Annotated in this window: 51 protein-coding genes and 1 other RNA gene (1 of these 52 only partly in view); 19 read left to right on the top strand and 33 right to left on the bottom strand. The window is 64.4% G+C overall.

The features are described from left to right. Positions 1-366 precede the first annotated feature (366 nt). Positions 367-1887 carry a 2,3-bisphosphoglycerate-independent phosphoglycerate mutase gene (gene gpmI, locus FFS30_RS16890; RefSeq protein WP_137914345.1) on the bottom strand — a complete coding sequence of 507 codons (1521 nt, stop codon included), beginning with the start codon at positions 1885-1887 and terminating at the stop codon, positions 367-369. 175 nt (positions 1888-2062) lie between these two features. On the opposite strand from gpmI, the gene FFS30_RS16895 reads away from it, so the two are divergent. The 5 genes from FFS30_RS16895 (at position 2063) to FFS30_RS16915 (ending at position 6194) form a co-directional block, all read left to right on the top strand. Next, the gene (locus FFS30_RS16895; protein ID WP_137914346.1) at positions 2063-2719 is read left to right on the top strand and encodes a hypothetical protein; all 657 of its coding nucleotides are present in this window, start codon (positions 2063-2065) and stop codon (positions 2717-2719) included. Positions 2720-2972: 253 nt separating this feature from the next. Continuing rightward, entirely contained in the window at positions 2973-3188 is a 216-nt protein-coding gene (locus FFS30_RS16900) for a hypothetical protein (RefSeq protein ID WP_137914347.1), read from the top strand. A 9-nt stretch (positions 3189-3197) separates the two neighbouring features. After that, positions 3198-3950: a tetratricopeptide repeat protein gene (locus FFS30_RS16905; RefSeq protein WP_137914348.1), complete on the top strand. Its 753-nt coding sequence runs from the start codon at positions 3198-3200 to the stop codon at positions 3948-3950. A gap of 100 nt (positions 3951-4050) precedes the next feature. Further along, positions 4051-4983, top strand: a complete 933-nt coding sequence (locus FFS30_RS16910; RefSeq protein ID WP_137914349.1) for an alpha/beta hydrolase-fold protein — start codon at positions 4051-4053, stop codon at positions 4981-4983. After that, positions 4980-6194, top strand: a complete 1215-nt coding sequence (locus tag FFS30_RS16915) for an acyltransferase (protein WP_249352530.1) — start codon at positions 4980-4982, stop codon at positions 6192-6194. The genes FFS30_RS16910 and FFS30_RS16915 overlap by 4 nt, the downstream gene beginning before the upstream one ends. A 23-nt stretch (positions 6195-6217) precedes the next feature. Here FFS30_RS16915 and FFS30_RS16920 read toward each other — a convergent pair whose 3' ends face one another. The 6 genes from FFS30_RS16920 to FFS30_RS16945 form a co-directional block, all read right to left on the bottom strand. Beyond that, positions 6218-7645 carry a sensor histidine kinase gene (locus FFS30_RS16920; protein WP_137914350.1) on the bottom strand — a complete coding sequence of 476 codons (1428 nt, stop codon included), beginning with the start codon at positions 7643-7645 and terminating at the stop codon, positions 6218-6220. Between the two features lie 7 nt (positions 7646-7652). Then, positions 7653-8315: a response regulator gene (locus FFS30_RS16925; protein ID WP_137914351.1), complete on the bottom strand. Its 663-nt coding sequence runs from the start codon at positions 8313-8315 to the stop codon at positions 7653-7655. 99 nt (positions 8316-8414) lie between these two features. Continuing rightward, positions 8415-8759, bottom strand: coding sequence for a hypothetical protein (locus FFS30_RS16930; protein WP_137914352.1), 345 nt, complete (start codon positions 8757-8759; stop codon positions 8415-8417). A 17-nt stretch (positions 8760-8776) separates the two neighbouring features. Beyond that, the gene (locus tag FFS30_RS16935; RefSeq protein WP_137914353.1) at positions 8777-10225 is read right to left on the bottom strand and encodes a hypothetical protein; all 1449 of its coding nucleotides are present in this window, start codon (positions 10223-10225) and stop codon (positions 8777-8779) included. Beyond that, positions 10222-11121: an ABC transporter ATP-binding protein gene (locus FFS30_RS16940; RefSeq protein ID WP_249352531.1), complete on the bottom strand. Its 900-nt coding sequence runs from the start codon at positions 11119-11121 to the stop codon at positions 10222-10224. The genes FFS30_RS16935 and FFS30_RS16940 overlap by 4 nt, the downstream gene beginning before the upstream one ends. A 32-nt stretch (positions 11122-11153) precedes the next feature. Continuing rightward, complete coding sequence (locus tag FFS30_RS16945) at positions 11154-11543, bottom strand: GntR family transcriptional regulator (protein WP_137914355.1); 390 nt, start codon at positions 11541-11543, stop codon at positions 11154-11156. 173 nt (positions 11544-11716) lie between these two features. Between FFS30_RS16945 and argS the strand changes: the two genes are divergently transcribed. Together argS and FFS30_RS16955 are read left to right on the top strand one after the other, a co-directional pair. Beyond that, positions 11717-13405, top strand: coding sequence for an arginine--tRNA ligase (gene argS, locus FFS30_RS16950; protein ID WP_137914356.1), 1689 nt, complete (start codon positions 11717-11719; stop codon positions 13403-13405). Next, a complete protein-coding gene (locus tag FFS30_RS16955; protein WP_137914357.1) occupies positions 13405-14064 on the top strand; it encodes an SPOR domain-containing protein in 660 nt (219 codons plus the stop codon). The genes argS and FFS30_RS16955 overlap by 1 nt, the downstream gene beginning before the upstream one ends. Positions 14065-14198: 134 nt before the next feature. Here the strand turns inward: FFS30_RS16955 and hemL are convergent, their stop codons facing one another. After that, entirely contained in the window at positions 14199-15482 is a 1284-nt protein-coding gene (hemL, locus tag FFS30_RS16960) for a glutamate-1-semialdehyde 2,1-aminomutase (protein WP_137914358.1), read from the bottom strand. 116 nt (positions 15483-15598) lie between these two features. Next, on the bottom strand, positions 15599-16246 hold the full coding sequence (gene thiE, locus FFS30_RS16965) for a thiamine phosphate synthase (protein WP_137914359.1): 648 nt from the start codon (positions 16244-16246) through the stop codon (positions 15599-15601). A gap of 114 nt (positions 16247-16360) precedes the next feature. Between thiE and FFS30_RS16970 the strand changes: the two genes are divergently transcribed. After that, on the top strand, positions 16361-16561 hold the full coding sequence (locus FFS30_RS16970) for a rubredoxin (RefSeq protein ID WP_137914360.1): 201 nt from the start codon (positions 16361-16363) through the stop codon (positions 16559-16561). A gap of 31 nt (positions 16562-16592) precedes the next feature. Here FFS30_RS16970 and FFS30_RS24095 read toward each other — a convergent pair whose 3' ends face one another. From FFS30_RS24095 to FFS30_RS16985, 3 genes are all read right to left on the bottom strand, one after another. Continuing rightward, positions 16593-17387 carry a hypothetical protein gene (locus FFS30_RS24095; protein WP_212742499.1) on the bottom strand — a complete coding sequence of 265 codons (795 nt, stop codon included), beginning with the start codon at positions 17385-17387 and terminating at the stop codon, positions 16593-16595. Positions 17388-17468: 81 nt separating this feature from the next. After that, a complete protein-coding gene (locus tag FFS30_RS16980; protein ID WP_137914361.1) occupies positions 17469-17870 on the bottom strand; it encodes a hypothetical protein in 402 nt (133 codons plus the stop codon). After that, positions 17867-18703: a tetratricopeptide repeat protein gene (locus FFS30_RS16985; RefSeq protein ID WP_137914362.1), complete on the bottom strand. Its 837-nt coding sequence runs from the start codon at positions 18701-18703 to the stop codon at positions 17867-17869. Before FFS30_RS16985 ends, FFS30_RS16980 begins: the two co-directional genes overlap by 4 nt. Before the next feature lie 230 nt (positions 18704-18933). On the opposite strand from FFS30_RS16985, the gene FFS30_RS16990 reads away from it, so the two are divergent. After that, positions 18934-19167 carry a hypothetical protein gene (locus tag FFS30_RS16990; protein ID WP_137914363.1) on the top strand — a complete coding sequence of 78 codons (234 nt, stop codon included), beginning with the start codon at positions 18934-18936 and terminating at the stop codon, positions 19165-19167. Here the strand turns inward: FFS30_RS16990 and FFS30_RS16995 are convergent. The 7 genes from FFS30_RS16995 to FFS30_RS17025 all read right to left on the bottom strand — a co-directional run bounded on the left by FFS30_RS16995 (position 19136) and on the right by FFS30_RS17025 (position 22489). Further along, positions 19136-19927, bottom strand: coding sequence for a glutaminyl-peptide cyclotransferase (locus FFS30_RS16995; protein WP_137914364.1), 792 nt, complete (start codon positions 19925-19927; stop codon positions 19136-19138). The genes FFS30_RS16990 and FFS30_RS16995 overlap by 32 nt on opposite strands. Beyond that, positions 19924-20571, bottom strand: coding sequence for a ribose-5-phosphate isomerase RpiA (gene rpiA / locus FFS30_RS17000; RefSeq protein ID WP_137914365.1), 648 nt, complete (start codon positions 20569-20571; stop codon positions 19924-19926). Before rpiA ends, FFS30_RS16995 begins: the two co-directional genes overlap by 4 nt. 2 nt (positions 20572-20573) lie before the next feature. After that, the gene (locus FFS30_RS17005) at positions 20574-21023 is read right to left on the bottom strand and encodes an EVE domain-containing protein (protein ID WP_137914366.1); all 450 of its coding nucleotides are present in this window, start codon (positions 21021-21023) and stop codon (positions 20574-20576) included. Then, positions 21020-21652 carry a 5-formyltetrahydrofolate cyclo-ligase gene (locus FFS30_RS17010; protein WP_249352532.1) on the bottom strand — a complete coding sequence of 211 codons (633 nt, stop codon included), beginning with the start codon at positions 21650-21652 and terminating at the stop codon, positions 21020-21022. Before FFS30_RS17010 ends, FFS30_RS17005 begins: the two co-directional genes overlap by 4 nt. Positions 21653-21775: 123 nt before the next feature. Next, positions 21776-21960: non-coding RNA, 6S RNA (gene ssrS, locus FFS30_RS17015), on the bottom strand. A 5-nt stretch (positions 21961-21965) separates the two neighbouring features. Next, positions 21966-22268 carry a cell division protein ZapA gene (locus FFS30_RS17020; protein WP_137914367.1) on the bottom strand — a complete coding sequence of 101 codons (303 nt, stop codon included), beginning with the start codon at positions 22266-22268 and terminating at the stop codon, positions 21966-21968. Next, positions 22265-22489 (bottom strand): TIGR02449 family protein, encoded by a 225-nt coding sequence (locus FFS30_RS17025; RefSeq protein ID WP_137914368.1) that lies wholly within the window; start codon positions 22487-22489, stop codon positions 22265-22267. The genes FFS30_RS17020 and FFS30_RS17025 overlap by 4 nt, the downstream gene beginning before the upstream one ends. 120 nt (positions 22490-22609) lie before the next feature. Here FFS30_RS17025 and FFS30_RS17030 point away from each other — a divergent pair, with 120 nt between their 5' ends. The 3 genes from FFS30_RS17030 to FFS30_RS17040 all read left to right on the top strand — a co-directional run bounded on the left by FFS30_RS17030 (position 22610) and on the right by FFS30_RS17040 (position 26041). Then, positions 22610-23167 (top strand): UPF0149 family protein, encoded by a 558-nt coding sequence (locus FFS30_RS17030; protein ID WP_249352533.1) that lies wholly within the window; start codon positions 22610-22612, stop codon positions 23165-23167. 114 nt (positions 23168-23281) lie between these two features. Further along, positions 23282-24598: a Xaa-Pro aminopeptidase gene (gene pepP / locus FFS30_RS17035; RefSeq protein ID WP_137914370.1), complete on the top strand. Its 1317-nt coding sequence runs from the start codon at positions 23282-23284 to the stop codon at positions 24596-24598. 18 nt (positions 24599-24616) lie between these two features. Then, entirely contained in the window at positions 24617-26041 is a 1425-nt protein-coding gene (locus tag FFS30_RS17040; protein ID WP_171014687.1) for a virulence factor family protein, read from the top strand. Positions 26042-26572: 531 nt separating this feature from the next. On the opposite strand, the gene FFS30_RS17045 is transcribed toward FFS30_RS17040, so the two are convergent. Together FFS30_RS17045 and FFS30_RS17050 are read right to left on the bottom strand one after the other, a co-directional pair. After that, positions 26573-29359 carry a TonB-dependent receptor gene (locus tag FFS30_RS17045; protein ID WP_137914372.1) on the bottom strand — a complete coding sequence of 929 codons (2787 nt, stop codon included), beginning with the start codon at positions 29357-29359 and terminating at the stop codon, positions 26573-26575. 366 nt (positions 29360-29725) lie between these two features. Then, complete coding sequence (locus tag FFS30_RS17050) at positions 29726-32530, bottom strand: TonB-dependent receptor (protein WP_137914373.1); 2805 nt, start codon at positions 32528-32530, stop codon at positions 29726-29728. A gap of 470 nt (positions 32531-33000) precedes the next feature. Between FFS30_RS17050 and FFS30_RS17055 the strand changes: the two genes are divergently transcribed. Continuing rightward, on the top strand, positions 33001-33897 hold the full coding sequence (locus tag FFS30_RS17055) for a YbaY family lipoprotein (RefSeq protein ID WP_171014688.1): 897 nt from the start codon (positions 33001-33003) through the stop codon (positions 33895-33897). Between the two features lie 165 nt (positions 33898-34062). On the opposite strand, the gene FFS30_RS17060 is transcribed toward FFS30_RS17055, so the two are convergent. The 6 genes from FFS30_RS17060 to mnmG all read right to left on the bottom strand — a co-directional run bounded on the left by FFS30_RS17060 (position 34063) and on the right by mnmG (position 44876). Beyond that, positions 34063-34473 carry a hypothetical protein gene (locus tag FFS30_RS17060; protein WP_137914375.1) on the bottom strand — a complete coding sequence of 137 codons (411 nt, stop codon included), beginning with the start codon at positions 34471-34473 and terminating at the stop codon, positions 34063-34065. 241 nt (positions 34474-34714) lie between these two features. Beyond that, positions 34715-37042 (bottom strand): Tex family protein, encoded by a 2328-nt coding sequence (locus FFS30_RS17065; protein WP_137914376.1) that lies wholly within the window; start codon positions 37040-37042, stop codon positions 34715-34717. A gap of 105 nt (positions 37043-37147) precedes the next feature. After that, positions 37148-40222, bottom strand: coding sequence for a CusA/CzcA family heavy metal efflux RND transporter (locus FFS30_RS17070; protein WP_137914377.1), 3075 nt, complete (start codon positions 40220-40222; stop codon positions 37148-37150). 157 nt (positions 40223-40379) lie between these two features. After that, a complete protein-coding gene (locus FFS30_RS17075; RefSeq protein ID WP_137914378.1) occupies positions 40380-41534 on the bottom strand; it encodes an efflux RND transporter periplasmic adaptor subunit in 1155 nt (384 codons plus the stop codon). Then, the gene (locus FFS30_RS17080) at positions 41531-42796 is read right to left on the bottom strand and encodes a TolC family protein (protein WP_171014689.1); all 1266 of its coding nucleotides are present in this window, start codon (positions 42794-42796) and stop codon (positions 41531-41533) included. Before FFS30_RS17080 ends, FFS30_RS17075 begins: the two co-directional genes overlap by 4 nt. 196 nt (positions 42797-42992) lie before the next feature. Next, positions 42993-44876 carry a tRNA uridine-5-carboxymethylaminomethyl(34) synthesis enzyme MnmG gene (gene mnmG / locus FFS30_RS17085; RefSeq protein WP_137914380.1) on the bottom strand — a complete coding sequence of 628 codons (1884 nt, stop codon included), beginning with the start codon at positions 44874-44876 and terminating at the stop codon, positions 42993-42995. Between the two features lie 679 nt (positions 44877-45555). Here mnmG and FFS30_RS17090 point away from each other — a divergent pair. The 4 genes from FFS30_RS17090 to FFS30_RS17105 all read left to right on the top strand — a co-directional run bounded on the left by FFS30_RS17090 (position 45556) and on the right by FFS30_RS17105 (position 47944). Continuing rightward, on the top strand, positions 45556-45756 hold the full coding sequence (locus FFS30_RS17090; protein ID WP_137914381.1) for a hypothetical protein: 201 nt from the start codon (positions 45556-45558) through the stop codon (positions 45754-45756). A gap of 77 nt (positions 45757-45833) precedes the next feature. Beyond that, positions 45834-46823, top strand: a complete 990-nt coding sequence (locus tag FFS30_RS17095) for a pyridoxal-phosphate dependent enzyme (RefSeq protein WP_137914382.1) — start codon at positions 45834-45836, stop codon at positions 46821-46823. Positions 46824-46955: 132 nt separating this feature from the next. Next, the gene (locus FFS30_RS17100) at positions 46956-47366 is read left to right on the top strand and encodes a ketosteroid isomerase-related protein (protein ID WP_137914383.1); all 411 of its coding nucleotides are present in this window, start codon (positions 46956-46958) and stop codon (positions 47364-47366) included. Beyond that, positions 47363-47944: a DNA-3-methyladenine glycosylase I gene (locus tag FFS30_RS17105; protein ID WP_137914384.1), complete on the top strand. Its 582-nt coding sequence runs from the start codon at positions 47363-47365 to the stop codon at positions 47942-47944. Before FFS30_RS17100 ends, FFS30_RS17105 begins: the two co-directional genes overlap by 4 nt. A 66-nt stretch (positions 47945-48010) precedes the next feature. On the opposite strand, the gene FFS30_RS17110 is transcribed toward FFS30_RS17105, so the two are convergent. The 6 genes from FFS30_RS17110 to bioB all read right to left on the bottom strand — a co-directional run bounded on the left by FFS30_RS17110 (position 48011) and on the right by bioB (position 54146). Further along, positions 48011-48964 (bottom strand): MBL fold metallo-hydrolase, encoded by a 954-nt coding sequence (locus FFS30_RS17110; RefSeq protein ID WP_171014690.1) that lies wholly within the window; start codon positions 48962-48964, stop codon positions 48011-48013. A 97-nt stretch (positions 48965-49061) separates the two neighbouring features. After that, a complete protein-coding gene (locus FFS30_RS17115) occupies positions 49062-49934 on the bottom strand; it encodes a LysR family transcriptional regulator (RefSeq protein ID WP_137914386.1) in 873 nt (290 codons plus the stop codon). A gap of 34 nt (positions 49935-49968) precedes the next feature. Further along, a complete protein-coding gene (bioC, locus tag FFS30_RS17120; protein ID WP_137914387.1) occupies positions 49969-50838 on the bottom strand; it encodes a malonyl-ACP O-methyltransferase BioC in 870 nt (289 codons plus the stop codon). After that, positions 50835-51689 carry a pimeloyl-ACP methyl ester esterase BioH gene (gene bioH / locus FFS30_RS17125; RefSeq protein ID WP_171014699.1) on the bottom strand — a complete coding sequence of 285 codons (855 nt, stop codon included), beginning with the start codon at positions 51687-51689 and terminating at the stop codon, positions 50835-50837. The genes bioC and bioH overlap by 4 nt, the downstream gene beginning before the upstream one ends. Before the next feature lie 109 nt (positions 51690-51798). Beyond that, positions 51799-53010 (bottom strand): 8-amino-7-oxononanoate synthase, encoded by a 1212-nt coding sequence (gene bioF / locus FFS30_RS17130; RefSeq protein ID WP_137914389.1) that lies wholly within the window; start codon positions 53008-53010, stop codon positions 51799-51801. 122 nt (positions 53011-53132) lie between these two features. Then, positions 53133-54146 (bottom strand): biotin synthase BioB, encoded by a 1014-nt coding sequence (bioB, locus tag FFS30_RS17135; protein WP_137914390.1) that lies wholly within the window; start codon positions 54144-54146, stop codon positions 53133-53135. 41 nt (positions 54147-54187) lie between these two features. Between bioB and FFS30_RS17140 the strand changes: the two genes are divergently transcribed. Next, a complete protein-coding gene (locus tag FFS30_RS17140) occupies positions 54188-54961 on the top strand; it encodes a ComF family protein (protein WP_137914391.1) in 774 nt (257 codons plus the stop codon). Positions 54962-55111: 150 nt separating this feature from the next. After that, positions 55112-56674, top strand: the 5' portion of a protein-coding gene (locus FFS30_RS17145; RefSeq protein WP_137914392.1) for a sodium-translocating pyrophosphatase. The gene runs 489 nt beyond the window's last position; the window shows 1563 of its 2052 coding nt (coding positions 1-1563); it begins with the start codon at positions 55112-55114; its stop codon lies beyond the right edge, outside the window.

Consider the following 56674-nt stretch of genomic DNA (forward strand, 5'->3'; position numbering starts at 1 on the left):
CCCCATTACATTGCGGCGACAGCGGACGATCAGGCCCGTAGGGTGCGCGCGAGGATCGCGCGCATTCCGCTATTGCACACGGATGTGCAATTAGCGGAACCCGGCCGTTGTCGCGGACCCTATGGGCAGGATGCCCATAGGGCGCAATGTTCTGGGGCGGCGTCTTTTGGTTACTTTTCTTCGCTGCTGAAGAAAAGTAACCCGCTCGCCCGCAGGGCGAGTGGAAGCTCTGCTCTTCAAACGCCAAAGAGCCAAAGCAAAGTCGCTGGATCCCCGCCAAAAGCACGCGGGGATGACGAGCCAGAGCAGAACGGAACTCCGGCCTCGACCGAAACACCGCCAAGAAACGAAACAGAGAAAGCAGACTCAAGCGAACCGCACGAGTGAATGCCCCGTCATCTCCGCCGGCTGCGCCAGCCCCATCAACGCGAGCGCGGTAGGCGCGAGGTCGCGCAGTGCGCCGTGTTCGAGCGTCGCCTTGCGGCCGACGTAGACGAGCGGCACGGGGCCGACTGTGTGCTGGGTGTGCGGGATGCCGTTCTCGTCGAGCATCTGTTCGAAGTTGCCGTGGTCGGCGCTGATCAGCATTTCGCCGCCGGCGTCGAGGATTGCGGCGAGAATCTTCGCGAGCGCTGCGTCGACGGCCTCGGCGGCCTTGATCGCCGCAGCGAGTATGCCGGTGTGGCCGACCATGTCGGCGTTGGCGATATTGCAGACGATGAAGTCGTACTGCTTGCCACGAATCGCCGCGGACAATTTGTCGGCAAGCTCGGGCACGCTCATTTCCGGCTGCAGGTCGTAGGTCGCGACCTTGGGGCTCGGCACGAGGATGCGGTCTTCGCGCGCGTACGGTTCTTCGCGGCCGCCGGAGAAGAAGAAGGTGACGTGCGCGTATTTCTCCGTCTCGGCGATGCGCAGCTGCGTCAGTCTCTGCGCGGCGAGGTATTCGCCGAGCGAATTCGACAGCGATTGCGGTGGATAGGCGACCGCGCTGACCGCCAGCTCGGCGCTGTACTCGCTCAAGCTCACGAATGCGGCGAGCTTAGGCTTGCGCGCGGCGGCGAAACCGGCGAACGCCGGATCGACGAAGGCCTGGGTGAGCTGGCGCGCGCGGTCGGCGCGGAAGTTCATGTAGACCACCGCGTCGCCATCGGCGATTTTCGCGCCGGCGCCGATGACGGTCGGCTTGACGAACTCGTCGGTCTCGCCGCGCGCATACGCCGCGTCGAGTCCGGCTTCGGCATCGCTCGCGTGAAATTCCGACTGCGCATCGACGATCGCGTCCCAGGCCAGCTTGACCCGGTCCCAACGCTTGTCACGGTCCATCGCGTAGTAGCGCCCGCTGATCGTGGCGATGCGCGCGTTGCCGAGTGCCGCGCACTTCGCCTGCAATTTCTCCAGCGAGGCGCGCGCGCTCTGCGGCGGCGTGTCGCGGCCGTCGAGAAAGGCGTGCACGGCGACATGCGCAACACCCTCGCGGCGGGCGAGATCGAGCATCGCGAAGATGTGTTGTTCCTGGCTGTGCACGCCGCCGGGCGAGAGCAGGCCGAATACGTGCAGAGTGGAATTCACAGCGGCCTTGCATGCGCCGACCAGAGCGGCGTTGGTGTAGAAGCTGCCGTCCTCGATCGCCGCATCGATGCGCGTGAGGTCCTGATAGACGACGCGGCCCGCGCCGATGTTCATGTGGCCGACTTCGGAATTGCCCATCTGCCCGTCGGGCAGGCCGACGAAGCGGCCGTGTGTCTCGACCAGCGTATGCGGGTAGGTCGCGATAAGATGGTTCCAGGTCGGCAGCTTGGCCTGAGCCAGCGCGTTGTTGGCGGGATCGTCGCGATGGCCCCAGCCATCGAGGATCAGGAGCAGAATCGGCTTCGGTGCGGGCACGACAAACCTTCTTTGGAGAGCGAACGGCGGATGGCCGAAATGGTAGCGGAAATCCCGCGGCTGCCGTCATTCCGCGAAAACGGAACCCGGTCGCCGAAGACCTAAACTTTTTTTCCGCTGCCCGCATCTGAATGCCTGCAGACCGATTCCAGACACCACAATCCGGGAGATTTCCATGATCCGCTACAAACTCGCCCTGTTGCTCACCCTCGGCTTCGTCGCGCCGGCCTTCGCCGACGACGGCGACATCGACAAGGTCAACGGCGGCATCACCGTCGCCGACGGCGGCAGCGCCGGCAGCCTCACCACGGTCAACGGCGGCATCCGCGTCGGCTCGAACGCACAGGCGAAGAGCGCGCAGACCGTTAACGGCGGCATCGACGTCGGCTCGGGCTCGTCGCTCGATTCGGTCGAGTCGGTCAATGGCGGCATCAAGCTCGGCAGCAATACGCGCATCCGCAAGGACGTCAACGTGGTCAACGGCTCGATCTCGCTCGCTTCGGGCGCCGACGTCACCGGCAAGGCGGCCAACGTCAACGGCGGCATCAAGCTCGACGCGGCGCACGTCGGCGGCGGCCTCGATACGGTCAACGGCGACATCCTGGTCGGCGCGAACTCGCGCGTCGAGGGCGGCATCGTCGTCGAGGAAAACCACAGCTGGTTCAGCATGAACTCGCGCAAGCCGCGCGTGGTGATCGGCCCGCACGCGGTGGTCCAGGGCACGCTGAAGTTCAAGCGCGAAGTCGAACTCTGGGTCAGCGACAGCGCGACGATCGGCCCGGTCGAAGGCGCGACCGCGCAGAAGTTCAGCGGCGACCAGCCGCCGCAGTAAGAACGACCAGCCGGCTCCGGTGCGCATGGCGCCGGAGCCGGCAGCGTCTCAGTTCGAAATTTCCACATCCCGTTTGCGCTGAGCCCGGCTCGCGCAGCGGATGAATTCGAAAGCGCCTTTCGACTCCGGCCGTCCGGGCCCACGTTCAAGACGAACAGGTTTCAAACCCAGGCATTACTCCGAAGCCGGGCCGCTGGCGGCCTTCACACGCGCTGCCTACAATCCGGAACCCGTTTCGCTTCGGAGTTCCGCAATGCGCTGCTTCGCGCTCCTGCCGCTCATCGCACTGATCGCCGCCGACCCGTCTTCGGCAGCGCCCGCCGGCAGCGCATTTTCTGCCGCGATCAAGGCCGAAGATTTCGCCGCGCACGGCAAGCTCCTCGCCGACGAGACGACGTGGCCGCAATGCTCGGCGGACCGCGAATTCCGCGCCGCGCGCGCAGCGGCCAAACCGAAACAGACGCACTGAGGACGTCGTATGCCGATAGTCGTTCTTCTCTCGCTCGCCCTGCAGATCGCCTGCGCCGTCCACGTCGTGCGCACGCGCCGCGAGCTGTACTGGATCTGGATCATCCTGATCGGCTCCTATCTTGGCGTGATCATCTATGTGATCGCCAACGTGCTGCCCGATCTCCGCCACGATCCGCGCGCGCGCAAGACGGCGACGAAGGTGCTCGACACGATGGCGCCGGAGCGCCGGCGCAAGCAGATCGAGCAGCGTCTCGAACTCGCCAATACCGTCGACAACCGGCGCGCGCTGGCCGAGGAATGCCTGAACCTCGGCGACTACGCCAACGCCGCGGATCTGTATCGCTCGATCCTCACCGGTATCCATGCGAACGATGTCGGTTTTTCGATCGGCCTCGCCCAGGCCCAGGTCGGCCTCGGCGACCATGCCGGCGCGCGCGAAACGCTGGACAAACTCTATGCGGCGAATCCGCAGTTGCGCTCGAACGATGCCGACCTGCTGCGTGCGCGCATCGACGAGGCGCTCGGCGATCCGGAAGCGGCGCTCGCGCGCTACCGCGATCTCGCCACGAGCTATCCGGGCGAGGAGGCGCGTTACCGCTACGGTGCCCTGCTCGTGCAGCGTTCGCGCTACCGCGAGGCGCGCGAGGTATTCAACGACATGCTCAAGCGCGCGAAAGTCTCACCGAGCTACTACCGGCGCAAAGAAGCGCCGTGGCTCGACGCGGCCAAGCGCGATCTCGCCAGCCTCGGACCGGGCTGAATCGATCCCAACTCGCGGCGACGACAGCGTAACCGGTGCAGCGATTTCTTTACCGGCCTTCGCGTATTCTCGCCGCTCGTTTTTTTTCCGCAGAACCACGATGAGCAGGGGATTTCCCACGCCGCTGCGTGCGGCATTGCTGTTTTTCACCAGCGTTTTTTCCGTTACCGGCTTCACCGCCGAAACCCCGCCAGCCGCCGACGCCGCGCCGCCGTTCCAAGTCGAGCGCAGCCACGTGCACACCCTGGTCTCGCGCACGCTCGGCCGCACCTATGAAATCTACGTCAAGCTGCCGCCCGGCTATGACAAGCCGGAGAACGCGCAGCGCAAGTATCCGGCGGTGTATCTGACCGACGGGCCGTACACGTTCCAGGTCGCCTCGGGCATGACGCGCGTGCCGTTCAACCAGGGCACGTTCGAGGATTTCATCCTCGTCGGCCTCTCCTATGCCCGCGGCGAGGAACCCGTGGTGAGCCGCGAACGCGACCTGACGCCGTTTCCCGACATCCGCGACAAACCCTATCCGACCGGCGGCGCCGCGGCCTATCTCGATTTCATCAGGAACGAGGCGATGCCGCTGGCCGAGTCCACGTACCGCATCGATCCCGCGCAGCGCACCTTGGCCGGACAGTCGTTCGGCGGCCTGTTCGGCCTCTGGGTGCTGTTCACCGAGCCGGCTCTGTTCCGCAACTATGTGCTGACCAGCGCGTCGCTTTGGTACAACCGCCGCGCGATGTTTCCGCTCGAAGCAAAGTTCGCCGAGCAGCACAAGGATTTGAACGCGAACGTCTGGTTCGCGATCGGCGCGAACGAGCATCCCGCGCCGTGCGGACGCACGCCGAAAGAATGCACGGACGAAAATATGGTCGCCGATCAGGCGGCGATGGTGAAGGCACTGCGCTCGCGCCGTTATCCGAACCTCAAAGTGCATGCGAAAGTCGTCGAGGGCGCGTATCACACGACGACCTTTCCGGTAGGCCTGCTCTGGGCCATGCAGGACCTGTTCTTGACTCACAGGTTGGAGACGAAATGAGCGACGGTATGGCGATCTCGGCGACGGACGCGAGCCCCGGCTTGGACCAACCGAACACTTCGGCGGCGGCGCCCGCAGCGCGCACCGCCGACCGCAACCGCGGCCTCGATGCGCTGCGCGGCGTGTCGATCATCTTCGTCATCTTCAATCACATCGGCATCCGCATTCCGCTCGCGAAGACCGCGCTCGCGGCCTTCCTGCCCGCGTGGCTGCTGCGCGGCCTGAACTGGAACGGCTACGAAGCCGTGTTCCTGTTCTTCGTGCTTTCCGGCTTCCTGATCACGCGCCGTTCGCTCGAACGCTGGCGCGAACTGCCGCAGATCGCACCGGGCCGGTTCTACGCGCTGCGCGCCTCGCGCATCCTGCCGACCCTGGTGCTCGTGGTATTTCTGTTGAGCGTGTTCCACCTCGCCGGCGTGCCGAACTTCGTCATCAGCAGGCCGGAACAGTCGCTCGGCGGCGCGATCGCCTCGGTGTTCGGCCTGTATTTGAATTGGTACGAAGGCAGCTACGGTTATCTGCCGGGCGGCTGGGACGTGATCTGGTCGCTGTCGATCGAAGAGGTGTTCTACCTCGCCTTCCCGCTGCTCTGCCTGACTCTCGGCCGCGGGCGCTGGGCTTTCGTCGCCGTGCTGGTCGCGCTCGCCTTGTCGGTGCCGTTCGTGCGCGAGGCGATCGATGCGCAGAAGAACGAAATCTGGTCGGAGAAAGCCTATCTTCCGGGCATGTCGGCGATCGCCGTCGGCGTACTCAGCGCGATGCTCGCCGCGCGCGTACCGCAGCCGCGGCGCTGGCTCGCGCCCGCGCTGTGCCTGCTCGGCGTCGCTGGCATCTGTTCGGTGTTTTTTGCCGGTGCCTTCGTCTGGAAGCTCATCCATCACCACTATCTGCTTCTGCTGATCGGCAGCGCTGCGTCTCTCGTGCTCGGCCTGCACTGGCAGGCCGCATCGGCGACGCCGTGGCGACTGCGCGGCCTCGGCTGGCTGTGCTCCTGCGGCCGGCTCAGCTACGAGATTTATCTGTTCCACATGTTCTGCGTGTTCGCGATCGTCACGCTCGCGCAAAACCTCGACCTCGGCAAGCCTTGGGGCTGGATCTGGTATCCGCCGACACTCGTGTTGTCGTGGCTGCTCGGCCTCGCGATCGCACGCGGCTACTCGCTGCCGTGCGAGCGCTGGCTGCGCAGCAAGTTCTCGCGCCGCGCGGCCTGAGCCGGGGCACCGGCGCGGCGAATTCAGCCGCCGCTCGCGGCGAACGTCACGCGCACACGCGTGCCGCGGCCTTCGGCGCCCGCGGCGAGTTCGACCGTGGCGCCGTGCGCGCGCGCGATTTCCTCGACGATGGCGAGGCCGAGGCCGTTGCCTTCGCGCTCGCCGCCGGCGATGCGGTAGAAGCGCTCGAACACGCGTGCACGTTCGGCTTCGGGAATGCCGGGGCCGTCGTCCTCGACTTCGAGAAACGCCGCGTCGGGCGCGCTTCCTTCCGCCGTGCGTGCGCCGCGCTCGATTCCGCAGCGCACGGTGACGTTGCCGCCGTCCGGCGTGTACGCGAGCGCGTTGTCGATCAGGTTGGCGAGCAGCTCGCGCAGCAGCCAGTCACTGGCCTGCACGCGCGCGGGTGCGGCTTCGAGGCCGAGGTCGATGCGCACGCCAAGGGCGCGGTCGAAGTGCGCGGCGACACCGTCCTTGGCGAGATCGGCAAGGTCGAGCTGGCGAAAATCGCCGGCCGGATTCGCCGACGGCTCAGCGCGCGCGAGCGCGAGCAACTGATTCGCGGTATGACCGAGGCGCTGCATGCCGGCATGCAGGCGCGCGACGCGCGCGCCGAGCGCCGGATCGGCGATGCCCTGCTGCTTGAAGTCGCTCGACAGCACTTCGAGCTGGGCCTGCAGCCCGGCCAGCGGCGTGCGCAACTGATGCGCGGCGTTGGCGAGAAAGCGGTGCTGTGCGCTCGCCGCTTCGGCGACGGTCGCGAACAGGCGGTTGAGCGCCTGGGTCAGCGGGCGCACTTCGCTCGGCACCTGCGCTTCGTCGAGCGCGGCGAGATCGCGTGCGGAACGGCGCGCGATCTGGTCGCGCAGCGCGAGCAGCGGGCGCAGGCCGACGCGCACGCCGACCCAGACCAGAAGCAGAGTGCCGAGCAGTTGCGCGACGTCGCTCGCGACGATGAAAGTCAGCATGTCGTGCGCGGCGCCGCTGCGCTTGTTCGTCGTCTCGGCGACGCTGATCAGGATGGTGTTGCCCGCGTTGTTCAACCGATACGTCGCCACGCGCACCGGCACGCCGCGGTATTCCGCGTCGGCAAATGACGGATTGTCGCGGTTCGCGGCCGCGGTCGGCAGGCCGGCGTCGCCGGCGACGAACTCGCCGTTCGTGCCGAGCACGAGATAATAGATTTCGTCGTGATTGTCCGCGCGCAGCACGGCGATCGCCTGGTCGGACAATTCCGATCTCACCTTGCCGTCGGCGCCGATGTCGAGATGCGCGGCCACCGCGACGATCGAACTCGCCAGCACCTGGTCGTAGGCCGCGTCGAGCGGGGTGGTCGTCGACAGATAGTCGATCAGCACGCCAGCCGCGAGCAGCAGCGCGAGCGGCGCCGACAGCAACAGCAGCAGACGCCGCCGGATCGAGAATACGCGCGGAGCGGACGCGTTCGCCACGCGGCGCTCAGCTTTCGTCGAGGCGATAGCCGAGCCCGCGCACCGTGCGGATCGATACCGTATCGCCGAGCTTGGCGCGCAGGCGCGAAACGTAGACTTCGACCGCGTTCGTCGTGATGTCGTCGCTCCAGCTCGACACCGCCTGCTGCAGGCGTTCCTTGTGCACGACCTGGCCCGCGTGCAGGGCCAGGCATTCGAGCACGGCCCATTCGCGCGGAGTCAGGTCGAGCGGTTCGCCGCCGACGCGCGCTTCGCGCCGCGGCAGATCGAGATGCAGGCTGCCGACACCGACCTGCGGATTGCCTGACGCCTTGCTGCGCCGGATCAGCGCACGGCAGCGCGCGGCGAGTTCGGGCACGGCAAACGGCTTGACCAGATAGTCGTCGCCACCGATGTCGAGCGCGTTGACGCGATCGGCAAGGCCGTCGCGCGCGGTGACGATCAGCACCGGCAGGCTGCTGCCGGCACGGCGCACGCGGCGCACGAACTCGAAGCCGTCGATGCCGGGCAGGCCGAGGTCGACCAGGAGCAGGTCGAACGTCTCCTGCTGCATCGCCGCTTCGGCCATCTCCGCGCTCGACACACGGTCGACCGCGAAGCCGCTCTGGGTCAGGCCGCGCACCATGCCGTCGGCCACGAGGGCATCGTCTTCGATCACGAGTATACGCATGAGGTTTTGTCTTCCGCCGAGGCGATGTGCTGTTCGATGACGGGAAACCTTAGCAGCAATGCGGTTCCGACGTCGTGCGGAAATCTACCTCGCCGGGCGTTAAATCCGCCAGGGAAGCCCAGCGCGCCCGCGCGACGGGCGTTTCCCGGCGAGGCGGTCGGCTTTCTCGCTTGCGGCCGTGCGCACGGCCGGTTCGGCATAACGGTCGGCAAGGTAAAGGCCGAGTTGGACCCAGAGCAGGCTTGCCATCAGAAAAGGCAACGCCAGCGCTCGATACGGCGAAAACAGGGTCGCGCCCACCAGAATGGGCGGAAACAGGAGCAGGCTCCAACACTGCCAATGCCGGCGCAGCGCGCGCTGGCGTTGTTCGGCGAGGATTTCGTTCGCGATCCGACGCGGCAAGCCGTATTCGCGTTCAAGGGTTTCTGCAGTGATGCGCGACATGAGCGGTCCTTGTCGATTCACGAGCCGAGTACGAACGGATGGGCGCGGCGGCCGAATTCGCGCCACGCCCGCACGCCGAGCCACGCCAGCGGCACGAAGAAGCCGAGCAGCAGGGTGATTACCAGCGCGTTGACGTACGGCGACGCAAACGGCGCATTGCCAATGGTCAGGGCGATCAACATCGCGAGGATCAGCAGCAACACCTCGTTCCAGCGCGCGATGGCGCGGCCGATCAGGGCATTGAGCATCAGCACGGCAACGAATACGTCGCCGCAGACCAGGGCGGCGACGACGCTGCTGATCTGGAAGACATTGCCGTGGACAAGCTGCTCGCCGATGATTCCGCTCATGGCCTGCGCCAACGCCACCATGCAGACGAACTGCACCGCACAGCCGATCAGCAGCGGCTTGAATACAGCGACGAGCACGGCGCGCTTGGCCGTCTCGCCGCTGCCAATGCCGGGCTGGGTGCCGAGCAGTTCGAGATCGCCGCCGTTGCCGGTGAACGCGCTGATGAGGCGCGGTACGAACAGATTGCGCAGGGTCATGAACGCGTTCTGGCCGAAGATGATGACCACGAGCCCCATGTTGTTGACCAGGTGCAGCGAGACGAACAGGAACGCGGTCAGCACGCTGATCAGCAGGGGCAGCAAATAGCGCTGCGCCTGCATCGGCACCGACACCGGCGCGAACGGATTGCCGAGCCAGACCTGCACCGCCTGCACCGGATTGCCCGGCTTTGCTGCGTCGAGGCGGATGCGCTTCGTCGCGCCCGGCGTGGAGAAGTCCTGTAGCGACGTATCCCAACCGGATCGGCCGGAAAGCAGCTGGCGGCGATAGCGGCCGAGCAGCAGCGCGCCGCCGTCGGCCGTGTCGTCGGTCGAATCTTCGAGCAGCGCGTGCCGGCGGTGGTAGAGGAAATACGCCATCGCCGCCGCCGCACTCCAGGCCCACAGCGAAAAGCCGCTGTCGCGCACGCCCGGCAGAATGCCCTTGTTGGCGAGCAGCCAGCAGAGCAAGGGCAGCAGTCCGACCATGCCGCCGGCGAGCGAAAACGTCCGCGGCAGCACGGGCGCGGCGAAGGCGCCCAGCGCCAGGCAGGTACCGAACGCGAGCATTGCCGAAAAGCCGGCGCTGCCGTGCACCGCCGCGACCGTCGCCGGCGCGGCCACGATGCAAACGAAATGCACGATCAGTCCGGCCAAGGTGGCGCGGATCGCCGCGGGCATGCGCAGCCGATATGCGTCCTGGATGAGCATCAGGGTCCGGTTCGCCGCGACCGACCACCACATGATTCCGGCAAAGGCGAGGAAATAGAACGGGCCTATTCCCTTGCCGTCGAGATGGTCGCCCTGCAGCAGGGACATGGTGCCGCTAAAGAGCATTACGGCGGCGCCGGCGTAGACGATTTTCTGCGTTGCCGACAGGCCGACGCCGAACGCGGCGAACGCTTGCGCGGGTTTCATTGCGCCACCTCGACGAACAGATCTTCGAGGCCGAGGATTTCCAGGCGCGCGCCGGGCACGTAGGCGATCTCGGGCCAGTCCGCGCCGGGCTGGCGCTCGATCACGAGCGCAGCCGAGCCGTCACTCAATTTGCGCCGATGCAGCTCGACGGCGAGCTTGTCGCTCGTGACCGCGTCTTTCGGCACGATGAGCCGCGCAAAGCGTTCCTTGATCTCGTCAGCCGGCGCATCGAGCAGCACGCGGCCCTGATGCAGGAAGACAATGCGCGAGGCGACGCGCTCCAGATCGGAGACGATATGCGTGGAAAACAACACCGTCGTACCCGCATCGGCGGCGCGCACGGCGATTTCGGCGAGCAACTCGCGCCGCGCGGCCGGATCGAGCGCGGCCGCCGGCTCGTCGAGCACGAGCAGTTGCGGGCGAATCGCCAGCGCGCGCACGAGATCGATGCGCTGGCGCTCGCCGGGCGAAAGTTTGCCGAGCAGGGCATCGCGCGGCAGTTGCCAGCGGTCGAGCATATTGCGCGCGAAATCCGCGTCCCAGGTCGGATAGAAACGCGCAACGTAGTCGAGCATGGTCCCGACCTTCATCCAGGCCAAGGCGTCCGGCTGCTGCGGCACGTAAGCGAGGCGTTCCTTGGCGCGGTCGCTCATCGCCAGCGCGCGTTCGCCGAAAATCTCGGCCGTGCCGATGTCGGGCTCGATAAGGCCGAGCATCGTGCGGATCAGGGTCGATTTGCCGGCGCCGTTACGCCCGATCAGGCCGAGCACGCTGCCCGGTTCGATCGACAGGCTGACGTCGTTGAGCACCTGCCTGGCGTCGTAGCGCTTGGACAAACGGCGCACGCAGATCGGCGCGGCGCCCGCGTCGCCGACGACGATGGCGGAATTTTCCAAGGCGGGGCTCCTTGTCGTAGCGGATACGGCGTTCATTCCTGGTCCTCCAGCAGTTCACCGAGCCGGCGCAAGATCGGTTCGGACGGCAGTTCCAACTCGCGCGCCTGGCGGGCGAGCTCGCGCAGATGCAGGTCGATCAGTTGCATGCGTTTGTCTTCGGGCTGAATGCGGCGATGCGTGGCGGCGACCGCCATGCCCTTGCCGCGCAGGCGTTCGAGCGCGCCCTCGCTTTCGAGCAAGCTGTAGGCGCGCGAGACCGTCATCGGATTGATCGCGTGCTGCCCGGCGACGTCGCGCACCGACGGCAGCAGATCGCCCGGCGCCAGTTGCCCGCTCGCGATCATGCGCCGCAGCTGGCCGACGATCTGGCGATAGATCGGCTCGGGTGCCGCGGGCTGAATGAGGAGCAGAGAGGCGTCCATGTGTATCAATATATTGATACACATGGACGCTGTCAATCACGGCATGACGCGCGGCGCCGGGCCTGGCGTCCCTACGCGCTCCGGCGGCCGCATGACGGCGCTGCTTGGCGCTGCCCTTTCCTAAACATCTTGAGGCCCTACAATACGCAGCGTTCCTAAAAATACTGCCCTTTGTGAAAGAACAATTACGCTCCCTGATCGAGCAGGCGCTGGACGGCCTGCGCAAGGCCGGCACACTGCCGGCCGACGCCGTTGCCGCCTTCGTTCTCGAACGCACCAAGAGCCGCGAGCACGGCGATTTCGCCACGAACGCGGCCATGGCCCTGGCCAAGCCCGCGCGCAGCAATCCGCGCGCGCTCGCGCAGGCGCTCGTCGCCGCTTTGCCGCAAAGTACACTTTTGCAGAAAGTGGAGATCGCCGGGCCCGGTTTCATCAATTTCTTCCTGAGCCCGGCTGCGTATCACGAAGAAGTGAAGCAAGTGCTTGCGGCGGGTGCGCAGTACGGCCGCAGCACGATCGGCGGCAATAAGAAAACCCAGATCGAGTTCGTCTCGGCCAATCCGACCGGACCGCTGCACATCGGCCACGGCCGCGGCGCCGTGGTCGGCGACTGCCTCGCGCGCGTGCTCGCGGCGACCGGTTCCGACGTCGGCCGCGAGTTCTACTACAACGACGCCGGCGCGCAGATCGACAACCTCGCCAAGTCAGTGCAGGCGCGCTGCCTCGGCATTGACGTCGATGATCCGCGCTGGCCGGCCGACGGCTACCGTGGCGACTACATCAAGGACGTCGCGCGCGCCTTTCTCGCGGGCGACGTCGCGCACGCGGACGGGCGCGACGTGCAGGCGAGCGGCGACGCGAACGATCTCGACGCGATCCGCCGCTTCGCCGTGGCCTATCTGCGCCACGAACAGGATCTCGATCTGCAAGCATTCGGCGTTGCGCCGTTCGACACCTACTATCTCGAATCCTCGCTCTACACCGACGGCCTCGTCGAGAAGACTGCGAGCGAACTCATCGCGCACGGGCATACTTTCGAGCAGGACGGCGCGCTCTGGCTGCGCACCACCGACTACGGCGACGACAAGGACAGGGTCATGCGCAAGTCAGACGGCAGCTACACCTACTTCCTGCCCGATGTCGCCTATCACGTGACCAAATGGAAGCGCGGCTACCAGCGCGTGATCAACGAGCACGGCAGCGACCATCATTCGACCCTGATGCGCGTGAAGGCGGGCCTGCAGGCTCTCGACATGGGCATCCCGAAGGGCTGGCCCGAATACGTGCTGCACCAGATGGTGACAGTGATGCGCGATGGGCAAGAGGTAAAACTTGGCAAGCGCGCAGGTGGCTACGTCACTCTACGCGACCTGATCGACGAGGTCGGCCGCGACGCGACGCGCTATTTTTTGATCGCGCGCAAATCCGACTCGCAGATGGTGTTCGACATCGATCTCGCACGCTCGCAGTCGAACGACAATCCGGTCTACTACATCCAGTATGCGCATGCGCGCGTATGCAGCGTGCTGCGCCAGCTCGACGAGCGCGGAATCCAATGGGATCGTGCAAACGGCTTGGCCAAGCTCGACAAGCTCGGCAGCGAGCACGAAGCCGCGCTCATGGCCGAGATTTCGCGCTACCCGGAAGTGGTCGAGGCGGCGGCGTTGAATCTCGAACCGCATCTGATCGCGAGTTATCTGCGCGAGCTTGCCTACGCACTGCATACCTATTACAACGCGCATCAATTCATCGTCGAAGATGTCGACGTGCGCGACGCGCGCATCGCTCTCGCCGTCGCCGCGCGCCAGGCGCTCGCCAACGGACTCGACTTGCTGGGCGTCTCCGCCCCGGAGCAGATGTAATGGCAAAACGGAATTCGCAAGCGCAGCGCAACGGCGACCGCCGGCAGACGCCCGCGTGGGCGATGGTGCTGCTCGGCGCCCTGCTCGGCGTGGTCGGCTCGCTCGCCGTGCTCTATGGCGGCAAGATACCGACGCTGCGCGGCGGCAAGAACCTGCCGCAGCCGAATCCCGAAGCGGTCGCGCCGAAGGAATCGGAGAAAGCCATTGCCGAGGAAACGGCCAAGGCGCAGCCGCCCGCGCCGCCGAAGAGCAACTACGATTTCTATTCGGTGCTGCCGGAAAAAGAAGTGGTGATTCCCGATTCGGAACTGTCCGCCAAGGCCAAGGCGGAACAGGCGCGCGCCAAGCAGCAGGCGCAGGCGAACGCGGCGAACAACGGCACTGCGACGACGCCGTCGACAACCCCGCCGCCGGCCGCGGGCGGTGGACGCTACATGCTGCAGGTCACCGCGACCAGCGACGCAAGCGCCGCCGAGGCGCTGAAGGCCAAGCTCGCGATGCTCGGTTTCACCGCCAAGGTCTACACGAGCACCACCGACGGCAAAACCCTGCACCGCGTGCGCCTCGGGCCGTTTGCGACTGCGAGCGAAACCGAAACGTCCAAGCGCGCCCTGGCCGAAAGCAGCATCAGCGCGATTCCGGTCAAAGAAGCAAACTGAGTGCAGGATGCACTCATCCCGTGCAGGCCATGGATGGCCGATGACACGGGATCCAGCTCGCCATCCCGTGCGCGCTTCACCCCGACCTCGCACAGAATGTGCGATAAGCCGGGACTCGGCTCTTCAATAAAGCTTCAGCCCGCCGCTGCCTTGAACGCCGCGCGCGCCGCATCGAGCGTATCGGCGATGTCCTGCTCGCTGTGTGCGGTCGAAATGAATCCGGCTTCGAACGCCGACGGCGCGAGATAAACGCCGCGATCGAGCATGGCGTGGAAGAAGCGGTTGAACGCCGCGACGTCGCAGGCCGTGGCCTGGGCGAAGGTTTCCACCTTCTCGGCGCTGAAGAACAGGCCGAACATGCCGCAGACGCGGTTGACGCTGAACGGCACGCCGGCTTCGCGCGCGACGGCAACGAGGCCGTCGGTGAGCAGAATCGTCTTGCGTTCGAGTTCGGCGTAGAAGCCCGGCGCCTGGATCACTTCGAGCATCGCAAGCCCAGCCGCCATCGCGATCGGATTGCCCGACAAGGTGCCGGCCTGATACACCGGACCCGACGGCGCGATCTTTTCCATGATCTCGCGCTTGCCGCCGTACGCGCCGACCGGCATGCCGCCACCGATGATTTTTCCGAAGGTGGAAAGATCGGGCGTGACGCCGTACAGCGCCTGCGCACCGCCGAGGGCGACGCGGAAACCGGTCATCACTTCGTCGATAATGAGCAGCACGCCGTATTGCGTGCACAACTCGCGCAGTCCCTGCAGGTAGCCCGGCCGCGGCGGTATGCAGTTCATATTGCCGGCAACGGGTTCGATGATCAGGCCGGCGATTTCTTCGCCGGCCTCGGCGAACAGCGCCTTCGCCGCGTCGAGATCGTTGTACGGCAGGGTCAGGGTCAGATCGGCCAGCACCTTCGGCACGCCCGGCGAGGTCGGCACGCCGAAGGTCAACGCACCCGAGCCCGCCTTGACCAGGAACGAATCGGCGTGACCGTGATAGCAGCCCTCGAATTTGACGATCTTGTCGCGCCCGGTCGCGCCGCGCGCAAGCCGGATCGCCGACATCGTCGCCTCGGTGCCGGAATTGACCATGCGCAACACTTCGACCGAAGGCACCAGGCGCGTGATCTCCTCGGCCATGCGCACTTCCGCGGGACACGGCGTACCGAACGACAGGCCCGCGCGCGCGGCCTCGACGACTGCCGTGCGCACCTTGGGATGGTTGTGGCCGGCGACCATCGGCCCCCACGAGCCGACGTAGTCGATGTAGCGCTTGCCGTCGGCGTCCCAGAGATAGGCGCCGTCAGCGTGATCGGTGAAGAACGGTTCGCCGCCGACCGACTTGAACGCACGCACGGGCGAATTGACGCCGCCGGGCATAAGAGGTTGGGCGCGCTGGAACCAATCGTGATTCGTGGTCATAGGTAAGGTCTCAAAAATATTTGTGTTTATGCGGGTTTCGCGCAGAAGCGCAAATCATTGCGCCCTGCTTTTTCCACCGCGTGCCGAACAACAGCCGGGCGCGATCAATCGCGTCGCTATGGCCTGCGCTCGGCTTCGCCATCCGCCGGCAAAAAGAACTTTTTATACTTTTGCGCGGCGGCATAGGGATCGGCCGCGCCGAACACGCCGGAGATAACGGCGAGGTAGTCGGCGCCGGCTTCCACGAGCGGCTGCGCATTGTCGGGCGTGATGCCGCCGATTGCCACCAGCGGCAGGCCGAACACCTTCGCCTCGCGCAACAGGGTCGGCACAGCGCGGCGCGCGCTCGGCTTGGTCGGCGAAGGGAAAAACGCGCCGAAGGCGAGGTAGTCCGCGCCGGCTGCGGCCATTTGTCGCGCCCGCTCGATCGAGTCGTAGCAGGACACGCCGATCAGCGCACCCGCGCCAAGGCGCAGGCGTGCGTCGGCGATGTCCGCGTCGTCTTCGCCGAGGTGCACGCCCGCCGCGGCCACAGCCGCTGCGAGATCCACGTCGTCGTTGACGATCAGCGCCGCAGCGTGGCGCGCGCAGAGCTCGCGCAAGGCCCGCGCCTCGCGCAGGCGGCGGTCGCCGTCCGCGGTTTTGTCGCGGTACTGCAGCAGCACCGCACCGCCGCGCAGAGCGGCTTCGGCGGCGGCAAGAAGATCGGCGCGCGGGCCGTCTGTGATCGCGTAGAGGCCGGGTCGGCTCAGGCTTGGGTGCATGTGCCCGAGTGTACCGGTAAAATCGGCGAATATTTTGCGCCCGCAAGCGGGCGCGAAGATCGTACAACGGCCTCTCCCGGCCGCACTCTTTCCTCAAAAACTTTGATTCCGACCATGAACGCTACCGCCCCTCAGGCCGACGACACTCCTTTCCGCAAATTCATGTGCGTGGTCTGCGGATGGATCTACGACGAAGCGGAAGGCTGGCCCGACGACGGCATCGAGCCGGGCACACGCTGGGAAGACATTCCGGAAACCTGGACCTGCCCCGACTGCGGCGTGACCAAGGCGGATTTCGAGATGATGGAGATTTAAGCGCTGACGGCTGAGGGCCGTGCTTCGGCCCTTAACCCTCATCCCTCGCCCAGTCCATGTGCCGCGCGGACAGATAGGCGACGCAAAGCGGAAACAACAGATAGCGCGAAGTGATCGAAAGTATCTGGGAAACCAGGCCATAGGAGCCGCCGATCCCATCGCCACCGAAGAAAGAGAAATACCAGAACCCGGTAAACGCGATCAGGACAGCGAGATTCACCGCCGAACCCGCTGCAATTTGCCGATAAACTGCGGGAAACATCCGGGTCAGGAAATGGCCCGTGATAAAGATCGACGGAATCATCACGAACGGAAACAAAACCAAGGTTGAGATGCCGAAACCGTTCGCGGCGAGAGCTATATCGGCGTGGGTCGTGATGGCCCGGATTGGCACGTAGCTCCATACGTTGGCGGCGCACATAAGCGATAGCCAGTAGAGAAACATCAGCCAATAACGCTGTGAACTCATCCAGGGCATCGAAGCCAGCATATAGACGGCAAAGTAGAGCGCGCCGTTGCCCAAGAACGGCCCGGACAAAGCGATGACCGCCACAGCCACCCCGTGTCCGCTCGCGAAGATCGGCGTGTAGTCGACGTTGTCGGACACATCGCCGAGGAAGAGGATGTTGTAGACCGTTGCCGGGCCATAGTCGATGCCGAATGGCCTTTGCATCCACCCCAGCGACCAAGCCATCACGGAATGAGCGTACTCGTGAGTCAGATAAGCAACATCATGAGCCACGAGCGCCAAGAGAGATGTCGCCAAAACGAACGCGAAGCTTCGCCAGACCTCCGCGCGCGCCTTCCATTCCGGAACACCGTCCATCGGTGCCATCCCTTCAAACGATTGGATTGCAAATATAGCGAGACCCGGACCTACCGCAACCACGATGTAGCCGAGGTGATTTCAGAACGAGTTAGATCGGTGGACTAGAGCGCCTGCTCCTGGCCCACGCGACGCTCTGGGCTTTCCCCGCGCATTCCGGATTCGAGCCTTTACTGCAGCCGATTCGTCCCTCAATCCCAGCGCGAAGATCGCGCTCACTTCGCCTTCGAATTCCGGAAATTGGTGCGCGAGCGTCGCCAATCCACCATACGCCCAAGCCCGAACGAATTTGTTCGGGTGCGAGAGATCGCGCATCAGCAAGCGATGAAGCACCTCTTTCCGGCCCCCGGGAATTTCGACCGCGGGCAGTTTTTGCAGCAGCTTCACATGAAGTTGCCAAGTCGCGGGTGCGGCCAAGGCATGCAACAACTCGTCGGCTCCGCCGACAATCTCCACCGCATCCGCTCCACGAGCGGAATTCAATTCAGGCGCGGCAGATTCGTGCCAATCTCGGCGAGCTGCAGCGAAACCGTGTCGGCGTCCTCGGCCTGCGGCATCAGCGCGAGATAGCGGCGCAGATCCTCGCTCGCCGCGCGCACATGGCCGAGCTTGAGATAGAACTGGCCGCGATCGCGATACTCGCCCGGCTGGTGCGAGTCGAGCGTGAGCAGGCGGTCGCAGCAACGCAGCGCCTTGTCCCACTGCTCGCGCTCGGCGTAGACGCCTTTCAGGTTGCGCAACATGCGCGTGAGGATCGCGCGATGGCTTGCCGGTTCGAGCATGCGCGCAAGGCGCGCGTCGTCGATGTCGTGGGTGTCGAGATGCGTGCGCGCGCGGCGGCGCAGCTCGGCCGCATCGAGCGAACGTCCCTTCTGGAACGGATCGAGCACGACGATGCCTTCGTCGAGCGGCAAGCGCACGAGGAAATGTCCCGGAAACGAGACGCCTTCGAGCGGCACGTCGAGCCGGCGCGCGAGTTCGATCTGCACGACGGCAAGCGAGATCGGATTGCCGAGGCGCCGATCGAGTACATCGTTGAGATAGCTGTTGCGCGGATCGTAATAGTCCTGTTCGTTGCCCGAGAAACCGAGCTCGTCGAACAGAAAACCATTCAGCGTGCGCAGTTGCGTCGCCGCGGTTTCGGTCGGGTCGAGGATTTTGCGCAGGCGCTCGCCGTAATCGCGCAGTTGGGACTCGTAGTCGGCCGAGGCCAGCTCGGGATATTCGTCCTTGGCGATCAGCAGGGCCGACGAAAACAGGGGGATGTCTTCGTCTTTGGCACCGCGCAGAGCGATCCAGGAATTGTCGCTGTGCATTTCTTATTCTCCGGGGCGGGAGCTTTGCCCGATATTACGCGAAACATATTGAATTTGTGCTAACCGTTTCCGCAGTCGAAAAGCGCCGCCGCGGAAGGCCGATTCCGGCGCTTGCGCCGAGGCGATCGCCAACGCCATCGCGTCAGCGAAATGCCAGAACGCTGTCACGCCCGCTCCACCCGGCCTTGTTCTACTGCAATCGGAAATAAGGCTGCAGAAGGATGATTGCAATGCGCCAATTCGTGCCGATGACCGACGAAATGCTTTACCGCGCAGGCGGACCGCCATGCCGGCTCGTGCCGTATCGTGCGGGGCTGGATTGCTGGCATGCGCTCGGCGAAGACGGTTACTACCGCTTCGAAGACGAGTCGCGGAGCGAGCTTCCAGGACGGGAGTTGCGTGAGCGCAGCGAAGCCGCAAACGATGTCGCGGCTATTTCGCCGCAGCGGGCGCGACCAGTTTGATCTCGAACAGGTTCGGCCAATACTTGCCGGTGACGAAGAGACGGTCGGTCTTGGCGTCGTAGGCGATGCCGTTGAGCACGTCGACGCCGGCTGTGTCGCGATCGCTGCGCGAGAGCAGCCCCGAAAGATCGATCCACGCCGCGACCTTGCCCGTCGCCGGATCGATGCGCGCAATGCGGTTGGTCTGCCACACGTTCGCGTAGATCTGGCCCTTGACCCATTCGAGTTCGTTGAGCTGATCGACCGGCCGCCCCTGTACGGTGACGTTGATCGCGCCGGTCTGTTTCAGGGTTAGCGGATCGAGCACGCGGATCGTCGAACTGCCGTCGCTGAGCAACAGGTTCTTGTCGTTGCGCGTCATGCCCCAGCCTTCGCCTGGGTAGTTGAACTTCTTCTTGAAATCGAACGTGGCGAGATCGAAGACGTAGCCTTCCTGCGTGCGCCAGGTCACGGCGACGAGCTCGTTCTTCCAATCAACGATGCCCTCGCCGAATACGGCGCTCGGCAGGTCGCGCTGCTGCAACACGCGGCCGGTCTTCAGCTCGACCTTGCGGATCGACGAAGCGCCGTTCATGCCGGTGCTCTCGTAGAGATAGCCGTCGCGAAACAGCAGCCCCTCGGTAAAGGCGCCGCGATCGTGCGGATAGATGTTGACGACTTCGTAGGAGTAGACCGGAATCTCCGCCGGCGCCGCCGCCGGTGCGGCTGCAGCCAGTGCGATCGGCGCAACCGCGGCGAGGAGAAGACTGAATATCCTCATGGCATCCGATCGCCGCCGATCAGCACGACGTCGGCACGACGCCGTGCGAACAGACCGACGCAGACCACCCCGACGATCTGATTGATCTCGGCTTCGAGCGCAGGCGGATCGACGATACGCAGGTTGTGCACGTCGAGAATCACATTGCCGTTGTCGGTGACCACGCCGTCGCGCCATAGCGGCTGGCCGCCGAGCTTGACGAGTTCGCGCGCGACGTAGCTGCGCGCCATCGGAATCACCTCGACCGGCAGCGGAAACTTGCCGAGCACGTCGACACGCTTGGACGCATCGATCATGCAGACGAATTTCTTCGATGCGGCCGCGACGATTTTCTCGCGCGTCAGCGCCGCACCGCCACCCTTGATCAGATTTTTTTGCGGATCGCACTCGTCGGCGCCGTCGATGTACACGCCGAGTTCGCCCGCGGCATTCAGATCGATCACATCGATGCCGAGCGCCTTGAGCGCCTCGGTCGATCTTTCGGAACTCGACACCGCCGCCTTGATGCGCTCGCGGATCTTGCCGAGCTCGTCGATGAAGTGCATCACCGTCGAACCCGTGCCGACGCCGACGATACTGCCGTCGTCGACAAATTTGATGGCGGCCTGCGCAGCGAGGCGCTTCTGCTGTTCCTGCGGACTCATCGTTATTCCAGAGACAAAATGAAATCCCACTGCGCTTCGCTCACCGCCAGCACCGACAGGCGGTTGCCGCGCTGGACCAGGGCGAAATCCTTCAACTCGGTGCGGTCTTTCAGCTCGGTCAGCGTGATCGTACGCTTGAGCTTGCGCTTGAATTTGACGTCGACCAGCGACCAGCGCGGTTCGGCGCGGGAGGACTTCGCATCGAAATAGTCGCTCTTCGGATCGAATTGGGTCGGATCGGGATGCGCTTCCGTGTCGACCGTCGCAATGCCGACGACGCCGGGCACCTCGCAGCTCGAGTGATAGAACAACACCTGGTCGCCTTTCTTCATCGCGCGCAGATGATTGCGCGCTTGGTAGTTGCGCACTCCGCTCCAAGGTTCGGTCTTGCGCGCCTTCAAGTCGTCGATCGAGAATTCGTCGGGCTCGGACTTCATCAACCAATAGTTCATGGGCGCGTCTCCGGCGGCGTGCAGTCGATCAGTTCTTTGTCGGTCGCGATGAAGTCGAGCGCAACATCCCACTCTCGCGCAGCGAGCGCATCGACTTCCTGGAAAGAGTAGCCGATTCCGACCAGCAGCGGTTGCGCCGGGCGCGGCGCGCCATGCAGAAACGCGAAGCTGCGATCGTAGTAACCGCCCCCCATACCGACGCGCCGGCCGGAACGATCGAACGCGGTCAGCGGTACGAGCACGAGATCGATTTCCTGCGCGGTCAGCAGATCGGATTCGGTGTGTTCGGGCTCGGGAATTCCATAGCGATTCGGCCGCAGTTCGGCGTTCTTGATCAGCGGCGCGAAACGCAGGCCGCGGTCCTTGCCGACGATCGGCAGACAGTACTGCTGCCCGCGCGCATTGAGCCGCGCCACTGCGGCATGCAGCGGCAACTCGCCGCCGACGGCCCAATAGCCGGCGACGCGCCGATCGACGAGAAATTCAGGAAGCTGCTCGAGACTGGCCGCCACGCCGTTGGCCGCGGCGATGCGCTCGGCCGCGCTCAGCTTGGTGCGACGCTCGCGCATCTGCGCACGCAAGGCGGCGTGCGCGTCGAAACTCGAAGTATCCATCGTCGAGGCAGGCATGAGCCCTAAGTTAAGCAGGCGGCCCGTCACGCGCAAGGCGCGCGGAAAAGCTCGTGTCGAAAAGTACGGCCGGAAACGGCTGCCTTTTGATTTGCGCGCTTCGGATGAGCGCAAAAACAAAGTACGTCCTCCGCGATGCCGATGCACATCAAACGACCTTGATCCGAAGATCAGGTGGGAGGGCTCGCTCGTCGTCAGGCTTTCCGCACACGGCGGACATGCACACGGACTTTCGCACCGCCTTCCCGGGGTCGTTTATAGGACCAAGGCGATATGTTTGGATGCGCTGTCGCACACCGCAGGGGACGCCGGGCTATTTTACGTGCGCAGCAAGGACGCTGTCGAGTTTGCCGCGCAGCGTCTGCAATTGCTGCGCCAAACTTCCGCCGTCGATATCAGCGCGCTGCTTGCTCTGCATCAGCTCGTGCGCGATGTTGAGCGCGGCCATCACGGCGACGCGATCGAGCCCTTGCGTGCGCGTATTGCCACGCACCTCGCGCATCTTGCCGTCGAGATAAGCCGCGGCGGCGATGAGGCCGGGCCGTTCCTCCGGCGTGCAGCCGATGAGAAATTCGCGGTCGAGAATGCTGACTGCCACGGGCGTCGCCTCGCTCATGCATTGCTCTCCAGCGAACGCAGACGCACGATCATCGCCTCGACGCGCGAACGCGCCTGTTCATTCTTCGCCAAGAGGTTCGCTCGCTCGACGTTGAGCTGTTCCTGGCTCACGCGCAGGCTGCGGTTTTCCTCGGTCAGCCGATGCACGAGTTCGATCAAACGATCCAGCCGCCCGCTTATTTCGGCGAACTCGTTGACGAGGTTGGGCGACTCCGGCATGCCCGCACTATATGCAAGCAACCGGATACGGTCAACGCGCTCAAAGCCGACGCTTACGATGGGCCGGCGACGGCGACGCACTGCTACAATGCGCAGGCTATCCGGCAACTCGGGCAAACGGTGTCGACCACGGCGATCAGCTATAGCGAACTCGGCGATGCGCTTGTCCGCGCGCAGGCCGGCGTGGGTGCGGCCGACCTGCACGGCTCATTGGCCGGCTATCTCTGCGGCGGCGGCAGCGCCGACGCGCGGCATTGGTTCGACGCGCTCGAACTGAGCCAGGACGAAGACGCGGCCAAAGCGTTGCCCCCGCCCCTGCTCGAACAGCTCTATCGCGACTGTGCGACCTGGCTTGCCGATCCGGAGCTTGGCTTCGAGCCGCTGCTGCCGGGCCCCGAAACACCGATCGACGCACGCGCCGAAGCTCTGGTCGAATGGTGCCGCGGATTTCTCGGCGGCTTCGGCCTCGCTGGCGCCGGACACGACGGCACGCTGTCGCGCGACGCGCGCGAAATCCTCGCCGATTTCGACACGATCGCCGCAACCCATTTCGAGCACGCCGGCAATGAAGACGACGAAGCGGCGCTCGCCGAAATGATCGAATTCATCCGCGTCGGCGCGCTGCTGCTGCATGCCGAGCTGCATGCGGCGCCGCAGTCCGGCGCGACCCTGCACTGAAAGCCGAGAGCCGAGAATGGGACATGGTGAATCATCGACGGCAAGGAATGCGGTCTGGTCAGTGCGTGTTTTCGACCGATTCCCCATTTCCGATTCCCGACTTCCGCCTTGTCCATGATCGAGCAGAAAGAGTACGCCCGCCGCCGCAAACAGCTGATGCGCATCGTCGGCGATGAGGCGATCTGCATCGTACCGGCCGCTCCCGAGCGCGTACGCAACAACGATTCGCATTATCCCTACCGGCAGGACAGCGACTTCCACTATCTCACCGGCTTCGGCGAACCCGAGGCCGTGCTCGCCCTGATTCCGGGCCGCGAGCACGGCGAGCAGATCCTGTTCTGCCGCGAGCGCGATCCGGAGCGCGAAGCCTGGGACGGCGCTCGCGCCGGTGCCGAGGGTGCGGTCGCCGACTACGGCATGGACGATGCTTTTCCGATCGGCGACATCGACGACATCCTGCCCGGCATGATCGAAGGCCGCACGCGCGTCTACTACCACTTCGGCCGCGACGTCGAGTTCGACACCAAGCTGATCGGCTGGGTCAACCGCGCGCGCGAGGCGGTCCGCCGCGGCGTGCGCGCGCCGCACGAGTTCGTCGCGCTCGGTCATGTTCTCCACGATCTGCGCCTGTACAAGACGCGTAGCGAACTGCGCGTGATGCGACGCGCGGCGAAGATCGCCGCCGACGCACATGCGCGCGCCATGCGCACGGTGTGCGCCGGCATGAACGAGCACGAGATCGAAGCCGAACTGCTGCACGCCTTCCGCAAACAGGGCGCCGTGCCGAGCTACGAGCCGATCGTCGCCGGCGGCGCGAACGGCTGCGTGCTGCACTATCGGGCGAACAATGCGCCACTCAAGGACGGCGACCTGCTGCTGATCGATGCCGGCGCGGAAGTCGACTGCTACGCCTCGGACATCACGCGCACGTTCCCGATCAACGGCAAGTTCAGTGCGGCGCAGCGTGCGCTTTACGACATCGTGCTGGCCGCCCAGCGTGCGGCGATCGCCGAGGTGCGGCCCGGGCGGCCCTTCATCGCCTACCACGATGCCGCGGTGCGCGTCATCACGGCAGGATTGATCAAACTCGGCCTGCTCAAGGGCAGCGTGCAGAAGAACATCGAAGAGGGCGCATACCGGCGCTTCTACATGCACAAGACCGGGCATTGGCTCGGCCTCGACGTGCACGACGTCGGCGACTACCGTATCGACGGCGAGTATCGCGAACTCGAACCGGGCATGGTCGTCACGGTCGAGCCGGGCATCTACATCGCGCCCGACGCAAAGGGCGTGGATGCAAAATGGCGCGGTATCGGCATTCGCATCGAGGACGACGTCGTGGTGACGCGCGGCGAGCCGGAAATCCTCACGTCGAGTGTGCCGAACGATCCCGATGAAATCGAGGCGCTGATGGCCGAGGCGCGAGCGTAAGGCGACATGGTTAGTCGAATGAGCCGCTCCAGCAAGCGAAAGCCGACAGCCGGCCGGCTGATCGCCGCGGCATTGCTATTCGCCCCGAGTCTTGTACTTTCCGCCACCGCACCGGTCCACTACGGTTTGTTCGGCGATGTCCACGTAGCGACGCCGGCCGGCGAGCCAAAACGCACGGTCATCCTCGTATCCGACAAGGACGGCTGGAATGCGCGCGCCGAGTCGCTGGCCAACGCATTAGGGAACGACGGCGCTCTCGTCTTCGGCATCGACTATCCCGCCTATCTGAAGGAAATGCTGTCGATCAAGAACGATGCCTGTCATTTCCCGTCCGCACACATCCAGGAGATGAGCGACTGGATGCAGAAAAATCAAAAAGTAAAGAATTTTACTTATCCGCTTCTGGTTGGCGACGGCGCGGGCGCCGCTTTCGCTTACGCAGTCGATGCGCAGGCGCCGAAAGGCACGTTCAGCGGACTCGTCACCCTGGGCTGGGACTTCGGCCAGCGCTTCCCGAAACCGTTTTGCAAAGGCGATGCGGGCGAGATGTCTACGCCGGATGGCAAGGGTCTCTATCGCATCGCACCGGTGGGGACGCTGCCGAATCGCTGGCTGCCGCTACCGTTTGCCGACGGAGCGCGCGCGGACGGCGTGCTCACGCTGCTCGAAAACGCTTGGAAATCGCTGACTGCCGCGCTCTGGCTGCGCTCGAATCAAGACGAAGATGCCGGTGCCCGATTGAATCGGGCAGTCTCTTGGCTGACTGCGCCGTCCACGGCTGCGAAGCCGCTACCGAGCGACATTGCCGACTTGCCGCTGGTCGAAGTTCCCGCGCAAGGCGCTTTCGCAGAACGCGTTGCGATCATCTTGACCGGCGACGGCGGCTGGGCGGGACTCGATATCGCCGTCGCCGACCAGTTGAGCAAACGCGGCATCGCCGTCGTCGGCCTGAATACACTGAAGTTCTTCTGGCAGACGCGCACGCCTGCCGAAGCCGCGGACGCAGTCACACGCATCATCGGCCACTACGGCAACGAACATCCGCAGGCGGATTTCGTCATGATCGGCTATTCGTTCGGCGCAAGCCTCGCGCCGGTCGTCGTCAACCGCGTGCCTGACGCCGCGCGTGCGCGCATCGCCGCGCAGGTACTGATTTCACCCGATGCGGAGGCCGTATTCGAGATCCACGTCGGCGACTGGTTCGGCTCCACACACCACGAGGGCGCCATCCCAATCGCGCCCGAAATTGCGAATACGAAGGTGCCGGTGATCTGCGTTCACGGCGCAGAAGAAGGCACCGACAGTTTCTGCGCCGAGCTTGCCGGCAAGCCGAACGTCCAGGATGTTTCGTTACCCGGTGGGCATCACTATGACGGCGACTACGATGCGCTCGGTGAGCGCATCGCTACGAGCTTGCCATCACGCGCCAAGGGTGCCAATTGACCGTTTCGCTCTGACGGGATGCTCAGCAGGCGGCAGCGCTGAGAGTCTTTTCCCAGGTGGCGGACACCATTTGGCCGCCCTGGCCAGTCCAATTGTCACCGCCTCCGCAAGGATTGTTTACGACAGGCATGACTGGATCATTGGTCGTTGCATGTGACACCGCTCCGCACGACCAAGTAAAAGTCCAGTAATAGCTGTAGCACCCTCCTGACCCCGGGAACGTCGCGTTAGCCGGGCTCGGAAAAATTCCGGCGAAGAAGACCAAAGCGCAGATCAACCTCAAGCAAACCATATTTCTCATAGCTGTGCTTCCTGTTGATTAACTAACCTGGCTGGAATTGATGCCGCCAGAGCGGCAGCGGCCCAACTTTGCTCTCTTTGATCTTTATCGGTCAAGTTGTGAGTGGCCACGCTGGCACAATGCGCGCAACGATAATTAAATCGATAGCTTCTGTCTCGTAATATTCTTCATGAGAATAAAAAAGGGCCGACATAGTGCCGGCCCTTCTCTCATTAAGTCACATCCAGAATTTACTTCTTTCCGCCACCAAAGTGGACGTTCATTTCGAGCATGACCAGCCTGCCGAACGCGTTGTAGTTGTAGATGTTATAGAACGGGAATGCGGAGTAGGTCGCATCGTATGGCGGGCGTGAATTGAAGATGTTGTTCCCGGTGAGCGTCATCGAGGCATCGTCGCTGAAGTTGTACTGCACCGATGCGTTGTAGACCATCCAGGGAGCAACCGTACCGCTTCCGTCGTAGCGCCAGGTCTTTCCGTAGCGCGTCCCGCGAACGACGGCACTCCACGGACCGATTTCCCAAGCAACGGATCCCGCAAAAATTTGCTTGAACTGGTTGTAGTAGTCCGTGATGTGCAGCAGGTCGGTGTCGGGATCGTTGGGGAACTGACGATAGGTGTGCTTCAACGTATCGTTGTAGTTGGCGCTGAAGGTAAAGTCGCCGAAACGGCCCGCCTCCCACTTGTACGACGCGTTCAGCACGATGCCGGACACCATTTCGCTGGCGATATTGATCGGCACGGTGGAAACGGTGTTCAAGGCATTCGGGCTGATGAGCGCATCGGGCGGGTTTCTCGTCACCTGCGCAATGTACTGCTGACAGGCTGGCGAGGTGCCGTCGACCGGCGTACCGCCTCGCGTATGCCCGAGGCGGCAATCCGCTTCTTTCTGCAGAATGGTATCGATGCTGTAGTTGGAGACTTCGTTCGAGATTTTGATGTGGTAGTAGTCGGTCTTCACCGTGAAGTTCGACGATGGTGACCAGACGATGCCGTATCCGAACGATTTCGCCGTGATGTACTGCAGGTCTTTATTGCCGGTGGAGCGACCGTTGATCTGTACCGAGTTGTACGGCGTATTGCAGTTTGTGTAATGGTCGCCTTGCGCAACGCGGCAGTTGTAGTAGTCCGTGACGCTGGTAAAGAACGAACTGCCCTTGGAAAAGATGTATCCCATATCCGGCGCGCGGAACGCGGTACCGTAGTTGCCACGGATGAGCAGGCTTTCGAACGGCCGGAACTCAAGGCCGAGCTTGTAGGTGACCTTGCTCTGGCTCGAACCCGCAGCACTGTATCGATCCCAACGCGTGGCGAGGTCGGCGGTCAACATGCTGAAGATCGGCACGGTGAACTCGCCCGCCACGGCCTGCCGATCGCGCGTGCCGTGTCCGCTGGTGCCGCCGAGGTTGTAGAACTGCCCGGCGGTGACGCGCGGATCGACCGGATTGTCCCAAAGCTGATCACCCGCCTCGACCACACCCGCAAAACCCACGGAACCGGCCGGCAACTGAAACAAATCGGTGTTGGTGACCGTCAGGTTTACGTTCTGCGTATACGTTTCCGAGTCGCTTTGCACCACGCCGGAGAGGGCGTTGTACTGGTCCGGCGTCATCGCCCCCCAAAAATGCCCTGTCTGCGAAATGTGGTAGGCGGGGTAGTTGTTTCCTTTGTAGTTGTAGACGCCGTCCTGAGCCCCGAGGAACCAGGCGTTCACCGGGCCGGTCAGGAAGCGGCGGCGCTTCGAGTTCGTGTCGTCCTGCGAACGATGGTAATAGGCATCGTAGTTCCAACCGGAATCACCCAGATTGCCGCGCACGCCGAAGTTCACGATGTAGCTATGTTCGAAGTATTTGCCGTCGTTGGCGCCTTTCACTTCTTCCGGAGCGAGAATGTACTGAAGGAGATTCAGCAGGTGCCCGGAATCTCGATCGTAAAGCGCTCCCGAAGAATTCCAGAATTCCGAGTAGCTGCCGCCGGTGTGATAGCTGATCTTCGTGTAGTTCAGCAGACCGTCGGCATATACCTGCGCGTTGTCATTAATTTGGTACTTGAGGCTCAGATACCCGTTGACGATCTTTTGATCGGGAAGGATGGTTCCATCCGAAAGATCGTAAATCGTGCCGCAGTAGGTGCCGAAATTCGGCCGATTGCTGTACGAGAGCGTGCCGTGAAACAGGTAGGAGATGGCGGAGCACGTCGACGATCCCGGATCCACGTACTTGTTGGTCAGCGCATCGCGCGCCACGCGATCGCGGCTCGCAATCGGCGCAGCGCCGTTGAGCGTCGGGTTGTCGGCTGCGCTGTCGGTGTAGCCGCGTTGGCGGTAATAGATCGGATTCTGCTTGGTGAATTCGAGCGCCCACAGAGCATCTAGCTTGCCCCAACTGTTGCCTCCACCGATTTGCAGGCGCTGCGAAGCGCCGCCGCCGTCGGTAAAGCCTCCCGTACGAAAATTGAGGGTGACACCCTCCATCTTTTGCTTGAGCACGATGTTGACGACGCCGGCAATGGCCGCCGAGCCGTAGATCGCGGACTGGTTGCCCGGCAGAATGTCGATGTGGTCGACGATCATCATCGGGACCGTCGTCAGATCGACGAAGTTGCTCGTGCTGTTGTACAAGAAGGGGAAATCGGCCATCGGGCGGCCGTTCATCAGCACGAGCGTGAAGCTCGGATCGAGACCGAGCAAGCTGATCGTGCTCGCTCCAGGGGTAAAACCCTGGGTGTTCTGGCTGTCCTGGACATTGCCGTTTGCAAGAGGCATGGCGCGCAGAGCGTCGTAGACGTTCTTGAATCCTTCGCGCTTCATTTCTTCGCTCGTGATCGTGATCGTCGGCGACGCCGTTTCGATCTGCGCGCGCGGAATCAGCGAGCCGGTGACCGTGACGCCTTGCAGCTCGGTCGTATCTTTCTTCTTCTCCTGCGACTGGTCACCGGTGCTTTGCGCCCAGGCGCTACCGATCGACAGGGTTGCATACAGGCCCATGACAATGGACGAGACAAGTAGACGTTGCTTCATGTTTTTCCCCAACCTGAAGTGATACGGAAACCGGGCTGTTATCGGACCCGCCCGATCGACTGCATGGATGTGGAATTTCGCGAGACAGGCCGCTCTGCAACTTCAGAGTGCAACGCTCTCCCCGGATCGCCCCTCAGCTGATCCGTACCCCATGCCTGGCATGAGGCAGCTCCACATCTGTAAAGCGACCATAACAAAAGATTAACGTACCTGTCAATTTGCTGAATGCATGGCGAAATCTTCGTTTTGCACCCCGTCGGACCGCCCTTTTCGCACTTGCAATATGTAATCAAGTGTTGTGGCGGGCAATAAAAAAGGGCTGGTCCGAAGACCAGCCCTTGGCTTTTTCAGCGAAGTTTGTCCGACTTACTTCTTGGCGCCGCCGAAGTGGACGTTCATTTCCAGCATCACCGAACGGCCGAGCCCGTTGTAGAAGAACACATCGTAGTACGGGAAGCGCGAGTTCGAGCGGTCGAACGGCGGCCGCGAATTGAAGATGTTGTTGCTGATCAAGGTCATCGACGCGTCGTCGGTGAAGTTGTACTGCACCGAAGCGTTGTACAGGATCCACGGGCCGACCGTGTGCGAGCCGTCCGCGCTCCAGGTCTTGCCATAGCGCTGCCCACGTACCGTCGCACTCCAGGAATCGATGTTCCAGGTCGCGTTCGCCGTGAAAATCTGCTTGAACTGCGTCCCGTAGAGGCCCCACAGATTGAGGCGCAGGTAGTCCGTTTCCGGGTCGCCCGGGAACGTGCGCTGCGTGTGCTTGAGTGTCGTGTTGTAGTCGGCGCCGAGGATGACGTTGCCGAAGCGGCCGACGTCGAAGCGGTACGTGGCATTCAACAGGACGCCCGACACCATTTCGCTGGCGACGTTGATCGGGTAAGTCTGGACACTGTTCAACGCACCCGGCGCGAACGGGTCGTCCGCCGGATTTCTGTTGACCTGGCCGAGGAACGCCTGGCACGTCGGCGAATTGATGTCGACGGCGACGCCGCTGACCGTCTTGCCCAAGCGGCAGTCCGCTTCGTTCTGCAGAATTCGCGCGTAGCTGTAGCTCGCCACCTCGTTGGAAATCTTGACGTGGTAGTAGTCCGCCTTGACGTTCAAATCCGGCGTCGGCGACCAGACGAAGCCGTAGCCGAATGACTTGGCCGTGATGTACTTGAGGTTCTTGCTGCCGGTCGAGTTGATCTTGAGCTGCTGCTGCGGACAGGTGTCCTCGTTGTAGTGATCACCCTGCTGCACACGGCAGTTGTAGTAGTCGACCGCGGCCGAGGAGAAGCTCGTGCTGCCGTTCGAGAAGATGTAGCCCATGTCCGGCGCGCGGAACGCGGTGCCGTAGTTGCCGCGGATCAACAGAGTCTCGAACGGACGGAATTCCAGACCCAGCTTGTAGGTCACCTTGCCCTGGCTGGAGCCGGCCGCTTTGTAGCGGTCCCAGCGCGTGGCCAGGTCGGCCGTCAGCATGCTCGTGATCGGCACGGTGAGCTCCAGCGCCACGGCCTGGCGATCGCGCTTGCCGTGCCCGCTGTTGCCGCCGATGTTGTAGAAATCGCCGTTGGTCACGCGCGGATCGACCGGGTTGTCCCACAACTGATTGCCGCCCTCAAGCACGCCGGCGAAACCGACCGAACCGGCAGGCAGGGCGAACAGATCGGTATTCGTGACCGTCAGGTTGAGGTTCTGCGTGTAGGTCTTCGAGTTGCTGCGCACATCGTCCGAGATGCCCATGTAGTCCGCGGGCGTCATCGCATTCCAGAAATGGCCGGTCTGATTGATGTGGAATGCCGGCAGGTCACGGCCTTTGTAGTTGAAGGTACCGTCCTGCGGACCGAGGAACCAGTCGATCGCGTTGTCCGTCAGCATACGGCGCTGTTTGGAGTCGACCTTGCTCTGCGAGCGATGGAAGTAAGCGTCGTAGTTCCAGTTGGAATCGCCGAGCGTGCCGCGCACGCCGAAGTTGACGATGTAGTTGTGCTCGATCAGCTTGGCGTCGTTGGCGCCGCGCACTTCTTCAGGAGCGATCACGTACTGCGCGTTGGTCAGCACCTTGCCGCTGTCGCGGTCGTAGAACGGGCCCACGGCCGAGCCTGAGCCGAAGAACTCGTTGTAGCCGCCGCCCGACAGATAGGTCACCTTCATCGTGTTGAAGGTGCCGTCGCCGTAGATCTGGGTCGTGTCGTTGAGCTGATACTTCAGGCTCAAGTAGCCCGAAAGCATCTTCTGCCCGTTCATCATCGTGCCATCGGACGAATCGTAGATGCTGCCGCAGTAGTTGCCGAAGTTGGCTCGCGACGAGTACTTCATCGTGCCATGGAACAGCCCAGCGATTTTGCCGCAGGCCGCCGAACCCGGATCGACGTACTTATTGGACGCATCGATCAGGACGCGGTCACGCGAAGCAATCGGTGTCGCGCCGTTCAAGGTCGGATTGTCCGCATTGCTGTCCGTGTACGAACGCTGGCGATAGAAGATCGGTTCCTGGTTCTCCGCCTGCAGCGCCCAGAGCACGTCGAGCTTGCCGAAGCTGGAGCCACCGCCGATCTGCACGCGCTGGCTCGAACCGCCGCCGTCGCTATAGCCGCCGACGCGGTAGTCGAGCGTGACACCGTCCATCTTCTGCTTGGTCACGATGTTGATGACGCCGGCGATCGCCGCCGAACCGTAAATCGCGGACTGGTTGCCCGGCAGAATGTCGATGTGGTCGACGATCATCGCCGGCACCGAGGCCAAGTCGACGAAGTTCGACTGGTTGTTGTAAAGGAACGGGAAATCGGCCATCGGCCGGCCGTTCATCAGGACCAGGGTGAAGCTCGGATCGAGACCGAGCAGGCTGACCGTGCCGGCTCCGGGGGTGAAACCGGAGGTGAACTGGCTGTCGGCGATCGAGCCGGTGGCCACCGGCAGCGAGCGCAGCGCGTCGTAGACGTTCTTGAAACCTTCGCGCTTCATGGTGTCGGCGGTGATCGTCACCGTCGGCGAAGCCGTTTCGATCTGTGCGCGCGGAATCAGCGAGCCCGTGACGACGACGCCCTGCAGCTCGGTGGCTTCTTTTTTCTTGCCGTCCTGCGAGGCGTCGCCGCTGCTCTGCTGCGCGATGGCGGTGCCGACCGACAGGGTCGCGCACAAGCCCATGATGATGGAAGAGACGAGTAAGCGTTGCTTCATTGGTTTTTCCCCGACCAAAAAATGCCCACCCAGGCCTTTATCTTGCCGGCCCGGCCATTGAGTTGAGATGTGGTTGATTCGCGGACCGCTGCGATGAGCGAGGGGACTAGGCCCCGATAAATCTGCGACTTTCTTCGCGCTTGTGCTCACGCACGAGGCGCACCAGCACTCGTACACCGACCATAACAATCCGCTAACTTCGATGTCAATTTTGTGAAGTATTCTTCATGGTCGTAAATTTTGGTTACCCGACATTTACGGGTCGAGCCATTCCGGCTCGAACCGGCGGGCGCTCTGGGCAGCGCGAACTCGGGGGGCTAGAATCGACTGGAATCCATTGTGGGCGGATGTCGGCACGATCCACGGACGGTCTGAAAAACTCCATCGCGGAATTTTTCGCAAGCGCTGGCGGTTGCTGCACGAATAGGGTGATGCACGTTTCATTTTCAGACTTCCCAAGGAGCCTAGCCATGCGAATTCTTCTCGCGACCACCGTACTTTCCGCGGCGCTGCTCGCCGCATGCGGCTCGTCCGCACCACCGCCCCCGTCCGCCCCCGCCGTCGCGCCGATCGCGAACGCGGTGACCGGCACGATCACCCTGCGCGAACCGCGCGAGCTCAGCGATGCGGCCAAGGTCGACATCAAAGTGGTAGACGTCGCCCAGCCCGAAATCGTCCTCGCCCAATCGACGATTCCGAACGCGAAGCAGCTGCCGCTGTCGTTCAACCTGCCGATCGACACGAACAAGGTCGACCCGAAGCGCACCTACGCGGTCGAAGCGATCCTGACCGACGGCGACCGCCGCTTCCTGCAGGTGCTGCAGCATCCGGTGCTGACCAACAAGAACCCGGCCACGGCCGAAGTGATCCTCGCGCCCGAGCCGACCCCGGCCGAGAAGCTGTTCGAAGAATACAAGAAGGCCGCGGCGCAGACCGGCAATCTCAAGCAGATCAGCGGCAAGTACTCGAACGACAACTTCGGTACGGCCTGGGACGCGTTCACCTCGAACGGCAAGGTCAAGTTCGTACGCGAAGTCACCGATGCCTACGACGACAGCGGCCGCACGACTTACAAGATCGCCTACAAGGACGACAAGCCGTGGGTGATCGTGCGCGAGACCTCGCCGGTCGGTTCCAGAACGGTGCTGGCGACGACCAAGGTAGGCTGGGGCGACGACGGCAGCCTCGTGATTCACGAGAAGGACGCCAACGGCCAGACCTCCGACGTCTCCGACGCCGATGCGAAGGCGATGCAGGCGCATGCCGCCGCTGCGCTCGACGTCGCCCAGGGCCATGCGCCGAAGCCGCAGACCGGTGCGCAGACCGACGAAAAGGCCAAGCCGGCCCCAGGGAAGAAGAAGCACTGATTCCGTAACGGATGCACTTGCATCCCATCGGATGATAAAAAAGGGCGCCTTTCGTGGCGCCCTTTTTCATTGCTTATTGCCCATCGACCACTGCCAGAGACAACGGCCGGAAGCCACCTCTAATATGTCGTCGCACAGCGTCGTGGCGACGACGGATATCGAAGCCTACTGGTCGGCTTCGATCGCGAAAGACGCCTTGCCCACGACCTTTCCATCAACGGAGAGTTCGACGCGATATTTGCCGACCGGCCAGCCGTTGTTCGGCTTGGACAGGCTGAAAGTCGCCGTGTTGACGACGCCGTCGGCCGTGAGGTCGGCGCTGTCGATCTTGTAGTTCGGCGGGGCTGCTCCGTGCGTGTCGACCGCGATCCACGCGCCGGTCATTTTCGCGCCTTTCTCGATCTCCGCCATGCCGGCGTGCACGAAGATTTTCGTCGTGCTCGGAGCAAAGGTTTCGACGGCGTCGCCGTCTTTGCTGTCCGAGACGACGATATCGGTGAAATGAGGTGCGGCGAAAATCGAGGCGGAAAAGAGCAGACCGAATAGCAGCGAAGTTTTGCGAAAGACCGTTTTCATATCGAAAATTCCTCAGTTGAGCGACAAAGTTCTTCATCGCGGAAGAGCGGGCGCACCGACGCAACGCAAGCAGTTCAACCCGCGCCCCGATCGTGCTTCTATGCCGTTGCGAAAATCGCCCACACCCGCACCAAAACACACAGCAATCTGCATGCCAGTCGGGTAACAATCGATGCGATTCACCGCGCGGATTGCCTCCCGCGCGGTCTTGGATTCGGTTTGCAGGTCCGGCCCGGACTCTTTAACTTCGACGCGCTTTCGCAAAAGCGTCGGCGAACGCATTATTCGCCGGTGCTGCGGCAGCGGGCTTGGCCAAGCCGCCGCGATTGCCCGGCATTGGCTTGGCTCCGCGTGGATCACGCGAAGCGGCACCGTCGCGCATCGACGTGCGCGCTTCGCCGATCGGATCGTCGAGCCGCATCGTCAACGCAATGCGCTTGCGCGGCAGATCGACCTCGAGCACCTTGACCTTGACGATGTCGCCAGCCTTCACCGCTTCGCGCGGATCTTTGACGAACTTGGTCGACAGCGCCGAGATGTGGACGAGACCGTCCTGGTGCACGCCGATATCGACGAAAGCGCCGAACGCGGCGACGTTGGATACGCGGCCTTCGAGGACCATGCCGGGCTTCAGATCCCTCATGTCCTCGATGCCGTCGGCGAACTCGGGCATATGGAACGCCGGACGCGGATCGCGGCCGGGCTTTTCCAGTTCCTTCAAGATGTCGCGCACGGTCGGCAAGCCGAATTTCTCGTCGGTATACTTTTCCGCCTTGAGCGCGCGCAGGAAGGCGATGTCGCCGATCACCTGCTTCATCTCGCGCGTCGACTCGCCGAGGATGCGTTCGACGACCGGATAGGCTTCCGGATGCACGCTCGACGCATCGAGCGGATTGTCACCGTTGGTCACGCGCAGGAAGCCGGCGCACTGCTCGAAAGCCTTGTCGCCGAGCCGCGGCACTTTCTTAATCGCCGCGCGCGAGCGGAACGCGCCGTGCTCGTCGCGATACTTGACCACGTTTTCGGCGACGCTCGGCGAAAGGCCGGCGACGCGAGAGAGCAGCGAGGCGGAGGCCGTGTTCACGTCGACGCCGACGCTGTTGACGCAGTCCTCGACGACGGCGTCGAGCGAGCGCGCCAGCTTCACCTGGTTGACGTCATGCTGATACTGGCCGACGCCGATCGCCTTCGGCTCGATCTTGACCAGTTCGGCGAGCGGGTCCTGCAAACGCCGCGCGATCGACACCGCGCCGCGCAGGCTCACGTCCATCTCGGGGAATTCCTTGGCCGCGGTCTCCGAAGCCGAGTAGACCGAGGCGCCGGCCTCGGACACGACGATCTTGGCGAGCTTCAGATCGGCATGCTTCTTCATCAATTCGCCGGCGAGCTTGTCGGTCTCGCGCGAGGCGGTGCCGTTGCCGATCGAAATCAAATCGACGTTGAACTGCTTGCACGCGGCGGCGAGATAGGCGATCGACTTGTCCCATTCATTGCGCGGTTCGTGCGGAAAGATCGTGCCGGTGCCGAGCACCTTGCCCGTGGTCTCGACGATGGCGACCTTGACGCCCGTGCGGATGCCCGGATCGAGGCCCATCACGACCTTGTGCCCGGCCGGCGCAGCCATCATCAGGTCCTTGAGATTGCTGCCGAACACACGGATCGCTTCATCCTCCGCCGCTTCGCGCGCACGGCCGAAAAGGTCGAGAGTGAGCTGCAGCATCAGCTTGATGCGCCAGAGCTGGCGGCAGGTCTCGCGCAGCCAGGCATCGGCGGGGCGGCCGCGCTCGGAGATGTCGAAATGCACAGCGATGCGGCCTTCGCCTTCGGCATGGCCCTGCTCGGCGTCGGTGCCGGGTTCTAGGTCTAAATCGAGGAAACCTTCGTTGCGCGCGCGGAACAGCGCGAGCAGGCGATGCGACGGAATCGCCTTGAGCCCCTCGGCATGATCGAAGTAATCGCGGTACTTCACGCCTTCGACTTCCTTACCGGCGACGACCTTGGCGCGGATCTGCCCGCGGCCCCACAACCACTCGCGCAGTTCGCCGATCAGCGTGGCGTCTTCGCTCATCTCTTCGAGCACGATCGCGCGCGCGCCGTCGAGCGCGGCCTTCACGTCGGCGACGTTCTTTTCCGCATCGACATACGCCGCGGCAAGCACGTCGGGCGCCTCCGTTGGATTGCCGCGCAGCGCGTCGGCCAGCGCCTGCAGGCCAGCGTCGCGCGCGATCTGCGCCTTGGTGCGGCGCTTCGGCTTGTACGGCAGATACAGGTCTTCAAGACGCGCCTTGGTGTCGGCTTCGAGAATCTGCGCTTTCAATTCGTCGGTCAGCTTGTTCTGCTCGGCGATGCTCGCGAGCACTGCGCCGCGGCGCTCTTCGAGTTCGCGCAGATAGCGCAGACGCTCTTCGAGCATGCGCAGTTGGGTGTCGTCGAGACCGCCGGTCACTTCCTTGCGATAGCGCGCGATGAACGGCACGGTCGCGCCTTCATCGAGCAGTTGTACGGCCGCGGCGACTTGGTCGGGCTTGGCGGCAATTTCCTGGGCGATCTTGTGTTCGATATTCGACATGCGCGCGGAGCGAGGCTCGTCTGTTCGGTGATGGGATGCGCATTGTAAGAGAGCGCCGGGACTTGCAATCCAGCGCGGTTTTGTGGAACGGATGCGCCGCTGTGCTCAGACTTCGTCGCCGACCACGGCCTCGTACAGCAGCGGCAACAGATTCAACGCGATCACCGTCGCCGAAACGATGCCGCCGACGATGACGACGGCGAACGGGCGCTGCGTTTCCGAGCCGATGCCGTGCGAGAGCGCGGCCGGCAGCAGGCCGAGACCGGCCATCAGTGCGGTCATCAGGATCGGCCGCAAGCGGCTCGCCGCACCTTCGAGCACGGCGTCTTCCATCGCGCGGCCCTCGGCGCGCAAGGCGATGATCTGCTCGACCATGATCACGCCGTTCTGCACCGAAATGCCGGCCACGGCGATGAAACCGACGGCCGCAGAGATCGACAGATGCAGTCCGGCCAGCGCCAGCCCGGCGAGACCGCCGATCAGGGTGAACGGCACGGTCGCGAGAATCAGCAGTGCCTTGCGGATCGAACGGAACGCCCAGAACAACAGAATGAAGATGCCGACCAGGGACAGCGGCACGATGATCATGAGCCGCGCGGTCGCGCGCTTCTGGTTCTCGAACTGGCCGCCCCAGGCGATGCGATAGCCGCTCGGCAGTTTCACTTCGTCGGCGACACGCCGCATCGCTTCGGTGACGAAGCTGCCCTGGTCGCGCCCAAGCACGTTGACCTTGATCGCGACGATACGGCTGCCCGACTCGCGCAGCACCTTCGCCGCGCCCTGGCGCTCCTCGATGCGCGCGAGCTGGCCGAGCGGCACGGTGCCGGCACCGCCGGGGAGCGTCACCGGCAACTGCGAGACTTTCTCGACCGAGTTGCGGAACGGCGCGTCCAGGCGCAGGGTCACGTTGAAGATGCGATTGCCCTCGTAGAAATTCCCGGCGACGGCACTGCCGAGCGCGGTCGCGACCGTCGTCGCCGCGTCGTTGACGTTGATGCCGTAGCGCGAGAGCACGCCGCGGTCGAGCGCGACGTCGAGCTCGGTCTGGCCGCCGATCTGGATTTCTTCGACGTCGGCCGAGCCGGGCACCTGGCGCAGCACGGCAGCGATCTCTTCGCCTTTCGCCTGCAGCACGTCGAGGCTTTGTCCCGATACTTTCACCGCGATCTCGCCTTTCACGCCGGACAGGGCTTCTTCGACGTTGTCCTCGATGTACTGCGAAAAATTCGTCGGCACGCCGGGCATCGCATGGATTTTCTTCTCCATGTCGCGGATCAGCGCTTCCTTGTCGGCAAAGCGCCACTCGCCGCGCGGTTTCAGGTCGGCCATGATTTCGATATTGTTCGGCCCCTTCGGATCGGTGCCGTCGTCGGGGCGGCCGGTCTGAGTGATGACCTGCGCTACCTCGGGATACGAGAGCAGAATCTTGCGCACATGCCGCTCGACTTCCTTGGTCTTGTCGAGCGCGGTCGACGGCGGCAGATCGACCGTGAGCCAGATATTGCCTTCGTCGAGCTTGGGCAGGAACTCGCTGCCGAGCAGCGGCGCCAGAGCGAGCGCGACGACGAGCAAGCCGATCGCCGTACCGATGACGAGCTTGGGATGCTTCGCCCAGCGGCCGAGATCGGTGCGGTAGCGCAGGCGCAGGCGCTCCATCCACGGACTGTGTTTTTCTTCGAGGCCCGGCTTGCGCGTCGCCCATGACAACAGCGCCGGCACCAGGGTCAAAGTGAAAATCACCGCGCCGGCGAGAGCGAAAGTCAGGGTCAGCGCCATCGGCGCGAAGATTTTTCCTTCAACGCGCTGAAAGGTGAAGATCGGCAGGAAGGCGAGGATGATGATCGCCTTCGAGAACAGGATCGGCGAACCGAGCTGGGTCGCCGTCTGTTCGAGCACGCCGAGGCGCGACTCCGCCGTCCCGGCGCCGCGCACCGCGTCGAACGCGAGGCGCACCATGAGCGCCTCGACCAGCACGACGGCGCTGTCGATCATGATGCCGAAATCGACCGAACCGAGCGAAATCAAATTCGCATCGATGCCGCGCACGCGCATCAGCAGAAACGCGGTGAGCAGGGCCAGCGGAATCACGCTCGCGACGATCAGCGCCGCGCGCCAGTTGCGCAGAAACACCAGCAGCACCGCGATGACCAGCGCGGCGCCGACGCAAAGATTCTCGGTCACCGTGTCGACCGTGTGGTTGACCAAGGCGGTGCGGTCGTAGATCGGCAGGATGCTGACCCCGGTCGGCAATTGCTTCTGCACATCGGCGATGCGCGTCTTCAACGCCGCGATCACCTTGGCCGGGTCCTCACCCTTGGTCATCACGACGATGCCTTCGACCACGTCGTCCTGCTTGTTGTAGCCGACGATGCCGTAGCGCATCTGCGTGCCGATCACCGCCTCGCCGATGTCGCGCACGAGCACGGGCTGGCCGCCGAACACCGCGACCGGCACGCGGCCGACGTCGTCGATCGTGTTGAACAAGCCGATCGCGCGCACGACCAGATCCTCGTCGCCGCGCTTGAGCAGGCCGCCGCCGGTATTGACCGAATTCGCCTGCAGTGCCGCGCTGACCTGTTCCAGCGAAAGGTTGTACTTGCGCAGCAGATCCGGATGCACGTGCACTTGGTATTCACGGATCGCGCCGCCGAAGCCGTTGATGTCGGCGACGCCGGGCACTTGGCGCAGCGCGGGTTCGATTGTCCAGTCCTGGATCGCGCGCACTTCGTCGCGCGACATGTCGGCCGGCGCCTCGACGATGTAGCGGTAGATTTCGCCGACCGCGGTCGACAGCGGCGCGAGCTGCGGCTGGATGCCCGTCGGCAGGGTGATCTGCGCGAGCTTCTCCATGACCTGCGCGCGCGCGAAATAATCGTCGGTGCCATCGGCGAAGGTCATCGTGACCACCGACAGACCGGTCATCGAGATCGAACGCAGCTGGGTCAGCTTCGGCACGCCGTACTCGGTGCGCTCGATCGGCAGGGTCACCGCACGCTCGACCTCCTCGGGCGCCTGCCCCGGCACGAGGGTGATGATCTGCACCTGCACGTCCTGGACGTCCGGAAAGGCCTGCACCGGCAGTTCGCTGAACGCGTAGATGCCGGCGATCGCGACCATGAAGGTGATCGCGACGACGAAGACGCGCTGCTTGATCGCGAAGTCGACGAGGGCTTTCAGCATGCCTTGCCCCCCTTCTCCCATCGGGAGAAGGTGGCGCGACAGCGCCGGATGAGGACATGGCGTTGCGGGTAAACGCAACGTCGCCGGTGCGCAGAGGTGCTTCCCTCATCCGCCCTGCGGGCACCTTCTCCCGATGGGAGAAGGGAAGCGAGCGCGCTCATTCCGCCTGCCCCAGTTCGGCGTTGAGCAACACGGCGCCGCGCGTAACGACGCGCTCGCCGGCTTTCAAACCCGACTTCACGTAGGCGACGCGCTCGCCGATCACGCCGAGCTGCACTTCGCGGCGCTTGAGCGTGCCGGGTGCTTCTTCGACGAAGACATAGTGATGCAGCCCGAGGCTGATCAGCGCCGCGTTCGGCACGGCGACTTCTTTATGCGCGTCGTCTTCGAGCGGACTGACACGCGCGAACATTTCCGGCTTCAGGCGCGGATCGGGCGCGTCGACTTCGGCGCGCACGGCGATGCGCCGTGTCGCCGGATCGAGTGCCGCGCCGACATAGATGATGTGGCCGGCGAAGTGCTCGCCGTCGATCGCGTCGACGTCGATGCGGATGTTCTGCCCGTTGTGCACCTTGCCCATGTCTTGTTCGGACAGCTCGAAGGCAACCCAGAGCTTGTTCGGATCGGTGACGATGAACAGCGGATTCGCCGCGTCCGGCCGCACTTCCTGGCCCGGATTGATCGTGCGGTCGACGACGATGCCGGCGATCGGCGCGCGCAGCGCATAGCGTGCGCCGTCGCCCGTGGGATCGAGATTGCGCAGCACGCTCTGCGCACGATCGAGTTCGGCCTGGGCCTGGCCGAGGTCGGCCTGCGCGCCTTCGAGGTCCTTGCGCGCGAGTACGCCGAGTTCGGTCAGCTCGCGCGCCCGCGCAAGCGCCTTCTGTTTCATCGCGAGATCGGCCTGCGCCTTGCGCGCGTCGGCGCGCGCCTGGGCGAAGTCGGGCGAGTTCAGCCACGCGAGCACGTCCTTCGCCTTGACGCTCGCGCCGGGCCGCGCGACGAGTTCGACGACACGGCCGGTCACCGGCGAGAACACGCGCACGGTCACATCTTCGTCGAAGGCGAGCTTGCCGGGCAACGCCTGCACGGTCGGTGCGGCGAGCGCCTCGACCGGCGCGATGTCGAGATAGTTGAGCTGCTCGGCGCCGGCCGCATAGTGCAGCGTGTCGTTCGCCGCCGACGATTTCGGCGCATCGACCTTGGTGTCCGACTTGCCGCGGAACAGCCAGATCGCCCCGATCAGGATCACCAGCGCGGCCGCGGTCGCGGCGACGACCTCGAACGGAAATCTCGATGGGGAGTTCTTCACGGTGTCATTCCTGCATTGTCTTCCGGCGCGGCGGCGGCGAGCGCGGCGAGGGCTTCGGCGAAATCCGCGTGCGCATCGGTGGCGTCGTCCTGGGTCGCCTTGAGCGAACGGCGCGCGTCGAGCAGGTCGGCGAGCGCGAGGCCGCCGCGTGCGTAGGCCGTCTCCACCGTTTTTTCGGTGTCGAGCGCGCGCCGGGTCAGATCGCTGTCATAGCGATGCGCACGCTGCGCGGCGGCAGCGAGATCGGCGCGCGCGCGGTGCACGTCGGCGAGCGCGGCGACGCGCACCTTGGCGAGATTCGCTTTGGCCGCGTCGATGTCGGCGTACGCGCGCGCGATTTCGCCCTTGTATTGATTGCCGGTGAAGATCGGCACCGACACGCCCACGCCGAGCAGGGTGTGGCCGACGGTAGGCGCGGGCGTCGGCATCGGATTGTGTTCGTACTGGCCGCTGATCGTGATGTCACGCGACGTCTGGGCGTGGGCGAGTTGCAGCGCCGCCTCGGCGGCGTTGACGCGCTTCATCGCTGCGACCATGTCGGGGCGACGCGCGAGCACGGCTTCGGCGGTCTCGCGCGAAGTGCCGGCGCCGGCCGGAGCGTCGAGCACGCCGGCCACATGCGGCCAGTCGTCCGCCACCGAGAGTTCCTGCGATTGCGCGGTGACGTCGATCAACGCTGCCAGCGCAACCTGGGCGTCGCGCAGCGCACCGAGCGCCGAGTCGACCGCGTTGTCCGCGGCCGCCGCGTCGATACGCATGCGTTCGACGTCGAGGCGCGGCAGGTCGCCGACGCGCAAGCGCTGCTCCGACGCGGCGATCGAACGATGTTCGATCTCGGCCAGGGTCTGCGCATTTTTATACTTTTCCTCGGCGCGCTTGAGCTCCCAGTACGCTGCGGTAACGGCAACGCGTTCGCCGCGCACGCTGTCGGCGTAGTCGGCGTGGGCGGCGTCGGCGTTCGCCTCGGCCTGGGCGAGGCGATGTTTGCGTTTGCCGCCGCGTTCGATCGGCTGGGACAGGCTGACGACCGTGTCGAAGCTCTTGTTCCAGTAGTTGCCGGGACCGTTGTGCCCGGCCGGATTGATCTTGCTCGTCGAATAAGCGAGCGTCGCATTGGGCCGTTCGCCCGCGGTGATCTTGTCGGCCAGGGCCTGGTCGACTGCGGTTTGCGCAAGCTGCAAATTCGGGTCGCGCGCGCGCATAAGCTCAAGCGCGCGCTTGAGACTCAGGTTCGCCTCCGCAACCGGCTGCGCCGCCAGCATGCCGACAGCGGACAGGAGTACTGCGAGTTGTAAGAGGCGAAGCGCAACGGAGGTTGGGCTTCGACGCATGCGGGTTGCCGTGTATTGGGCCGCGCGGCCTCGAAATACACGGGCAACGTGGGGCTTCAGCCGCGCGCACGATACCGGATCAAGCTGTCAACAGCCTGACGATCGGGCTGGAATCGGGGGGCGCTGTTCAGGCTACGCGGCGCTGGCCGCGTTTCAGATGCACGAGCAACAGCGAAATCGCCGCAGGGGTGACGCCGGAAATGCGCATCGCCTGGCCGACCGTCTGCGGTTGCACGGATTTGAGTTTCTGTGTGACTTCGGCCGAGAGGCCATGCACCTGGGTGAAGTCGAAACCGGCCGGAATCGGCGTGTCCTCGTGCCGGCGCTGACGCTCGATTTCCTCGTTCTGGCGTTCGAGGTAGCCCGAGTACTTGGCCGAAATCTGTACTTGCTCGGCGACGCGCGCGTCGCCCACGCCGGGCGCCAGGGTTGGCACACGCATCAACTGCGCGTAATCGAGTTCAGGGCGGCGCAGCAGGTCGAGCGCGTGGGTCTCGCGCGACAGCTCGACGCCGATCGACGCGGCGATCTCGCGACCCAGCGCGTTGTTCGGCGCGGCCCAGAGCGACTTCAGCCGCGCAGTCTCGGTCTCGATCGCCTCGCGCTTGCTGCGGAAAGCGTCGTAACGCGCGCCGTCGAGGCTGCCGAGTTCGTGGCCCTTGTCGCACAGGCGCAGGTCGGCATTGTCCTCACGCAGGTTGAGGCGGTATTCCGCGCGCGAAGTGAACATGCGGTACGGCTCGCGCGTGCCGTTGGTGATCAGATCGTCGATCAGCACGCCGATGTAAGCCTCGTCGCGGCGCGGCGTCCACGCTTCTTCGCCGCGCGAATTGCGTGCGGCGTTGATGCCCGCGATCAGGCCCTGTGCCGCCGCTTCCTCGTAGCCCGTGGTGCCGTTGATCTGGCCGGCGAAGTACAGGCCTTCGATCGCCTTGGTCTCGAGCGACGCCTTGAGTCCACGCGGATCGAAGTAGTCGTACTCGATAGCGTAGCCGGGCCGCGTGATGTGCGCGTTCTCCAGTCCCTTGATCGAACGCACCAGTTCGAGCTGCACGTCGAACGGCAGCGAGGTCGAGATGCCGTTCGGATAAATCTCGGTCGTGCCGAGGCCCTCGGGTTCGAGGAAGATCTGGTGCGAGGCTTTCTCGGCGAAGCGCACCACTTTGTCCTCGATCGACGGACAGTAGCGCGGACCGACGCCTTCGATCTTGCCCGTATATAGAGGCGAGCGGTCCAGGCCGGCACGGATGACTTCGTGGGTGCGCTCGCTCGTGTGCGTGATCCAGCACGGCACCTGGCGCGGATGATCGGCCGCGTCGCCCCAGAACGAGAACACCGGCACCGGCGTATCGCCAGGCTGCTCGGCAAGTGCGGCGAAATCGATACTGCGCCCGTCGAGACGCGGCGGCGTGCCGGTCTTGAGCCGATCGACTGCCAGCGGCAGCTCGCGCATGCGCGCGGCGAGACGCTGCGCCGGCGGATCGCCCGCGCGGCCGCCCGCGTAATTCTCGAAACCGATATGGATCTTGCCGGCGAGGAAGGTGCCCGCGGTCAGCACGATGCAGCGCGCGCGGAAGACCAAGCCCATCTGGGTGACCACACCGGTCACTTTCTGCCCCTCGACGGTCATGTCTTCGACGGCCTGCTGGAAGATCGCCAGGTTCGGCTGCGTCTCCAGGCGCTCGCGGATGTAGGCCTTATATAAGGCGCGGTCGGCCTGGCAGCGCGTGGCGCGCACGGCCGGCCCCTTCGAGGCGTTGAGCGTGCGCCATTGAATGCCGGCGCGGTCCGCGCCTTGCGCCATCACGCCGCCGAGCGCGTCGATCTCCTTGACCAGATGGCCCTTGCCAATGCCGCCGATGGCCGGATTGCAGCTCATCTGGCCGAGCGTTTCGATGTTGTGCGTCAACAGCAGCGTGCGCGCACCGAGCCGCGCCGCGGCAAGCGCAGCCTCGGTGCCGGCATGGCCGCCGCCGACGACGATGACGTCGAATTGCTGGTCGAAGTTCATGGCAAAGCCGGCGAAAGCGCGGCGCACTCCATCATGGGGTTACGGTGCGAAAGTATACCAGCCCGTGTTTGGCACGGTTCCTGCTCTTACTCCGACGCACTTCGGATGAACGCACAGCGCAGCTAAAGCGCGCTGATAATTGGGCTCAGGGGCCGATTCGCGCGAGTCCGAAGGACGCAGCAGGGATTGAGCGAAGGGATTTCAGGAGGAAAGGCTGGCGCCCGGCGGTCTTAGGAACAGGGGGAATCCAAGAGGACCGTATGCCGGGCGCCAGTAACCCTATATTCTTTGCGAGCGACTCGCTCTGCAACTTTCCCGCGTTGGACGCCTCTTCGGCGTCTCGAAGCAACGGTCCGTAGAGTAACTCCGGACGTGCTACAAAAACGTGAAACTACCCACACCGCCGCAACTCTGATTCGCCCCTACCGTACCTTCGGCTTTCGCTTCACGTCAAGTTTGGACGTTTTGCGTCACTTGCCCCGGGTTTCTGTGCAAGGGCGAGCCACTGCCGAAACATTGTACCGCGGGTGATGCGAAAAAAAGAGGTTTTTGTGTGTCGAAAATCTCGTTATTTTCTAAAACCAGTTCACATTTTCTGCAAATCGCAGAATGGCACGACCCTTGCTGAACTGACTTGACCCGAAACCCGGGTTGGAAGAAGAACGCCTCAAGCCGAATCATGTTGACCGAGAACCACACCAGCATCAGCAGCGTGCAGCACCTGCGCCACGACCTCATGATCGAATTGGGCCGTCTGGAAATGGCGATGGAAGACGCCAATCGCCGTCAGGACACTGAACAGCAGAGCACGATCGAGAGTCTGCAGAACAAGCACGCACGCGTCAGCGCCGCACTGAGCAGGCTGCCGCAGGACCGCTGAGGCGGCTGCCGCCGGGCGAACTGTCGCAGCCACGGCACAGCGTGGCCGCACCGCACGATCGGGTTATGATCGTGCCCATGTCCGAATCGTCCCAACATCCTTCGCCCGCGGCTGCGGGCCTGCCGGTTTTCGCCGACGTCGAGCGCGCAGCCAAGCGCATTGCGCCGCACGCGACGCGCACACCCGTGCTGCGTTCGCGCGGCATCGATGCGCTCGCCGGCGCGACGCTCTCGTTCAAGTGCGAGAACTTCCAGCGCGTCGGCGCATTCAAGTTCCGCGGCGCCTGCAATGCGGTCTGGTCGCTGTCCGACGAGACCGCCGCACGAGGCGTCGTCACTCATTCTTCGGGCAATCACGGCGCGGCGCTGGCGCTCGCGGCGCGCACGCGCGGCATTCCCGTCCACGTCGTCGTGCCCGAGAACGCGGTCAAGACCAAACTCGCGGCGATCGAAGCCTACGGTGCGAAGCTGCATTTCTGCGCGCCGACGATCGCGGCGCGCGAAGCCGCTGCGGCGAAAGTCCAAGCCGAGACCGGCGCCGAACTCGTGCATCCCTACGCAGACGCGCGCGTGATCGCCGGCCAGGGCACGGCCGCGCTGGAATTGCTGTCCGAAGTCGGCGAACTCGACGCGCTGATCGCACCGATCGGCGGCGGCGGCCTGATCGGCGGCAGCGCGATCGCGGCCAAAGCGCTGCAGTCCGGCATCGAGGTCTATGCCGCCGAACCGACCGGCGCCGCCGACGCCTACGAATCCCTGCGCCGCGGCGCGCGCTTCACCGACATCGTCGCGGACACTGTCTGCGACGGCCTGCGCGGCCTGCTCGGCGAGATCAATTTCGCCCTGCTGCGTCATCACGACATTCGCGTATTGCCGGTCGACGATGCGCACACGATCGCGGCGCAACGCCTCGTCTTCGAGCGCATGAAGATCGTGATCGAACCGTCTTCGGCGATCGCGCTGGCGGCGATCCTCGCCCATCCCGAAATTTTCCGCGGGCGCCGCGTCGGCGTGATTTTCTCCGGCGGCAATGTCGATCTCGATCGGCTGCCCTGGCAAGCCCCGTAGCTTGCGGACTTGCCCGATCGCGGACGCATCGAAGCGGCGCGCGCTGACGAAAATCCGGCGCCCGTTCTCGATCGCGTGATCGACCCGCGGCCATTCCGACCGCTCCCTTTTTCATCAGGCCTGGAATCCACTATGAGCAACGCCACCGTCGATCTGATCCGCCGCTACTACGCCGCCTTCAATGCCGGCGACTGGGACGGCATGCTCGGCTGCCTGAGCGAAGACGTGGTGCACGACATCAACCAGGGCAAGCACGAAACCGGCAAGCCCGCGTTCCGTGCTTTTCTCGCGCACATGGAGCGCTGCTACCGCGAGCAGTTGCGCGACATCGTCGTGATGGCCGCAGAGAACGGCGACCGCGGCAGCGCCGAATTCGTCGTCCACGGCGAATACCTCGCCACCGACGAAGGCCTGCCGCCGGCGAACGGGCAGAAATATGTATTGCCCGCCGGGGCGTTCTTCGATATCCGCGACGGCCGCATCACGCGCGTGACCAACTACTACAATCTGCCGAATTGGACTGCGCAGGTGGTCGGCCCATGACGGCGAAATCGAAACCCCTTGTCCGCTGCCGCTGGGCAGACGGCGGCAACGATCTCTATCTCGCCTACCACGACGAAGAATGGGGCGTGCCGCTGCACGACGACGACAAACTGTTCGAATTCCTCGTGCTCGAAGGCGCCCAGGCCGGCCTGTCCTGGTCGACTGTGCTGAACAAGCGCGAGGCTTATCGGCGCGTGTTCCACGGCTTCGACATCGGCCGCGTCGCGCGCATGACCGACGCGGCGCTGGAAAAGCTGCTGCTCGATCCCGGCATCATCCGCAACCGGCAGAAGGTCTGGTCGGCACGCAACAACGCGCGCGCGGCGCTCAAGGTCATCGACGAAGTCGGCAGTCTCGACGCCTATTTCTGGTCCTTCGTCGACGGCAAGCCGATCCGCAGCCATCGCCGCGGCCACGGCGACGTGCCGCCGCGCACGGATCTGTCCGACAAGCTCAGCAAGGACATGCAGAAGCGCGGCTTCAACTTCGTCGGCTCGACGATCATCTACGCGCATATGCAGGCGACCGGCATGGTCAACGACCATCTCGTCACCTGCTTTCGCCACGACGAAGTGTAATTCTCGCTCGAACGCGCATGTGCCCACGTATTTGCGCGGGCGCAATGCTGCGTATCCGCCGTTATTTCACGGCGCGGTAGGTGGCAACGGTTGCCAAACGTACGTGCCGTCGATCCGGCGAATACGGCCGATGCCCGGAAACGGCGCATGCGCCGCCGCGAGCCAGTAGCCCTGCGCTGCAGCGTCGGCGAACAGCGCCTCGCGAGTGACGCGTGCGCGCCGCGGCTCGCTGTCGTAGTGGATCGCGATCTGCGGATCGGCGATCTGCACCGCGGCGACGTGCAGCACATCGCCGCAGACGACGAGATCCTGCTGCTGGCTGTGAATGCGATAACCGGTGTGGCCGACCGTATGGCCGTCCATATTCACCGCCGTGATGCCCGCAACAAGTTTGGCACCGGTCTCGAATGTGGCGAAGCGATGCGCGGCAATATAGGGGCGCAGTGAAACCGTCACGCCGTCGAAACTCGCACGCACGCTCGGATCGACTTTGCCGAGATTGTCTTTGTCCTGCCAGAACGCCGCTTCGCGCGCCTCGGCATAGACGGTCGCGTTCGGAAACACTGCGCGCCCACCGCGCGCAATGCCGCCGACGTGATCCGGATGCAGATGTGTGACCAGGATCGCGTCGATCGTCTCCGGCGCATAGCCGGCCGCGTGCAGCCGGCTTTCCAGTTTGCCCAGGCCGGCGCCTTGCAATTGCCCCGCGCCGGCATCGATAAGAACGCGCTGGCCGCCCGTGTCGATCAGATAGGCGTTGACGGTCGTGGGCACGCGTTTCGGCAACGTCGCCTTTTCCAACAAGCCTGGGACTTTGCTGGGCGAGTCGGCGATCAGCAGCGTGTCGGCATCGAGGTCGAACGTTCCGTCCGAGAGCGCGACGATGGTGAATTCGCCTAGGCGCATCTTGCGCACGCCGGCCTGCTCTGCGGCATCCACATCGGTAGCGGAAGACGCGACGGCAGCCAATGCGGTCAGCGCGACGGCCAACGGTCGGGACGAGAGAATTTCGCGGTACATGCAGGCACTCCTCGATACGAAAGAGCGTCGAGAATGCTCCACGCATGCGCGCGCGAACACTGACGGCCGCGCAGGCCGCCCGTTCAAAATTGTTCGATCACGAGCCGACCGGGGCGCCGAGCAAGCGCACGGCGATCTCGGCCATGGCACGCAGGCGATCCATCCCGCGCACGTCTTCGTGATAACCCATCCAGACGTCGCGCGCCGGCGGCGCATCGCCGAGATCGACGCACCGCAGTCCTTCCGTCCGATCGCCGAGCGGACACGGCAGGACCGCGACGCCGAGGCCGCGCTCGCACAGTCGCGCCTGCAGATGGCGATGGTTGCCGCTGAAGACGCTGCGCGCGCGCGGCAGCATGCGCTGCAGCCAATCGACTTCGGGATAGCGATGGCGCTCGGTTTGCGTCATCAGCAACAGGTTCGTTGCGGCGCCGCCGTCGATATTCGGATCGGGTGCATCGCGCGCGACGTAAGCGGCGTAGTCGACGCGCATCAAATGCCGCTGCACGATGTTCGGCTCGGTGAAAGGCACCACACGGAATGCGATATCCGCCTCGCGCCGCGACAGATCGAACAACCGCGTATCCGCGAGCACTTCAGCCGTGATGCCCGGGTGGCGCAGGATCAGCTCTTCGAGCACGCATGGCAGCACGTAGGCGGCGAACCAGTCGGGCGCGGAGATGCGCAGTGCGCCTTCGGGCTTGGCATGGTCGCCGGCCAGTTGCCGCTGCATGGCCAAGGCGTTGGCTTCCATCTGCTCCGCCCAGCGCAACGCGGCTTCGCCCGCATCAGTCAGCACGACGCCGTCGCTGTGGCGCTGAACCAATGCGTAGCCGGCGTCCTTTTCCAACGCGCGCAGGCGGCGCCCTACGGTCGGGTGGCTCAGTCCGAGCAGGCGCGCCGCGGCGCCGAGCGATCCGCTGCGCGCCACGGCGAGGAATATCCGTAGATCGCTCCAGTCGACATTCATGACGCAATCATTCTGCCGGATGCGATGAAGCGCTTTAGCGCCGCGAGCCGCGCAGGCGCTCGAGTGGAAAACTTGCGATCTCGCCGCCACCGCGGCCGCGGCGCGGCTGGCCCGGATCGGGCGCCCAGGCATGCGCGTAGATGACTTCGTAAGTCGCCGGCAGCAGGCCGTCGGCGCGAAAGGCCTCGTATGCCTCGATCGCACGGCGATAGTGCGCACGCCCGGTCAGGCCGCGTGCGCGCGCCGGGTCGGCGTTGGTCGCGCCGATCGCTTTCAGCTCGCGCATCAAGGTCGGCGCTTCCTTGTACGTCAGGGTGAAATGCTCGGCATCGAGCACGGGATCGCGGAACCCGCCATACATCAGCGCGTCGCCGACGCGCGCGATATCGGCGAACTGGCTGACGTGCGGCGACCGGTCCGTCTGCGCCCATGCGGCACGCAGCTCGTGCAAGGTGTCGGGACCGAAAGTCGACAGCGCGAGGTAACCGCCGGGACGCAGCACGCGGCGGAATTCATCGAACAGCGCGGGCAGGTCGTCGATCCACTGGACGCAGAGGTTCGAATAGATCACGTCGATACTCGCGTCGGCGAACGGCAGCGCGCGCGCATCGGCATTGACACGCGCGAGCGGACGCAGCCACGCGGGCTTGATCCGGTTCAACATCGGCAATGCCGCATCGAGCGCTATCACCTGCGCGCCTTTCCAGCGCGTGCGCATGGCCTGCGCCGCATGGCCCGGACCGCAGCCGAGATCGAGCACGCGCGCGGGCGCCGCTTCCACGTAGTCGAGACGTTCGAGCAGGCGCTGCTCGACCTCGCGCTGAAGCACGGCGTTCGCCTCGTAGCTCGACGCGGCGCGGCCGAAAGCGCGGCGCACCTGGCGCGTATCGAACGGCGGCGTCATGCGCGTGCAGGGGCGCGGCTTTCGTGCGCCTCGTGCGGAAGAGTCGAATCGGTCGAGCCCGGCTGGTTTGAATCAGGCACAGTCAGCGCGGGCAATCTGTCCGCGAAATCGAAGATCGCTTCGGCCACTTCCTGCGGATGGCTCAGGAACGGCGCATGGCCCGAGTCGATTTCGACGAACTCGCCGCCGGCACTCTGCTGCGATGACCAGCGCATCGCTTCGGACGAGATCAAACGGTCGCGCCGCCCGGCGATCCAGAGACTCGGCATGCGCAGTTCGGCGATACGTGCGCGCAAGTCCGAAGTTTCGAGTACGCGCAGTCCGTCGACGAGCACGCGCATCGGCGGTTCGCCGCGCTCGAATACGCGCGCCTTGAGATCGCGCAGCATCGACTGCGCATTCGCGCTGCCGATCAGTTCGAGGGCGAGAAAACGCTCGATCGCGCGGCAGTAGTCGCGCTGCAGACCGGTGCCGAATTCGGTGAGAACGTTGGGTGCGACGGCGTGCGGCCAATCGGGCGCGCTCAGCAGACGCGGCGATTCGGCGATCTCAACGAGGCCGCGCACATGTTCGGGCGCATCGAGCGCGGCATGCAGGGCGACAAGTCCGCCCATTGACCAGCCGACCCACAGCGCGCGCTGCGGCGTAGCCGCGGCGATACGTGCCGCCCAGTCCCGGGCGTCGACCACCGCCGCGTCGTCGCGGCTGAAACCGTGACCCGGCAAATCGACCAGATGCACGCGGAAACGCTCCGCGAGCAGCGGCGTCAACGGCGCGAAGATGCCGCCGTGCATGGCCCAACCGTGGATCAACACCAGGTCGGGGCCGGCGCCGACCGTTTCGATATGCAAAGTCATGAATGGTTTTTCAGTCGAATTCGAAAAAGAACAGCTTGAGCCACGCAATACACAGAGAGCACCGAAAGGAGCAAATGAACCATCTGAATTTCTTTCCCCGTGCTCAGACCTTGGCTTTGCTCTTGTCGCCACCTTCGCGGCGCGCATGCGCGATCGCGCGTGCAAGCGCGTTGAGGAGTTTTTCCACGTCGGCTTCTTCGTGCAGCGCTGACAAGGTGACGCGCAGCCGCGCCTTACCTTGCGCGACCGTCGGCGGACGAATGGCAGGCACGTAGTAGCCGTCGCTTTCCAGACGCCGCGAAGCGATCAGTGCCGCACGACTCGCGCCGATCAGCACGGGCTGGATCGGCGTGCGCGATGCGACCAGATCAATGCCGCGCTCGCTCGCACCCGCACAGAAGTGAGCGACGAGGCGGCCGAGCTTGGCCCGCCGCCAATCCTCGAAACGCGCGATGTCGACCGCCGCGCTTGTCGCTGCGGCGAGCGCGGGAGGCATCGCCGTCGTGTAGACGTGGGGGCGGGCGAACTGGACGAGGCCGTCGATCAGCGCCTTGCTGCCGGCGACGAAGGCGCCGCCGACGCCGAGCGCCTTGCCGAGCGTCGCCATCAGCACCGGCGCATCGTCCTGCTTCAATTTCGCTTCGACGAGACTGCCGGCGCCTTCCTCGCCGAGCACACCGATGCCGTGGGCGTCGTCGACCATCAGGGTCGCCTGCTGCGCCTTGCACAGCCCGGCGAGTTCGCCCAACGGCGCGATGTCACCGTCCATGCTGAATACACCGTCGGTGGCGACGAGGGCGGCGTGGTCGGCGGACGATTCGAGTTGCCGCCGCGCGCTGCCGACATCGGCGTGCACGTAGCGCTTGAGCGTCGCACCGGACAATCGCGCGCCGTCGATCAGGCAGGCGTGGTTGAGCTTGTCCTGCACACAGACGTCGCCGTCGCCGAGCAAGGTCTGGATCGCGCCGAGATTGGCCATGTAGCCGGTCGAGAACAGCAGCGCGCATTTGCGCCGCGTCCAGCTCGCGAGCTTGTCTTCGAGCGCTTCGTGCTCTTCGCGATGACCGCCGAGCAGATGCGCCGCGGTCGCGCCGACGCCCCACTGCCGCGCCGCGCGGATCAGCGCTTCCTGCAAGCTCGGATGCTGGGCCAGGCCGAGATAATCGTTGCTGGCGAAATTGACCAGGGTCTTGCCGTCGATGCGGATGCGCACGCCGTCGACTTTCTCGACGCTGCGCAGCCGGCGCAGCAGATCCTGCCGCGCGCGTTCGGCTTGGACGGAAGCGAGGCGTTCGATGAGATCGGGACGGGTCATGCTTTTCGCTCGTCATTCCCGCGAAAGCGGGAATCCAGCCTTACGCTTTAGACCGTTTCCAAGAAGCATTGATGACCACGAAGAAGCGGATTCCCGCTTTTGCGGGAATGCCGATCCAAGGGTCAGGCCGCCTCGACGATATCCGCATGCACCGTGCCCGGCTCAAGTTCCACCTGCATCGGCGCAATGCCGAGCCGCGCGAACAGAGCCTGGTCGTGCTCGACGTCGGGATTGCCGGTTGTCAGCAGCTTCTCGCCGTAGAAGATCGAATTTGCGCCGGCGAAGAAGCAGAGCGCCTGCAGCTCGTCGCTCATCTCGGCGCGGCCCGCGGAGAGGCGCACCATCGAGCGCGGCATCAAAATGCGCGCGACCGCGATCGTGCGCACGAACTCGAACGGATCGAGCAGGGCCGTGCCGCTGAGCGGCGTGCCGGCGACCTGGACGAGCCGGTTGATCGGCACCGACTGCGGGTGCTCGGGCAGGTTCGCCAGGGTGTGCAGCAGGCCCGCGCGCTGCTCGCGCGATTCGCCCATGCCGACGATGCCGCCGCAGCAGGTTTTCATGCCGGCCGAGCGCACGTTTTCCAGGGTGTCGAGGCGGTCCTGGTACTCGCGCGTATGAATGATCTCGCCGTAGAACTCCGGCGCCGTGTCGAGATTGTGGTTGTAGTAGTCGAGGCCGGCCGATTTCAGCGTCTGCGCCTGCGGCGCGCTGAGCATGCCGAGCGTGGCGCAGGTTTCCATGCCGAGCGCGCGCACTGCGCCGACCATTTCGGCGACCTTCTCCACGTCGCGGTCCTTCGGTGAGCGCCAGGCCGCGCCCATGCAGAAGCGCGTTGCGCCGGCGGCCTTGGCCTGTTTGGCCTTGTCGAGCACGGCGTCGAGCGACATCAGTTTCTCGGCCTTCACCCCGGTCGCATAGCGCGCGCTCTGCGGACAATAGGCGCAGTCCTCGGGGCAGCCGCCGGTCTTGATCGAAAGCAGGGTGGAGACCTGCACCGCGTTCGCATCGTGATGCGCGCGATGCACGGAGTGCGCGCGCGCAAGCAGATCGTTGAACGGCAGGGCGAATAGCGCGAGCACGTCGGCGCGGCTGGGATTTTCGGGCGTGGAAACGGAATGCAGATGGGCTGACATCGCAAAACTCGCGGCTGGCGTAGACTGCCCGGAGTGTGAATATGCCGATACTTTCTGTCAACCCGAAACAGCCGTCATTGGTTGACAGACTGTGCCGGCGCCTGCAATTCGCGCTGCTACCGCCGCACTGCCTGTTGTGCGGTGCGCGTAGCGGAACGCCGCGCGATCTTTGCCCGGCCTGCGCCGCCGATCTCTCAGCGAACCGTAGTGCCTGCGCGTGCTGCGCCCTGCCGCTGGCAACGCCCGCGGCACTGTGCGGTGAATGCCTGCAGCGCGAGCCGCCGTTCGATGCGGCCTACGCGCCGTTTCTCTACAGCCATCCGCTCGATCTCTTGATGACTCAACTCAAATTCGGCCGCAGCCTCGCCGCCGGACGCGTGCTGAGCGAACTGTGGATTACGGCGCTGCGCGCCGCACTTGCGCAAGGCACTATCGCAGATATACCGGACGCCGTCGTGCCGGTGCCGCTGCACGCGACGCGTCTGCGCGAACGCGGCTACAACCAGACGCTCGAATTGGCCAAGCCGCTCGCGCGTGCCTTGCGCATCGCGCTCGCACCAGGCCTGCTGCGCCGCACACGCGCGACGGCGGCGCAGGCGAATCTCGACGCGGTCGCGCGGCGCAGGAATCTGCGCGGCGCATTCGAAGTCGATGCGAAGGCGCTCGCCGCGGCCGGCGCTCCGGCCCGCGTCGTCCTGCTCGACGACGTGATGACGACCGGCGCGACTCTGCGCGAATGCGCGCGCACGCTCAAGCGCGCAGGCGTGGCACGGGTCGAAGTCTGGGCGCTGGCGCGCGCGCCGCATCGACGCTGAAAGCGGGCCCGCCGGCGGAATCGCGCCGACGCACAAATCCATTCCGCAGCGCAGCTACCCATCTTTGCGAGGCTGGATATACTCGGATGGCTTATTCCGTACCGCCCCATCGTTGTTTCCGTCCATCAGCCTGTTTCTAGGGAGAAAGGCATGTTGCAACAATACGGTTACTGGATCGCGCCCATCTGCGCCCTGCTTGCGATTGTTTACGGCGTCTGGTCGCGAAGTTGGATTCTCGCCAAGCCCGCCGGCAACGAACGCATGCAGCAGATCGCGGCGGCGATCCAGGAAGGCGCGCGCGCCTACTTGAACCGCCAGTACACGACGATCGGCATCGTCGGCGCGGTGTTATTCCTGGTCATCGGATTCGCCTTGAACTGGCCGACCGCGATCGGCTTCGCCATCGGCGCCATTCTCTCGGGCGCCACCGGCTTCATCGGCATGAACGTCTCGGTCGCGGCCAACGTGCGCACGGCCGAAGCCGCGCGCTCGGGCCTCGCCGCCGCCCTCGACGTCGCCTTCCGCGGCGGCGCGATCACCGGCATGCTCGTCGTCGGCCTCGGCCTGCTCGGCGTCGCCGGCTATTACATGGCCCTGCTGCATTTCGGCTTCGATACGACACACGCGCTGCACGCATTGGTCGGCCTCGCGTTCGGCTCGTCGCTGATCTCGATCTTCGCCCGCCTCGGCGGCGGCATCTTCACCAAGGGCGCCGACGTCGGCGCCGATCTGGTCGGCAAGGTCGAAGCCGGCATCCCCGAGGACGATCCGCGCAACCCGGCCGTGATCGCGGACAACGTCGGCGACAACGTCGGCGACTGCGCCGGTATGGCCGCCGACCTGTTCGAGACCTACGCGGTCACCCTGGTCGCGACGATGCTGCTCGGCGGCGTGCTCGCAACCGACCTCGGCGCGAACGGCGTGCTGTATCCGCTCGTGCTCGGCGGCGTATCGATCATCGCTTCGATCATCGGCACGTTCTTCGTCAAGACCAAGCCCGGCGCGAAGATCATGAACGCGCTGTACAAAGGCGTGGCGGTATCGGCGATCATCGCTGCGATCGCGTTCTACTTCATCACCACGCAGTTGATGGGCGGCGCGAAGATCGGTGCGATGAACCTCTATTTCTGCGCGCTGATCGGCCTTGTGCTGACCGCGGCGATGGTCGTCATCACCGAGTACTACACCGCGACCGAGTACGCTCCGGTGCGTCACGTCGCACAGGCCTCGACGACGGGACATGCGACCAACATCATCGCCGGCATCGGCATCTCGATGAAGTCGACCGCCTACCCCGTGCTCGCGGTGTGCGCGTCGATCTGGGGCGCGTATTCACTCGGCGGCCTCTACGGTATCGCCATCGCCGCCACGGCAATGTTGTCGATGACCGGCATGATCGTCGCCCTCGACGCCTACGGCCCAATCACCGACAACGCCGGCGGCATCGCCGAAATGAGCGAGCTGCCGAAGGAAGTGCGCGCCGTGACCGACCCGCTCGACGCGGTCGGCAACACGACCAAGGCGGTGACCAAGGGCTACGCGATCGGCTCGGCCGGCCTTGCCGCGCTCGTGCTGTTCGCCGACTACACGCACAATCTCAATAGCCAGCCCGGCCTCGCCGGCATCACGTTCGATCTGTCGAATCACTACGTCATCATCGGCCTGTTGATCGGCGGCCTTATTCCGTACCTGTTCGCGTCGATGGCGATGGAA

The sequence above is a fragment of the Rudaea sp. 3F27F6 genome, from assembly GCF_005503555.1.
Taxonomy (GTDB): Bacteria; Pseudomonadota; Gammaproteobacteria; order Xanthomonadales; family Rhodanobacteraceae; genus Rudaea.

What these genes read in the sequence shown, in the direction of transcription:
- FFS30_RS16895 (WP_137914346.1), top strand. Translation starts at nt 2,063, where the DNA reads ATGATCCGCTACAAACTCGCCCTGTTGCTCACCCTCGGCTTCGTCGCG.
- FFS30_RS16900 (WP_137914347.1), top strand. Translation starts at nt 2,973, where the DNA reads ATGCGCTGCTTCGCGCTCCTGCCGCTCATCGCACTGATCGCCGCCGAC.
- FFS30_RS16905 (WP_137914348.1), top strand. Translation starts at nt 3,198, where the DNA reads ATGCCGATAGTCGTTCTTCTCTCGCTCGCCCTGCAGATCGCCTGCGCC.
- FFS30_RS16910 (WP_137914349.1), top strand. Translation starts at nt 4,051, where the DNA reads ATGAGCAGGGGATTTCCCACGCCGCTGCGTGCGGCATTGCTGTTTTTC.
- FFS30_RS16915 (WP_249352530.1), top strand. Translation starts at nt 4,980, where the DNA reads ATGAGCGACGGTATGGCGATCTCGGCGACGGACGCGAGCCCCGGCTTG.
- FFS30_RS16925 (WP_137914351.1), bottom strand. Translation starts at nt 8,315, where the DNA reads ATGCGTATACTCGTGATCGAAGACGATGCCCTCGTGGCCGACGGCATG.
- FFS30_RS16930 (WP_137914352.1), bottom strand. Translation starts at nt 8,759, where the DNA reads ATGTCGCGCATCACTGCAGAAACCCTTGAACGCGAATACGGCTTGCCG.
- FFS30_RS16935 (WP_137914353.1), bottom strand. Translation starts at nt 10,225, where the DNA reads ATGAAACCCGCGCAAGCGTTCGCCGCGTTCGGCGTCGGCCTGTCGGCA.
- FFS30_RS16945 (WP_137914355.1), bottom strand. Translation starts at nt 11,543, where the DNA reads ATGGACGCCTCTCTGCTCCTCATTCAGCCCGCGGCACCCGAGCCGATC.
- FFS30_RS16955 (WP_137914357.1), top strand. Translation starts at nt 13,405, where the DNA reads ATGGCAAAACGGAATTCGCAAGCGCAGCGCAACGGCGACCGCCGGCAG.
- hemL (WP_137914358.1), bottom strand. Translation starts at nt 15,482, where the DNA reads ATGACCACGAATCACGATTGGTTCCAGCGCGCCCAACCTCTTATGCCC.
- thiE (WP_137914359.1), bottom strand. Translation starts at nt 16,246, where the DNA reads ATGCACCCAAGCCTGAGCCGACCCGGCCTCTACGCGATCACAGACGGC.
- FFS30_RS16970 (WP_137914360.1), top strand. Translation starts at nt 16,361, where the DNA reads ATGAACGCTACCGCCCCTCAGGCCGACGACACTCCTTTCCGCAAATTC.
- FFS30_RS24095 (WP_212742499.1), bottom strand. Translation starts at nt 17,387, where the DNA reads ATGGACGGTGTTCCGGAATGGAAGGCGCGCGCGGAGGTCTGGCGAAGC.
- FFS30_RS16985 (WP_137914362.1), bottom strand. Translation starts at nt 18,703, where the DNA reads ATGCACAGCGACAATTCCTGGATCGCTCTGCGCGGTGCCAAAGACGAA.
- FFS30_RS16990 (WP_137914363.1), top strand. Translation starts at nt 18,934, where the DNA reads ATGCGCCAATTCGTGCCGATGACCGACGAAATGCTTTACCGCGCAGGC.
- FFS30_RS16995 (WP_137914364.1), bottom strand. Translation starts at nt 19,927, where the DNA reads ATGAGGATATTCAGTCTTCTCCTCGCCGCGGTTGCGCCGATCGCACTG.
- rpiA (WP_137914365.1), bottom strand. Translation starts at nt 20,571, where the DNA reads ATGAGTCCGCAGGAACAGCAGAAGCGCCTCGCTGCGCAGGCCGCCATC.
- FFS30_RS17005 (WP_137914366.1), bottom strand. Translation starts at nt 21,023, where the DNA reads ATGAACTATTGGTTGATGAAGTCCGAGCCCGACGAATTCTCGATCGAC.
- FFS30_RS17010 (WP_249352532.1), bottom strand. Translation starts at nt 21,652, where the DNA reads ATGCCTGCCTCGACGATGGATACTTCGAGTTTCGACGCGCACGCCGCC.
- FFS30_RS17020 (WP_137914367.1), bottom strand. Translation starts at nt 22,268, where the DNA reads ATGAGCGAGGCGACGCCCGTGGCAGTCAGCATTCTCGACCGCGAATTT.
- FFS30_RS17025 (WP_137914368.1), bottom strand. Translation starts at nt 22,489, where the DNA reads ATGCCGGAGTCGCCCAACCTCGTCAACGAGTTCGCCGAAATAAGCGGG.
- pepP (WP_137914370.1), top strand. Translation starts at nt 23,282, where the DNA reads ATGATCGAGCAGAAAGAGTACGCCCGCCGCCGCAAACAGCTGATGCGC.
- FFS30_RS17040 (WP_171014687.1), top strand. Translation starts at nt 24,617, where the DNA reads ATGAGCCGCTCCAGCAAGCGAAAGCCGACAGCCGGCCGGCTGATCGCC.
- FFS30_RS17045 (WP_137914372.1), bottom strand. Translation starts at nt 29,359, where the DNA reads ATGAAGCAACGTCTACTTGTCTCGTCCATTGTCATGGGCCTGTATGCA.
- FFS30_RS17050 (WP_137914373.1), bottom strand. Translation starts at nt 32,530, where the DNA reads ATGAAGCAACGCTTACTCGTCTCTTCCATCATCATGGGCTTGTGCGCG.
- FFS30_RS17055 (WP_171014688.1), top strand. Translation starts at nt 33,001, where the DNA reads ATGCGAATTCTTCTCGCGACCACCGTACTTTCCGCGGCGCTGCTCGCC.
- FFS30_RS17060 (WP_137914375.1), bottom strand. Translation starts at nt 34,473, where the DNA reads ATGAAAACGGTCTTTCGCAAAACTTCGCTGCTATTCGGTCTGCTCTTT.
- FFS30_RS17065 (WP_137914376.1), bottom strand. Translation starts at nt 37,042, where the DNA reads ATGTCGAATATCGAACACAAGATCGCCCAGGAAATTGCCGCCAAGCCC.
- FFS30_RS17070 (WP_137914377.1), bottom strand. Translation starts at nt 40,222, where the DNA reads ATGCTGAAAGCCCTCGTCGACTTCGCGATCAAGCAGCGCGTCTTCGTC.
- FFS30_RS17080 (WP_171014689.1), bottom strand. Translation starts at nt 42,796, where the DNA reads ATGCTGGCGGCGCAGCCGGTTGCGGAGGCGAACCTGAGTCTCAAGCGC.
- mnmG (WP_137914380.1), bottom strand. Translation starts at nt 44,876, where the DNA reads ATGAACTTCGACCAGCAATTCGACGTCATCGTCGTCGGCGGCGGCCAT.
- FFS30_RS17090 (WP_137914381.1), top strand. Translation starts at nt 45,556, where the DNA reads ATGTTGACCGAGAACCACACCAGCATCAGCAGCGTGCAGCACCTGCGC.
- FFS30_RS17095 (WP_137914382.1), top strand. Translation starts at nt 45,834, where the DNA reads ATGTCCGAATCGTCCCAACATCCTTCGCCCGCGGCTGCGGGCCTGCCG.
- FFS30_RS17100 (WP_137914383.1), top strand. Translation starts at nt 46,956, where the DNA reads ATGAGCAACGCCACCGTCGATCTGATCCGCCGCTACTACGCCGCCTTC.
- FFS30_RS17105 (WP_137914384.1), top strand. Translation starts at nt 47,363, where the DNA reads ATGACGGCGAAATCGAAACCCCTTGTCCGCTGCCGCTGGGCAGACGGC.
- FFS30_RS17110 (WP_171014690.1), bottom strand. Translation starts at nt 48,964, where the DNA reads ATGTACCGCGAAATTCTCTCGTCCCGACCGTTGGCCGTCGCGCTGACC.
- FFS30_RS17115 (WP_137914386.1), bottom strand. Translation starts at nt 49,934, where the DNA reads ATGAATGTCGACTGGAGCGATCTACGGATATTCCTCGCCGTGGCGCGC.
- bioC (WP_137914387.1), bottom strand. Translation starts at nt 50,838, where the DNA reads ATGACGCCGCCGTTCGATACGCGCCAGGTGCGCCGCGCTTTCGGCCGC.
- bioF (WP_137914389.1), bottom strand. Translation starts at nt 53,010, where the DNA reads ATGACCCGTCCCGATCTCATCGAACGCCTCGCTTCCGTCCAAGCCGAA.
- bioB (WP_137914390.1), bottom strand. Translation starts at nt 54,146, where the DNA reads ATGTCAGCCCATCTGCATTCCGTTTCCACGCCCGAAAATCCCAGCCGC.
- FFS30_RS17140 (WP_137914391.1), top strand. Translation starts at nt 54,188, where the DNA reads ATGCCGATACTTTCTGTCAACCCGAAACAGCCGTCATTGGTTGACAGA.